Genomic DNA, 56241 nt, shown 5'->3' with positions numbered 1-56241 from the left:
CTCCCGCAGCCACATCGAGGACGCGGGCCGGGGCTCCGTGCCCCGCTCGGCGGTCGCCGCCCGGGTCGACGCCGTCGTCTGGCCCGCCAAGGGGCTCCTGGAGCCCCAGGCGGGCTTCGCCGCCCTCCCGGGCGGCGTCTCACGGCCGGGCCCGTTCCACGCGCTCCTCGCGGCGGTCGTGGCCGGGGCCGCGCTGGTCCTCGCGGGCGCGGCGTACGGACCGGCGGCACGGCTCCTGTCGCGGGGCACGGGCGGGCAGCGGGCCGGGGCGCGCGAGAAGGTGGGGGGATGACGGAAGGCGCACGGGACGCGAGGGCGGGGCGGACGGACACGGGGCCGGATACGGCGGATACGGGGGCGGATACGGGGACGGGGGAGCGTATGGCAGGGGCAGGGGCAGAGGCAGCGTCGGTGTCGGCGTCGGTGTCGGTGTCGGCCGGGGCGGGTGCCGGGCCCGTTCGCCGGAAGGTGGCCCGGGTCGTCCTGCTCGACGCCGACGACCGCGTCCTGCTCCTGCACGGACACGAACCGGACGACCCCGGAGTCTCCTGGTGGTTCACCCCCGGCGGCGGCCTGGAGGGCGACGAGACCCCGGAAGCGGCGGCGCTGCGCGAACTCGCGGAGGAGACCGGCATCACCGAGGTCGATCTCGGTCCCGTGCTCTGGACCCGGTACTGCTCCTTCCCCTTCGCCGGGCGCCGCTGGGACCAGGACGAGGCGTACTACCTCGCCCGCGTCCGGGGGAACGGCGCCGTACCCGGACCGCGGACCCTCACGGAGCTGGAGACCCGCAGCCTGGCGGGCCTGAGATGGTGGACCTCCGCCGAACTGTCGGCGGCCCGTGAGACGGTGTACCCGACCAGGCTCGCCGAGTTGCTGCGCACGCTGCTCGACGAGGGACCTCCGAGTGCACCGGTCGCCCTCGCCCCGGAAATCGTTCAGGGGCGCGAGCGGCTGACGCACAATAGGGGGACGCACGGCTGAAGGGGAACATGCCATGAGCGCCGAGGACCTCGAGAAGTACGAGACCGAGATGGAGCTGAAGCTCTACCGGGAGTACCGCGACGTCGTCGGGCTGTTCAAATACGTGATCGAGACCGAGCGGCGCTTCTACCTCACCAACGACTACGAGATGCAGGTGCACTCGGTGCAGGGCGAGGTCTTCTTCGAGGTCAGCATGGCCGACGCCTGGGTCTGGGACATGTACAGGCCGGCCAGGTTCGTCAAGCAGGTCCGTGTCCTCACCTTCAAGGACGTGAACATCGAGGAGCTCAACAAGAGCGACCTCGAACTCCCCGGCAGCTAGGTCGCCCCTTCAGGGCCACCCGCGAGGGTGAGCGGGTTTTCCACAGCCTCACCGCCGTCCACAGCGCCGCACACGCAACGCCCCGTCACGTCACAGTCGGTGACGGAGGTGGTCCGCATGAACGCGACCGACAGGACCGGCGCCACCCGCGCGCTCGGACGGTACGGAGAAGAACTGGCGACCCGCCGGCTCACCGCGACCGGCATGCACATCCTCGCCCGCAACTGGCGCTGCGGCCGGACCGGCGAGATCGACATCGTCGCCCGGGACGGCGACACCCTCGTCGTCTGCGAGGTCAAGACCCGGCGCCACGGCGCCTACGAGCACCCCATGGCGGCCGTCACGCCCCGCAAGGCCGAACGGCTTCGCCGCCTCGCCGCCTGCTGGCTCGACCGCAACGGCACCCCGGCACCCGCCGGCGGAGTCCGCGTCGACCTCGTCGGCGTCGTCCTGCCCCGCCGCGGCGCCCCCGTCCTCATCCACGCCCGGGGGGTGGCCTGATGGGATTCGCCCGCACCTGCTCCGTGGCACTCGTCGGCGTCGAGGGCGTCGTCGTCGAAGTGCAGGCCGACCTCGAACCCGGCGTCGCCGCCTTCACCCTCGTCGGCCTTCCCGACAAGAGCCTCACCGAGAGCCGCGACCGCGTCCGTGCCGCCGTCGTCAACTCCGGCGCCGAATGGCCCCAGAAGAAACTCACCGTCGGCCTCAGCCCGGCATCCGTCCCCAAGGGCGGCAGCGGGTTCGACCTGGCCGTGGCGGCGGCGGTCCTCGGTGCCGCCGAGCGCGTCGACCCGCGCGCCATCGCCGACCTCGTCCTCATCGGCGAACTCGGGCTCGACGGGCGCGTCCGCCCCGTCCGCGGGGTCCTGCCCGCCGTCCTCGCCGCCGCCGAGGCCGGATACCGGCAGGTCGTCGTCCCCGAACGGACCGCGGGCGAAGCCTCGCTCGTCCCCGACGTCTCCGTCCTGGGCGTCCGCAGCCTCCGCCAGCTGATCGCCCTCCTCACCGACGAACCCGTCCCCGACGAGGAACCCACCGAGGAGGGCCGGCCCGACGCCATGCTCGCCGGGCTCCTCGTCCCCGGCGCCGGCATCGGCACCGGACTCGCCGCCGACCCCGCCGAAGGGCCCGACCTCGCCGACGTCGCGGGTCAGCACCGCGCCCGCCACGCCCTGGAGATCGCCGCCGCCGGCAGCCACCACATCCTGCTCTCCGGCCCGCCCGGCGCCGGAAAGACCATGCTGGCCGAACGGCTCCCCGGCATCCTTCCGCCCCTCACCCGGCAGGAATCCCTGGAGGTCACCGCCGTCCACTCGGTCGCCGGCATCCTCCCGCCCGGCGAACCCCTCGTCCGCCGCGCCCCCTACTGCGCGCCCCACCACTCCGCCACCATGCAGTCCCTCGTCGGCGGTGGGAACGGCCTCCCCAGGCCCGGCGCCGTCTCCCTGGCCCACCGAGGGATCCTTTTTCTGGACGAAGCCCCGGAATTCTCCGGAAAGGCCCTCGACGCGCTCCGGCAGCCCCTCGAATCCGGACACGTCGTCATCGCCCGCACCGCCGGCGTCGTCCGGCTCCCCGCCCGTTTCCTGCTGGCCCTCGCCGCCAACCCCTGCCCCTGCGGCCGGCACACCCTGTACGGCGCCGGCTGCGAATGCCCGCCCTCCCTCGTCCGCCGCTACCAGGCACGTCTCTCCGGGCCCCTGCTCGACCGGGTCGACCTCCGCGTCGAGGCCGAACCCGTCACCCGCGCCGACCTCCTCGGGCGGGGCGACCGGGGGGAAACCACCGCCGCCGTCGCCGCACGCGTCCACGAGGCGCGCGCCCGCGCCGCCGCGCGGCTCGCCGGCACCCCCTGGAGGGTGAACAGCGAGATCCCCGGCCACGAACTGCGCACCCGCCACCACACGGTCCCCGGGGCCCTCGCCGAGGCCGAACGGGACATCGAGCGCGGCCTCCTCACCGCCCGCGGTCTCGACCGCGTCCTGCGCGTGGCCTGGACCGTCGCCGACCTGGCCGGACACGACCGGCCCGACCACCAGGACGTCGCCCTCGCCCTCGAAATGCGCACCGGCGTCATCCGCGGCGTGCCCGCCGGAACGGGGAACCGCACATGACCATCCCGCCCACCCCGCCCGTCCCCGCGGACGAACGGCTGGCCCGCGCCGCCCTCACCCGCATCGTCGAACCCGGCGACGAACACGCCGGCCGGTGGCTCCGCCACTACGGAGCCGCCGGCTTCCTCGAACAACTCCTCCACTCCGCCGCCCCCCGGCCCACCGCCGCCCGCTCCACCGCCTCCCGCTCCGGCGGCGACCCCTTTCCCGGCACCGGCCCCACACGCGTCGCCTCCTGGCGCCTGCGCGCCACCACCGCCGAGCCCGCCCGCGACCTCGACACCGTCCACGCCCTCGGCGGCCGCTTCCTCGTCCCCGGCGACACCGAATGGCCCAGCCAGCTCGACGACCTCGGAGACGCCCGCCCCCTCGGCCTCTGGCTCCGGGGCCCCGCCGACCTGCGCACCTGGGCCCTGCGCTCCGTCGCCCTCGTCGGCGCCCGCGCCTGCACGCCGTACGGCGCCCACACCGCCACCGACCTCGCCACCGGCCTGGCGAGAAAGGGCTGGGTCGTCGTCTCCGGAGCCGCCTACGGCATCGACGGAGCCGCCCACCGGGGAGCCCTCGCCGCGGACGGCGCGACCGTCGCCGTCCTCGCCTGCGGCGTCGACACCGCGTATCCCCGCGGCCACGACCGCCTCATCCGGCGCATCGCCGAACAGGGCCTCGTCATCGGCGAGCTGCCGCCCGGCAGCCACCCCACCCCCAGCCGCTTCATCCTCCGCAACCGCCTCATCGCCGCCCTCACCCGCGGCACCGTCGTCGTCGAGGCACAACACCGCAGCGGTTCCCTCGTCACCGTCCGCGCCGCCGCGCGACTCGGCCGCCACACCATGGGCGTACCGGGCCCGGTCACCAGCGCCCTCTCCGCCGGCGTCCACGAACTCCTGCGCGGCGACGCCACCCTCGTCACCGACGCCGACGAGATCGTCGAACTCGTCGGGGACATGGGCCAGCTCGCCCCGCCGCGCCGGGGCCCCGTCCTCCCCCGCGACCTCCTCGCCCCCGCCGCGGCCCACGTCCTGGAAGCCGTGCCCGCCCGAGGCCCCACCCCCACCACGGACATCGCCCGCCGCGCCGGAACCACCCCCGACGCCGCCCTCGCCAAGCTGTACGAACTCCACTCCCTCGGTTTCGTCGAACGCCACGAAGCGGGCTGGAGGTTGACGAACACCGCCACCCGGGCGTCGAACGCGCGGCGAGGCGGTACTTGACCCGGAGCAATCGGGTGAAAAGGTGAAGCCGTGAACGACCGAGTCCTCCCGGTCACGTCCGAGGGGCCGACACGCGCCACGGCCCCCGTTCGAAGACGTGGTCGACGGCGTCCCCCGGAGCGGCGCGATCCACCGGTGTCAGCTCACCGCGACGACGCACTCACGCTACGCTCACCGGAATCCCCCACGACACCCGCACCGACACACCCGACAGCAGAACGGCTCAAGGCAACGCATGCCCCAGCACACCTCCGGGTCTGACCGCGCTGCGGTGCCCCCAGCGGCCCGGGGCACCGTGCGACCGCCCGCACCCACCTCCCTCGACGAACTGTGGCGGTCGTACAAGGACACGGGCGACGAGCGGCTGCGGGAACAGCTGATCCTGCACTACTCGCCCCTCGTCAAGTACGTCGCCGGACGGGTCAGCGTCGGGCTGCCGTCCAACGTGGAGCAGGCGGACTTCGTCTCCTCCGGCGTCTTCGGCCTCATCGACGCCATCGAGAAGTTCGACATCGAGCGCGCCATCAAGTTCGAGACGTACGCCATCACCCGCATCCGCGGCGCCATGATCGACGAACTCCGCGCGCTCGACTGGATTCCGCGCTCCGTCCGCCAGAAGGCCCGCAACGTCGAGCGCGCCTACGCCACCCTGGAAGCCCGGCTCCGCCGCACGCCCTCCGAGAGCGAGGTCGCCGCGGAGATGGAGATCACGCTGGAGGAACTGCACGCGGTCTTCAGCCAGTTGTCCCTGGCGAACGTGGTCGCCCTGGAAGAACTGCTGCACGTCGGGGGCGAGGGCGGAGACCGCCTCTCCCTGATGGACACGCTGGAGGACACGGCCGCCGACAACCCGGTCGAGGTCGCCGAGGACCGCGAGCTGCGCCGGCTCCTCGCCCGCGCAGTCAACACGCTTCCCGAACGCGAGAAGACGGTCGTCACCCTCTACTACTACGAGGGCCTCACCCTCGCCGAGATCGGCCACGTCCTCGGCGTCACCGAGAGCCGCGTCAGCCAGATCCACACCAAGTCCGTCCTCCAGCTCCGGGCGAAGCTCGCCGACGCCGGGCGCTGAGCCCCCGACGCCGGGCGCTGAGCCCCCGACGCCGGACGCCGAGACCCCCGACGCCGGACGCCGAGGCCCCGGGGCCGGTCGTACAGTGGAGCCGTGCCCAGGATTCGAGCGGCCTCGGTGGCCGAGCACCGGACGATGCAGCGCGGCGCCCTGCTGGACGCCGCGCGTTCCCTGCTGTCCGAGGGCGGGACGGAGGCGCTGACCTTCCCCGCACTCGCCGAGCGCACGGGCCTCGCCCGCTCGTCGGTCTACGAGTACTTCCGGTCGCGCGCCGCCGTCGTCGAGGAACTGTGCGCCGTCGACTTCCCCCTCTGGGCCGCCGAGGTCGAGACGGCCATGGCCGACGCCGGGACGCCCCGGGGCAAGGTCGAGGCGTACGTGCGCAAGCAGCTGGAACTGGTCGGGGACCGGCGCCACCGCGCGGTCGTCGCCATCTCGGCGAGCGAACTGGACGACGGCGCCCGCGAAAAGATCCGCGCGGCCCACGGCGGACTGGTCGCCATGATCGTCGAGGCGCTCGCGGCCCTGGGCCAGACCCGGCCCCGGCTGGGCGCCATGCTGCTCCAGGGCGTCGTCGACGCCGCCGTCCGCCGCATCGAGCTCGGCGCGGCCGAAGACCCGGCGGAGATCGCCGAGGCGGCGGTCGCGATGGCCCTCCACGGCGTCGGCGGTTCTCCGGCCCCCTCATCCCCCCAGGGGCAGCAGGCGTGACGGCGCGCGTCTGATCAGACGCAGGGGGTTCAGGTACCGGTCGTCCCGGAGGAGCCCCCAGTGGAGGCAGGTCCGCGCGCAGTGGGAGCCGGGGGCCACCCGGGCGACCGGCGTGCCCGCCCGGACCGGGGTCCCGGCCGGCACCAGGGGGGTCACGGGGGAGAAGGTCGTGCGGAGCGGGGGAGTGCCCGTGCCCGGAAGGGTGAGGGTGAGGACGCCGCGGCCGCCGACCGGGCCGGCGAAGGTGACCGTGCCGGCCGCGGGGGCCAGGACCGGGGCGCCGGGCGGCGCGGCGAGGTCGACGCCCCGGTGACCGGCGGCGTACGGGCCGGGCGGCGGCTGCCAGCCGCGGAGGAGCTCGGGCGGGTCCACCGGCCACAGGAGGCCGAGGGCGAGGAACAGCGTCGTCAGATGCATGGGGAAAGGCTCTCCGGGACGCCCGGTCCCCAGGTGTCCCGGACGTTTTCTGTGGACCGGCCGCCGGTTGTGGACAACGCCGTCACCCGCCGCCCCCGGGGTCCCGTACACTTCCTATGGCGACTCGGGTCACCGGGTCGACTTCGCACGCCCCGCCACAACCCTCACGGGCGGTGGCAGCGCCTTTCGGTCCCTCGCGGGCATGGCGCGCCGGGGCGTCAGGAACACAACCGAGAAACCCAAGGAGATACGGCCATGGCCGTCGTCACGATGCGGGAGCTGCTGGAAAGCGGCGTCCACTTCGGTCACCAGACCCGTCGCTGGAACCCGAAGATGAAGCGCTTCATCTTCACCGAGCGCAACGGCATCTACATCATCGACCTGCTCCAGTCGCTGTCGTACATCGACCGCGCCTACGAGTTCGTCAAGGAGACCGTCGCGCACGGCGGCTCCATCATGTTCGTCGGTACGAAGAAGCAGGCCCAGGAGGCCATCGCCGAGCAGGCGACGCGCGTCGGCATGCCGTACGTCAACCAGCGTTGGCTCGGTGGCATGCTCACCAACTTCTCCACCGTCTACAAGCGTCTGCAGCGCCTCAAGGAGCTCGAGCAGATCGACTTCGAGGACGTCGCCGCCTCGGGTCTCACCAAGAAGGAGCTCCTGGTCCTCTCCCGCGAGAAGGCCAAGCTGGAGAAGACCCTCGGTGGTATCCGCGAGATGCAGAAGGTGCCGAGCGCCGTCTGGATCGTCGACACCAAGAAGGAGCACATCGCCGTCGGTGAGGCGCGCAAGCTCCACATCCCGGTCGTCGCGATCCTCGACACCAACTGCGACCCCGACGAGGTCGACTACAAGATCCCGGGCAACGACGACGCGATCCGCTCCGTCACCCTGCTCACCCGCGTGATCGCCGACGCCGTCGCCGAGGGCCTCATCGCCCGTTCCGGTGCCGCGACCGGTGACTCGAAGCCGGGCGAGAAGGCCCAGGGCGAGCCGCTCGCCGAGTGGGAGCGCGACCTGCTCGAGGGCGAGAAGAAGGCCGACTCCGCCGAGGCCGAGGCTCCGGCCGCCGCCGAGGCCGCCGAGGTCCAGACCTCCGCCGAGACCGAGAAGGTCGCGGACGCCGAGGCCGCCGACGCTCCGGCCGAGGCCGCCGAGCAGGCCTGACCTTCCAGGACCAGGACCTTCGGGTGACGACGGCGGGGGCCCACGAAGCCCCCGCCGTCCACCCGTGGACCCGCCCGATCTTTCAGACTTCGAGAGAGAAACAGACTCATGGCGAACTACACCGCCGCTGACGTCAAGAAGCTCCGCGAGCTCACCGGCGCCGGCATGATGGACTGCAAGAAGGCCCTGGACGAGGCCGACGGCGATGTCGACAAGGCCGTGGAGGCCCTGCGCATCAAGGGCCAGAAGGGCGTCGCCAAGCGCGAGGGCCGCTCCGCCGAGAACGGCGCCGTGGTCTCCCTCATCGCCGACGACAACACCTCCGGTGTCCTCGTCGAGCTGAAGTGCGAGACGGACTTCGTCGCCAAGGGCGACAAGTTCCAGGCCGTCGCCGACCAGCTCGCCGCCCACGTCGCCGCCACCTCCCCGGCCGACCTGGAGGCGCTGCTCGCCTCCGAGATCGAGCCCGGCAAGACCGTGCAGGCGTTCGTGGACGAGGCCAACGCCAACCTCGGCGAGAAGATCGTCCTGGACCGCTTCGCGCAGTACGCCGACGGCTTCGTCTACGCGTACATGCACCGCACGATGCCGGACCTCCCGCCGCAGATCGGTGTCCTCGTCGAGTTCGACAAGGCCGACGCCGCCGTCGCCAAGGGCGTCGCGCAGCACATCGCCGCCTTCGCGCCGAAGTACCTCACCCGTGAGGACGTCCCGGCCGAGGTCGTCGAGTCCGAGCGCCGCATCGCCGAGGAGACCACCCGCGCCGAGGGCAAGCCCGAGGCCGCGATCGCCAAGATCGTCGAGGGTCGCGTGAACGGCTTCTTCAAGGACGCCACGCTGCTCGGCCAGCCGTACGCCCTGGACAACAAGAAGTCCGTCCAGCAGATCCTGGACGAGGCCGGTGTCACCCTGAAGCGCTTCACCCGCATCAAGGTCGGCATCTGAAGCCTGTCCGCGAAAGCGACGGACACCGGACCCCGGTAGGGTCTGAAGCAGTCGCCCGCCCCCGCGCAGGACGACCGCAGATCTGACGAGGAGGCCATTGCCGTACGGGAAACCGCGAGGACCCAAGGCAATGGCCTCCTTCGTATGTGCACGAGGAGATCTCCATGAACCAGGGCGCCGTACAGGGCGACGACAACAACGGCAAAAAGGCCGGCCGCTACATGCTGAAGCTGTCCGGAGAGGCTTTCTCCGGCGGTACCGGCCTGGGCGTCGACCCCGATGTCGTGCACGCCATCGCGCGTGAGATCGCGGCCGTCGTCCGCGACGGCGCGGAGATCGCGATCGTGATCGGCGGCGGAAACTTCTTCCGCGGCGCCGAACTCCAGCAGCGCGGCATGGACCGGGCGCGCTCCGACTACATGGGCATGCTCGGCACGGTGATGAACTGCCTCGCCCTCCAGGACTTCCTGGAGAAGGAGGGCATCGACTCCCGCGTCCAGACCGCCATCACCATGGGGCAGGTCGCCGAGCCGTACATCCCGCTGCGCGCCGTGCGCCACCTGGAGAAGGGCCGCGTCGTCATCTTCGGCGCGGGCATGGGCATGCCGTACTTCTCCACGGACACCACGGCCGCCCAGCGCGCCCTGGAGATCGACGCCGAGGCGCTGCTCATGGGCAAGAACGGCGTCGACGGGGTCTACGACTCCGACCCCAAGCGCAACCCCGACGCGGTCAAGTTCGACGCCCTCGAGTACGGCGAGGTGATCGCCCGCGACCTCAAGGTCGCCGACGCCACCGCCGTCACCCTGTGCCGGGACAACAACCTCCCCATCCTGGTCTTCGAACTGCTCACCGAGGGCAATATCGCGCGCGCGGTGAAGGGTGAGAAGATCGGCACGCTCGTGAGCGACCAGGGCACCCGGGCCTGACCCGAACCGGGAACCGCCCCGCGAGGGGCTGGACGACAGCCCTGCCGGTCGTACACCGTGCAGGACACAACGCGACGACACGCAGGAGCAAGTGGTGATCGAAGAGACCCTCCTCGAGGCCGAGGAGAAGATGGAGAAGGCCGTCGTGGTCGCCAAGGAGGACTTCGCCGCGATCCGCACCGGCCGTGCGCACCCGGCGATGTTCAACAAGATCGTGGCGGACTACTACGGCGCCATCACGCCCATCAACCAGCTGGCCTCCTTCTCCGTCCCGGAGCCGCGGATGGCCGTGGTGACCCCGTTCGACAAGAGCGCGCTGCGCAACATCGAGCAGGCGATCCGCGACTCGGACCTCGGCGTCAACCCGAGCAACGACGGCAACATCATCCGGGTGGTGTTCCCCGAGCTGACGGAGGAGCGCCGCCGCGAGTACATCAAGGTCGCCAAGGGCAAGGCCGAGGACTCGAAGATCTCGATCCGCTCGGTGCGCCGCAAGGCCAAGGAGTCCATCGACAAGCTCGTCAAGGACGGCGAGGTCGGCGAGGACGAGGGCCGTCGCGCGGAGAAGGAGCTCGACGACACCACCGCGAAGTACGTGGCGCAGGTGGACGAGCTGCTCAAGCACAAGGAAGCCGAGCTGCTCGAGGTCTGATGAACGACTCTTCCTGGGGTGCCCCGGCCGGTCCTCCCGGCCGTGGGGGGCCCGACCAGGGGCCTGCCCCGGCGGGTCCCGCACACGATCGGCATCCGGCGTCGCAGACTCGCCCCATGCCCATCGTGCCCGACGTCCCCGCCGGCGGATTCCAGGACGGACACGGCCGGGGGGCCGCTCGCCCGAGCGGCCCCCTGTTCCGTGACGGGACGCCGCACGAGCACCCGCACGAGCACCCGCAGGAGCCCATGTCCAGCCCCGCCCCGCCTCCGCCGTCCGCGCCCCCGCCGGCGTCGCGGCAGAAGAAGAGCGCGGGACGCGACCTGGGCGCCGCCATAGGGGTCGGGGTCGGGCTCGGCGCCGTCATCATCGCGTCGCTGTTCATCTGGAAGGCCGCGTTCGTCGGGGTCGTGGCGGTCGCCGTGGTGGTCGGGCTGTGGGAGCTGACCTCCCGCCTCCAGGAGCGCAAGCAGATCGGGGCGCCGCTGGTACCGCTCGCGGTCGGCGGCGCGGCGATGGTCGTCGCCGGATACGCGCGCGGCCCCGAGGGCGCCTGGGTCGCGACGGCCCTGACGGCGCTCGCGGTCCTGGTGTGGCGGATGGCGAAGCCGCCCGAGGGATATCTGAAGGACGTCACCGCGGGGGTGTTCGCCGCCTTCTACGTGCCGTTCCTGGCGACGTTCGTGGCCCTGCTGCTGACGGCGGACGACGGCCCGCAGCGGGTGCTGACCTTCCTGCTCCTGACGGTGGTCAGCGACACCGGGGCGTACGCGGTCGGCTGGCGCTTCGGCAAGCACAAGCTGGCGCCGCGCATCAGCCCCGGCAAGACCCGCGAGGGCCTGGTCGGCGCGGTGGCGTTCGCGATGGCCGCGGGCGCGCTGTGCATGCAGTTCCTCATCGACGGCGGGCTCTGGTGGCAGGGCCTGGTCCTCGGTCTCGCGGTGGCGGCGAGCGCGACGCTCGGCGACCTCGGCGAGTCGATGATCAAGCGTGACCTGGGCATCAAGGACATGGGCACGCTCCTCCCCGGTCACGGCGGCATCATGGACCGGCTCGACTCCCTGCTGCCGACGGCGCCCGTGGTGTGGCTGCTGCTCGCGCTGTTCGTCGGCACGGGCTGACCTGCGGTTCTTCCGATGAGAGGCCCGTCGTCCACAGGACGGCGGGCCTTCCGTCGTATCTCTGCGACACTGGTATCACCATGCCCAAGCCCGGAGAACTCACTTTCGTCGCCCCCCGCGGAGCCAAGAAGCCGCCGCGGCACCTGGCCGACCTCACGCCCGCCGAGCGGAAGGAGGCCGTCGCCGCGATCGGCGAGAAGCCCTTCCGCGCCAAGCAGCTGTCCACGCACTACTTCGCGCGGTACGCGCACGACCCCGCCGAGTGGACCGACATCCCGGCCGCCTCCCGGGAGAGGCTGGCCGGGGAGCTGCTGCCCGACCTGATGTCCGTGGTGCGGCACATCTCGTGCGACGACGACACCACCCGCAAGACCCTGTGGCGGCTGCACGACGGCACGCTCGTGGAGTCGGTGCTCATGCGCTACCCGGACCGGGTGACCATGTGCATCTCCTCGCAGGCCGGCTGCGGCATGAACTGCCCGTTCTGCGCGACCGGACAGGCCGGGCTCGACCGGAACCTGTCGACCGCCGAGATCGTGCACCAGATCGTGGACGGCATGCGGGCCCTGCGCGACGGCGAGGTGCCCGGCGGTCCGGCGCGGCTGTCCAACATCGTGTTCATGGGCATGGGCGAGCCGCTCGCCAACTACAAGCGGGTCGTCGGCGCCATCCGCCGCCTCACCGACCCGGAGCCGGACGGCCTGGGCCTGTCCCAGCGCGGCATCACCGTCTCCACGGTCGGGCTCGTGCCCGCGATGCTGCGCTTCGCCGACGAGGGCTTCAAGTGCCGGCTCGCGGTCTCCCTGCACGCCCCCGACGACGAGCTGCGCGACACCCTCGTGCCCGTCAACACGCGCTGGAAGGTCCGGGAGGTCCTCGACGCGGCCTGGGAGTACGCGGAGAAGTCCGGCCGCCGGATCTCCATCGAGTACGCGCTCATCCGGGACATCAACGACCAGGCGTGGCGCGGCGACCTGCTCGGCCGGCTCCTCAAGGGCAGGCGGGTGCACGTCAACCTGATCCCGCTGAACCCGACGCCCGGCTCGAAGTGGACCGCCTCCCGGCCCGAGGACGAGAAGGCGTTCGTGGAGGCCATCGCCCGCCACGGCGTGCCGGTGACCGTGCGGGACACCCGGGGCCAGGAGATCGACGGTGCCTGTGGACAGCTGGCCGCCGCCGAGCGCTGAGCTTGTACCCTGAGCTCGAACACATCTCCATATTCCGACAGGGGAGCGCCACAGCGCTGAGAGTGCGGTGCCGTCAGACCGCAGACCCTCTGAACCTCGCCCAGGTCATTCTGGGTAGGAAGTTCGGTCGTAACTCAAGCTGTTGCGCCCTGCCCGCGCCCGGTCCGCCGGTCGCGGGCAGGGCCGCGTCTCTTCCTGGTCCCACCCAGGAGGAATTCCAGTGAGCACCAAGAAGACGGCCGCCGTCGCGCTCGTCGCGGCCCTGGGCGTCACGGCCCTCGCCGCCTGCGGCGCCGGCACCGACGACGCCCGCGAGGCCGCCGGGAAGACCGGCCGGCCCGCGCCGAAGACCGTGACCCTCGTGAGCCACGACTCGTTCAACGCCTCCAAGGAGGTCCTGGCCGAGTTCACGCGGCGGACCGGCCTCACCGTCAAGGTCCTCAAGGCCGGGGACGCGGGCGAGGCCGTCAACAAGGAGATCCTGACCAAGGGCTCCCCGCAGGGCGACGTCTTCTTCGGCGTCGACAACACCCTGCTCTCCCGCGCCCTCGACAACGGGATCTTCGTCCCCTACGAGGCGAAGGGCCTGGACCGGGTCCCGGCCGGGTACCGCCTCGACGAGGAGAACCGGGTCACCCCGGTCGACTCCGGAGACATCTGCGTCAACTACGACAAGAAGTACTTCGCCGACAGGAAGCTGGCGCCGCCGGTGACCTTCGACGACCTGGCGAAGCCGGAGTACAAGGACCTGCTCGTGGTCGAGAACCCCGAGCGCTCCTCCCCGGGCCTCGGCTTCCTCCTCGGCACGGCCGCGAAGTACGGCGACGACGGCTGGCAGGACTACTGGAAGAAGCTCAGGGCCAACGGCGTGAAGACCGTCGACAGCTGGGAACTGGCCTACAACCAGGAGTTCTCCGGCTCGGCCGGCGGCCGGAAGGCCAAGGGCGACCGGCCGCTGGTCGTGTCGTACGCCTCCAGCCCGCCGGTCGAGGTGCTGTACGGCGAGCCGCGGCCGAAGGAGGCGCCCACCGGCGTCTCCACCGGCACCTGCTTCCGGCAGACCGAGTTCGCGGGCCTGCTGAACGGGGCGAAGAACCCCGAGGGCGGCAAGGCGCTGATCGACTTCCTGATCTCGAAGAGGTTCCAGGAGGACATGCCGCTCCAGATGTTCGTCAACCCGGTGGCGAAGGACGCGGCCCTGCCGGAGCTGTTCACGAAGCACGGCGTGGTGATCGAGAAGCCGGAGACCATGGCGCCCGGCAAGATCGCGGAGAAGCGCGATCCGTGGATCCGGCAGTGGTCGTCGCTCGTCCGGTGACCGGGCGGAACGTGCGCGGGAACGCGGCGCGGCTCGGGCTCATGGCCCTGCCCGTCGCGTTCTTCGCGGTGTTCTTCGCGTGGCCCGTCGCGTCCATCGTGGACCGGGGGCTGCGGCCCGGCGGGACCTGGCGGTTCGGCCGGATCGGCGAGACGCTGTCCCGGCCGGACATCCTCGACGTGCTCGGCTTCACCCTCTGGCAGGCCCTCGCCTCCACCGGCCTCACCCTGCTCGTCGCCCTGCCCGGGGCGTACGTCTTCGCCCGCTTCGACTTCCCCGGCAAGAGCGTCCTGCGGGCCGTGGTCACGGTGCCGTTCGTGCTGCCCACCGTCCTGGTCGGCACGGCGTTCCTGGCCCTCGCCGGCCGGAACGGGCTCATGGACGAACTGTGGGGGCTGCGGCTCGACACCGGCGTGTGGGCGATCCTCCTCGCCCACGTCTTCTTCAACTACGCGGTCGTCGTCCGGACCGTCGGCGGCCTCTGGGCCCAGCTCGACCCGCGCCAGGAGGAGGCCGCCCGGGTCCTCGGCGCCTCCCGCCTCACGGCCTGGCGGACGGTGACGCTGCCCGCGCTCGTCCCGGCGGTGTCGGCCGCCGCCCTGATGGTCTTCCTCTTCACCTTCACCTCCTTCGGCGTCGTGCAGATCCTCGGCGGGGACGCGTACACGACCCTGGAGGCCGAGATCTACCGGCAGACCGCCCGGCTGCTCGACCTGCCGACCGCGGCCGTCCTCACCCTCGTGCAGTTCGCGGCGGTCGGCGCGATCCTCGCCCTGCACGCGTGGACGGTACGGCGCCGGGAGACCGCGCTGCGGCTCGTGGCGCCGGAGCGGACCGCGCGCCGGCCGCGCGGCGCCGGACAGTGGGCGCTGCTCGGCGGCGTCCTCCTCTCGGTGGCGCTGCTGATCCTGCTGCCGCTCGGGGTGCTCGTGGAGCGGTCGTTCGCCGGGCCCGGGGGGTACGGACTCGGCTACTACCGGGCGCTCGGCTCGCTCGACGAGGCCGGGACCTTCCTCGTGCCGCCCCTGGAGGCGATCGGGAACTCGCTGCGGTACGCGGTGGCCGCCACCGCCGTCGCCGTCGTGATCGGCGGCCTCGCGGCGGCGGCCCTCACCCGGCGCGCGGGAAGGCTCGTCCGGGGCTTCGACGCGCTGCTCATGCTGCCGCTCGGGGTCTCCGCCGTCACCGTCGGCTTCGGCTTCCTCATCGCGCTGGACGAACCGCCGCTCGACCTGCGGGCGAGCTGGCTCCTCGTCCCGCTCGCGCAGGCCCTCGTCGGCGTCCCCTTCGTCGTCCGGACGATGCTGCCGGTGCTCCGCGCGGTGGACGAACGGCTGCGGGAGGCGGCGGCCGTGCTCGGCGCGTCGCCGTGGCGGGCCTGGCGGGAGGTGGACCTGCCGCTGGTGCGCCGGGCGCTGCTCGTCGCGGCCGGGTTCGCGTTCGCGGTGTCCCTCGGCGAGTTCGGCGCGACCGTGTTCATCGCCCGGCCCGACAGTCCGACGCTGCCGGTCGCGGTGGCCCGGCTGCTCGGCCGGCCCGGCGAACTCAACTACGGCCAGGCGATGGCCCTCTCGACGATCCTGATGGTGGTGTGCGCGGTGTCCCTGCTGCTGCTCGAACGGCTCCGTACCGACCGGACCTCCGGGGAGTTCTGATGCTGAGACTCGACGGGGCGACCGTGCGGTTCGGGGCGCGGGCCGTCCTCGACGCCGTGGACCTGGAGGTCGCCGACCACGAGACCGTGTGCGTGCTCGGCCCCAGCGGCAGCGGCAAGTCCACCCTGCTGCGGGCCGTCGCGGGCCTCCAGCCGCTCGACGCCGGCCGGGTGCTCCTCGGCGGCGCCGACCAGGGCGGGGTGCCGGTACACCGGCGGGGCGTCGGGCTCATGTTCCAGGACCACCAGCTGTTCCCGCAGCGGGACGTCGGCGGCAACGTCGCCTTCGGCCTGCGGATGCGCGGTGCCGGGAAGGCCGAGCGGACGGAGCGGGTCCGGGAGCTGCTCGACCTCGTCGGCCTGCCGGGCGCCGAGCGGCGGTCCGTCGCCGCGCTCTCCGGCGGCGAGCAGCAGCGGGTCGCCCTCGCCCGGGCGCTCGCGCCCCGGCCCCGGCTCCTCATGCTCGACGAACCGCTCGGCCAGCTCGACCGGAGCCTGCGGGAGCGGCTCGTCGTGGAGCTGCGGCAGCTCTTCGGGCGGCTGGGGACGACGGTCCTGGCCGTCACCCACGACCAGGGCGAGGCCTTCGCCCTCGCGGACCGGGTCGTGGTCATGCGGGACGGGCGCGTCGCCCAGTCGGGGACGCCCGTCGAGGTGTGGAGCCGCCCGGCCTCCGAGTTCGTGGCCCGCTTCCTCGGCTTCGACAACGTGGTGCCGGCCCGGGTGACCGGCACGGCCGCCGAGACCCCCTGGGGGAGGGTGCCGGTGCCGGACGGCTCCCCGCAGGGCGAACGGCGGCTCCTCGTGCGCCCCGGCGGAGTGCGGCTGGTCCCCGCCGGGGAGGCGCCGGCCTGGACGGTGGAGTCCCGCACCTTCCGGGGCAGCCAGGCCGTCGTGCGGCTCCGCCCCGCGGACGGCCCGGCCCTGGAGGCCGAACTCCCGCTGCGGGACGCCCCGCAGGAGGGAACGGAGACGGGGGTCGCCTTCCGGCCGGAGGACGTGGTGGTGCTCGGCGACGACACGCCGTGGTGAGCGCGGCGGGCGCGATGAGTTCCGCCCGCCGGTGGAGTCTCCTGTGCGTACGGCCCCGTACGGTCACGTACGGCGCCCCCGCCACCCGCACGGGAGGAACCCCATGGCCCAGCTGCTCAGGGTCCAGAACTTCAACGTCTCGTCCGACGGATACGGCGCCGGGGAGGGACAGAGCCTCGAACGGCCCTTCGGGCATGCCGATCCGGAGGCGATGTTCGCCTGGGCCGGTGCCACGGCGAGCTGGCCCCGGCGCACCGATCCCGGCGGCAGCCGGGGCCTCGACGACTACCTGACGCGGGACTACGGGCGGAACATCGGCGCCGAGATCATGGGCCGCAACAAGTTCGGCCCCCAGCGCGGTCCCTGGCGGGACCACGAGTGGCGCGGCTGGTGGGGCGACGAGCCGCCGTTCCGCACGCCGGTGTTCGTCCTGACCCACCACCCGCGCCCCTCGTTCACGCTCGGCGACACCACGTTCCACTTCCTCGACGCCGACCCGGCCACCGCCCTCGCGACGGCGCGGGAGGCGGCGGACGGCAAGGACGTGCGGCTCGGCGGCGGGGCCGCCACCGTCCGCGAGTTCCTCGACGCCGGCCTCGTCGACACCCTGCACGTCGCGGTCTCGCCGGTGGAGCTCGGCGCCGGATCGCGGCTCTGGGAGTCGCCCGACGAACTCCTCGACCGCTACCACCGCGACGTCGTGCCCAGCCCGGGCGGCACGGTCACGCACCACCTGTTCTGGCGGAAGTGAGCCGGAGGCCCGCGCCCGGGCCCCGGGCGGGCCCCCGCCGGGTCACCCCTTCAGGGGCAGGACCGCCAGTTCCGCCACCACCCACGTGAGGGGGAGGAAGACGGCGAGCAGGGCGCCCGCGCGCAGGAGGGCCGTGGTGCGCAGGGCCGTGGGCGGGGCGCCGGCGCGCAGGAGGGCCTCGGTGACGGGGGCGCGGTGCTGCCGGGCCTCCAGGGCCGCCGTCAGGAGCGTGGCGCAGGTGCAGGCCAGGATCAGGGTGGCGCCCAGGCCCGTGAGCGGCCCGAAGGCTCCGGCGTCCTCGTCCGGCCCGTACAGCGTGGCCGCCGCGAGCAGTCCGGAGAGCACCGCGCAGACCACGCCGAGCGGCCGGCCGACGCGGTGGGACTCCTGCATGAGGACGCGTCCCGCGAGCAGCCGGACGGCGCCGGGCCGGGCCGCCTGGAGGAGGCGCCCGGAGCAGTGGACGAGGCCGGGGCCCGCCGTCGCGAGGCCGATCGCGGTGAGGACCCAGCCGGCCAGGACGCCCGCCGGGCTGCCGTCGAAGCGGCCCGGCAGCGGAAGGGGGTCACCGCCGCCGCTCCGGCCCGCGTACGTCTCGACGGCGAGGCCGATCGCGACCAGGGCGACGCCCCACGGCAGCCCGGACGGCACCGGCCGCTCCGCGCCCTCCGGCGGTGCGGGCGCGGGGCGGGGGCGCAGGGCCACGGCCACCGCCGTGCCGGCGGCGACCGGGGGGACCACGAGGAGGGTGAGGGCGGCGGCGAACGGGACCGGCCGGCCGGCGGCGAGCAGGCCGGCGGCGGCCCCGTCGAGGGGCAGGCCCGTCACGCCGCCGCGCAGGTGCAGGTAGAGCAGGAACGCGACGGCGGAGCCCAGCGCGCAGGCGAGGGCCGTCGAGGCGGCGGCGAGCGCGGCGAGCCGGGCCGGTCCGAGGCCGAGCGCCGAGAGGCCGGGGCGCGGCCGGGTGGCGGGATCGGTGCGGGCCACCGCGACGGCGAACTGGACGGTGGCCGCGAGCGGCAGGACGCACCACAGCAGCCGGACCGTCGAGGCCGGGGCCAGGTCCGGGTGGCCGACGGCGTACCCGAGGGTGCAGAGCAGGAGGAGTCCCACGCCGGCGGAGGCGGCGACGACGAGGAGCCGGCGGGCCAGGACGAGGGGGTGGGCCCCCCGGGCTAGACGGAGAGCGAGCACGCGGTGACGCCCTCCGCTCCTGTTTCCGGCGGTACGGTGCCGGTCCTGCGCCCGTCGAGGAGTGCGATCGCGCGGTCGGCGAGCGCGGCGGCCTCCTCGTCGTGGGTGGCGAGGAGCACGGTGAGGCCGTGCGAGCGGGCGGCGGCCGTCAGGGTGCGCAGCACCTGGGAGCCGTCGGCGCGGTGCAGGGAGGCGGTGGGCTCGTCGGCGAAGAGGACCGGGGGAGCGGTGGTGAGGGCGCGGGCGACGGCGATCCGCTGGCACTGGGACCGGGTGAGGGCGCCCGGGCGCCTGCGGGCGCAGTCCCCGGCGTCGAGCCGGTCCAGCCATTCCAGCGCGGCGGTCTTCGCGGCCCGGCGGGGGGTGCCGCGCAGCAGCAGGGGCAGGGCGGTGTTCTCCCAGCCGGTGAGTTCGGGGACGAGGCCGGGCTCCGGGCCGATCCAGCCGAAGCGCTCGCGGCGGAGCCGTTCGCGCCGGGCGGGGCTGAGGGTGTGCACGGGGCCGCCGTCGAACCAGACCTCGCCCCGCTGGGCGACGAGCTGCCCGGAGAGACAGCGCAGGAGGGTGGTCTTGCCGCTGCCGCGCGGACCGGTCACGGCGAGGACCTCGCCCTCGCGGACACCGAGGGAGACGCCGCTGAGCACCTCGGTGCCGTCCAGTTCGCAGTGCAGGGAACGCGCCCAGAGCACGTCGTTGTCCGGTGGGGCCATCGCGTACACCTCGATGTCGGATCCGGTCTGTGTCCCCCGTCCGGGGGAGGTTCCCCCGACGGAGGAACGAAGGACGGGCCTGTCGGTCACTCGGCACCGTAATTATGTAAGACCGGTCCGCACCGACAGCACACGGCCCGGGCCGCCTCCATCCACTCGGATGGAGGCGGCCCGGGCCGTGGTGTCACGCCGTGAGGGCGGCGTGAGGTCCCGCGGGGGGCGCCGGCTCGGTCAGAGCTTGGTCCACGCCTCGGTGAGCACCGAGCGCAGGATGCCCTCGATCTCGTCGAAGGTGCCCTGGTCGGCGATGAGCGGCGGGGCCAGCTGGATGACCGGGTCGCCGCGGTCGTCGGCACGGCAGTACAGGCCGTTGTCGAAGAGCGCCTTGGAGAGGAAGCCGTACAGGACGCGCTCGGTCTCCTCGTCCGTGAAGGACTCCTTGGTGACCTTGTCCTTGACGAGCTCGATGCCGTAGAAGAAGCCGTTGCCGCGCACGTCGCCGACGATCGGGAGGTCGTGCAGCTTCTTCAGGGTGTCGAAGAAGTTGCCCTCCTGGTCGAGGACGTGCTGGTTGAGGCCTTCCTTGTCGAAGATGTCGAGGTTGGCGATGGCCACCGCCGACGACACCGGGTGGCCACCGAAGGTGTAGCCGTGGAGGAAGGTGTTGTCGCCCTTGTAGAACGGCTCCGCGATGCGGTCGGAGACGATGCAGGCGCCGATCGGGGAGTAGCCCGAGGTCATGCCCTTGGCGCAGGTGATCATGTCCGGGACGTAGCCGAACTTGTCACAGGCGAACATCGTGCCGAGGCGGCCGAAGGCGCAGATCGTCTCGTCGGAGACGAGCAGCACGTCGTACTGGTCGCAGATCTCGCGGACCCGCTGGAAGTACCCGGGCGGCGGCGGGAAGCAGCCGCCGGCGTTCTGCACCGGCTCCAGGAAGACGGCGGCGACGGTGTCGGGGCCCTCGAAGAGGATCTGCTGCTCGATCTGGTCGGCGGCCCAGCGGCCGAAGGCCTCGGGGTCGTCGCCGTGGATCGGGGCGCGGTAGATGTTGGTGTTCGGCACCTTGTGCGCGCCGGGGACCAGCGGCTCGAAGGGGGCCTTCAGGGCCGGCAGGCCGGTGATGGACAGGGCGCCCTGCGGGGTGCCGTGGTAGGCGACCGCGCGCGAGATGACCTTGTACTTGGTGTGCTTGCCCTGCAGCTTGAAGTACTGCTTGGCGAGCTTCCAGGCGGTCTCGACGGCCTCTCCGCCACCGGTGGTGAAGAAGACCTTGTTCAGGTCGCCCGGGGCGTAGTCGGCGAGGCGCTCGGCCAGCTCGACGGCCTTGGGGTGCGCGTACGACCACACGGGGAAGAACGCGAGCTCCTGGGCCTGCTTGTACGCGACCTCGGCCAGCTCCTTGCGGCCGTGACCGGCGTTGACCACGAAGAGGCCCGCGAGACCGTCGAGGTAGCGCTTGCCCTTGTCGTCGAAGATGTAGGTGCCCTCACCACGCACGATGGTGGGAACGGGCGAGTTCTCGTACGACGACATGCGGGTGAAGTGCATCCACAGGTGGTCGTACGCGGTCTTGGAGAGGTCCTTGCTCACGGCTATCGGGTTCCCCACATATAGGTCTGCTTCTTGAGCTTGAGGTAGACGAAGCTCTCGGTGGAGCGCACGCCGGGGAGGGTGCGGATGCGCTTGTTGATCACATCCAGCAGGTGGTCGTCGTCCTCGCAGACGACCTCCACCATCAGGTCGAAGGAGCCCGCGGTCATCACCACGTACTCGCATTCGGCCATGGCCGTCAGCGCTTCCGCAACCGGATCAAGGTCACCCTCGACGTTGATGCCGACCATCGCCTGCCGACGGAAACCCACGGTGAGGGGGTCGGTGACGGCGACGATCTGCATGACGCCCTGGTCGAGCAGCTTCTGGACGCGCTGTCGCACGGCGGCCTCGGAGAGGCCGACGGCCTTTCCGATCGCCGCATAGGGACGGCGGCCGTCCTCCTGGAGCTGTTCGATGATCGCCAGGGAGACGGCGTCGATCGTCGGGGACGAACCGGTTCCGGTTCTGGAGTCTGCGCTTCGACTGGCCACACCTCACTGTGCACCGAGACTCGTCGGTCTCGCAACCCCGGAGCGATGTAATTCGTTGTGCAAGGGGTTCGATCTCACTGAATCCGAAGTTGTGGGGGGTCGGGCCTGTTGAAAGCGTCAGTCGAGCGATTAGGCTGGGGTGTCTCACCCATCGGGACGGCCGCACAGGGACGTGCGACGTCAGAACGTGACAGGAGGGGTGGCAAGTGACCACCGAGCTGCGCCGGCTGCGTAACTACATCAACGGGGAGTTCCGCGACGCGGCCGACGGCCGCACGATCGATGTGATCAACCCGGCCACCGGCGAGGTGTACGCCACCTCCCCGCTCTCCGGCCAGGCCGACGTCGACGCCGCCATGGAGGCCGCCGCGGCCGCCTTCCCCGCGTGGCGCGACAGCACCCCCGCCGAACGCCAGAGGGTGCTCCTGAAGATCGCGGACGCCTTCGAGGAGCGCGCCGGGGACCTGATCGCCGCCGAGGTCGAGAACACCGGCAAGCCGACCGCCCTCGTCGCGAGCGACGAGATCCCGCCGATGGTGGACCAGATCCGCTTCTTCGCGGGTGCCGCCCGGCTCCTGGAGGGCCGCTCGGCCGGCGAGTACATGGAGGGCCTGACCTCCATCGTCCGCCGCGAGCCGGTCGGCGTCTGCGCGCAGGTCGCGCCGTGGAACTACCCGATGATGATGGCCGTCTGGAAGTTCGCCCCGGCCCTCGCCGCGGGCAACACCGTCGTCCTCAAGCCCTCGGACACGACCCCCGCGTCGACCGTCCTGATGGCCGAGATCATCGGGCGGATCGTCCCCAAGGGCGTCTTCAACGTCGTCTGCGGCGACCGCGACACCGGCCGCGCGATGGTCGAGCACCCCACCCCCGCCATGGCCTCCATCACCGGCTCCGTGCGCGCCGGCATGCAGGTCGCCGAGTCGGCGGCCAAGGACGTCAAGCGCGTCCACCTGGAGCTGGGCGGCAAGGCCCCCGTCGTCGTCTTCGAGGACACCGACATCGAGAAGGCCGTCGAGGACATCGCCATGGCCGGCTTCTTCAACGCCGGCCAGGACTGCACGGCCGCCACCCGCGTCCTCGTCCACGAGTCGATCCACGACGAGTTCGTGGCCGCCCTCGCCAAGGCCGCGAGCGAGACGAAGACCGGGCAGCCGGACGACGAGGACGTCCTGTACGGCCCGCTGAACAACGCCAACCAGCTCCAGCAGGTCTCCGGCTTCGTCGACCGCCTCCCGGCCCACGCCAAGGTCGAGGCCGGCGGCCACCGCGTCGGCGACAAGGGCTACTTCTACGCCCCGACCGTCGTCTCCGGCCTCAAGCAGGACGACGAGATCGTCCAGAACGAGGTCTTCGGCCCGGTCATCACCGTCCAGTCCTTCACGGACGAGGCGCAGGCCCTGGAGTACGCCAACGGCGTCGAGTACGCCCTCGCCTCCTCCGTCTGGACCAGGGACCACGCCCGCGCGATGCGCATGTCCAAGGCCCTCGACTTCGGCTGCGTGTGGATCAACACCCACATCCCGCTGGTCGCCGAGATGCCCCACGGCGGCTTCAAGAAGTCCGGCTACGGCAAGGACCTCTCCGCGTACGGCTTCGAGGACTACACGCGCATCAAGCACGTCATGACCTCCCTGGGCTGATCCGCCCCGGACCCCACGCGGCCCCGGCCTCCCGTTCGACGGGACGCCGGGGCCGCGCCGTTTCGCCGGGAGCCCGCGAAGCGGTGGAGCCCGCCCGCGGGGCCGCACGCGCGGACCTCACTTTCTGAACGCGTTCAAGATGGGTGTACGGTGGCCCCATGAGCGACACGAACGGGCCGAGAGCCCTTCTCACGCGCATCCGCGTCTGGCTGGTCGTCTTCGTCGTCTGTCTGGTCCTGAGCGGACTCACCGCCTTCCCGCTCGTCACCGAACTCCGGCTCCTCGACTCCGCCCTGACCGGCTGGGCCGCACCCGTGGGCGACGCCCTCCCCGGACTCGCCGAATGGATCCACCGGGTCGGGGGAGGGCTGGAGGCCGCCGACCGCGACGCCCCCTACCTGCTCTACGGCAACGACTGGCTCGCCTTCGCCCACCTCGTCATCGCGGTCGCCTTCCACGGCCCGTACCGCGACCCCGTCCGCAACGTCTGGGTCGTCGAGTTCGGCATGATCGCCTGCGTCGGCATCGTCCCGCTCGCCCTGATCTGCGGTCCGGTCCGGGACATCCCCTTCTGGTGGTCGGTCGTCGACATGTCGTTCGGCGTCGTCGGCATCCTGCCGCTGCTCCACGTGCGCCGGATGATCAAGCGCCTGGAGGCCGCCACGGCGCGGGCGGCGGCCCCCGGGGCCGTGCCCGCCGTCTGACGGCGCGCACGGCCCCGGGCGGGTGCCGGGGTCAGTCCGGCAGGCCGTACGCCGCCACCATCAGGCGCAGGGCCGTCGGATTCGTGTCCTGGCCCTTGGCGTCCGTGGAGTTGACGCTGTAGACGAGCGTGCGGGCGCCGTCGCGGGTCGAGGCGATGGCCGTGTTGTAGCCCCAGCGGCCGCCCGTCTTGCCCCACACCTCACGGCCGCCGAGCCTCTTCACCGACAGGCCGGCGGAGTGCGCGGCCGGGGCGCCGGACGTGAGGTCGGGGACCTCCGGCAGCGTGAACATCTCCTCCAGGAGCGGACCGCGCACCACGCGCCCCGCGAACAGGGCGCGGGTGAAGCGCTCCAGGTCGGCCGTGGTCGAGACGAGGTCCCCGGCCGCCCAGGCGTCCGTCGTCCCCCACACCGAGACGTCCCGCAGGCCCGTCGTGCCGTCGTCGAGCCGCATCGTCTGGTAGCCGTGGTTGTACGGGCCGGTGATCCCGGCCGCCCCTCGCGGGAGGTACGTGTCGCGCAGTCCGAGCGGCCGCAGGATCCGCCGCTCCACCTGGTGCTCGTACGAGTCGCCCGTGACCCGCTCCACGAGCAGGCCCGCGATCGTGTACCCGATGTTCAGGTAGTGCTGCCTCGTGCCCGGCCGGAACTCGCGCGGCCGTGCCGTCGCCGAGCGGACCGTCTCCTCCGGGGCGCGGACGGCGAAGCGGTTCGCGTACCACTCCTCGACCGTCCCGCCCGGCACGACGGCGGCCGGGATGCCGTGGGTGTGGTTCAGGAGCTGACGCACGGTCACCTGCGCGTAGCGGCCCGGGATCAGGTCCGGGAGGTACGCGCGGGCCGGCCGGTCCAGATCGATCCGGCCCTCCGCGGCCAGCTGGAGGACGGTCGCCGCCGTGAACACCTTCGTCACCGAACCGGCCCGGAAGCGGGCGGCCGGGTCCGCCGGGGCGCCGGACTCCAGGTCGTGGACGCCCGAACTCCCCTGCCAGGAACCCTCCGTGCCTCCGACCCGGACGAGCGCGGCCGTCGCGTCGGCGCGGGGGAGGTCCGCGATGGCGGCGCTCAGGTCCGGGCCCGGCGTCCGTGCCGCCGACCGGGACGTGGCGGCGAGGGCGGGGGTGAGCGCCGGCCCGGCGGCGACGCCCAGGACCAGGGCGGCGGCGAGCAGGGCGCGGGTGGACTTCCGCATGGTCAACTCCGGTGGTGTGAGCCGTTGTTCCCGACGGCTCCATCCTGCTGACCGGGGGCGGCCGGCGGATCGCCCGCACCGGCGGTCTCCGGCGGGTCAGTTCCTCCCCGGCGCGGGGGAGGGGCCGGTGCCCGCGCCTCCCCCGGGCGGGGGAGAGCCCGCCGCGACCAGCCCCGTCTCGTACGCGCAGATCACCGCCTGGACGCGGTCCCGCAGACCCAGCTTGGCCAGCACGTTGCCCACGTGCGTCTTCACCGTGTGGTCGCTGACCACCAGCTCCGCCGCGATCTCCGCGTTCGACAGGCCCCGGGCGAGCAGCAGCAGGGTCTCGCGCTCCCGCCCGGTGAGGGCGTCGAGCCGGGGATCGGCCCTGCGCGGCCCGCCCGCCGTGTACTGCTCCACCAGCCGCCGCGCCACCGACGGCGCGAGCAGCGAGTCGCCCGCCGCCACCACCCGCACCGCGTGCACCAGGTCGTCGCGCCGCACGTCCTTGAGGAGGAAGCCGCTCGCGCCCGCGTGCAGCGCCTCGTACACGTACGCGTCGGTGTCGAAGGTCGTCAGCATCACCGTCCGGCAGCCGGACTCCGCGCAGATCGTCCGGCACGCCTCGATGCCGTCCGTCCGGGGCATCCGGATGTCCAGGAGCGCCACGTCGGGGGAGTGGCGGCGGACCGCCCCGACGGCCTCCGCGCCGTCCCCGGCCTCCGCCACCACCTCGATGTCCGGCTGCGCGTCCAGGATCATCGCGAAGCCGCTGCGCACCAGTTCCTGGTCGTCCGCGACCACCACCCGGATCGTCATCCCTCCCCCTTCTCCACGGGCAGCAGGGCCCGCACCTCGAAGCCCCGGCCGCCCGGCCCCGGGCCGGCCTCCGCCGTTCCGCCGTGCGCGGCGGCCCGCTCCCGGACGCCCACCAGGCCGTGTCCGCCCGTGCCGCCCCGAGGGCCGCGCCCGTCATCGGTCACCGTGACCCGCAGGACGCCGCCGGCGTGGACGAGCCGGACGTCGACCGTGCGGGCCCGCGCGTGCTTCACCACGTTCGTCAGCGCCTCCTGCACGATCCGGTAGGCGGTCGCCCCGGTCGCCCCGGGCAGCGCCCGCACCCCGCCCTCCGTCGCGTACCCGACGGTCAGGCCACCCGCCCGCACCCGCTCCAGGAGACCGGGCAGTTCCGCCAGGCCCGGCTGCGGCTCGCGCGGGGCCGCCGCCTCGCCGCCCTCGCGCAGCAGCCCCAGCATCCGCCGCAGCTGGTCCATCGCCTCCCGGCCCGTCTCCGAGATCGCCTCGAACGCGGCCTCCGCGCGCTCCGGCGCGGTCCGCACCGCGACCGGGCCCGCCTCCGCCTGCACCACCATCAGGCTCACCGCGTGCGACAGGACGTCGTGCATCTCCCGGGCGATCCGGGCCCGTTCGCATGCGGCGGCCCGTTCGGCCTCCACCCGCTGCGCCCGCTGCCGGGCGTCCGTGAGCCGCCCGAAGACATAGGCGGCGGCGAACACGAAGAGCGAGAAGGTCAGTTCGCGCGCGGACCGGGTGTTGAGCCACACCGACACCGGCACCGCGACCGCCAGGAGCCCCAGCGTCAGGAACCGCTTTCCCGCGGGCGAGAGCGCGGCGACCGTGTAGACGGCGACCAGGCCGGTGTACGGCAGCGGCTGCCCCGGGCCCTCCACGGCGAGGCGGTACAGGCCGCTCGCCGCCAGGACCGCGAGCAGCACGCCCAGCGGCGCGCGCCTGCGCCGGACCAGCGGGAGCACGGTGAGCGTCATCAGCCCGTACGCCGGCCAGGTCGCCGGTTCGAGCCCGGGCGGGCGCGGCACCACGAACGGCATCGTCACCGCCGCCTGGACCAGGAGCGCGATCCCGGCGTCCACCGCCCGGGGGTTCGCCGCGTCCCAGGACCGCGCCCGCTCCCAGCCGTTCCGCACGTCCCCCCGTACGCCCACTACGGCTTGCGGCCCACCGCGCCGAACTGCGCGACCACGCCGCCCTCCCCGGAGCGCCAGCGGGCGCAGGAGACGATGCCCGGTTCCAGCAGGTCGAGGCCCTCGAAGAACGAGGCGAACTCCTCCCGGGTGCGGGCGGTGATCGGCGGGGTCGCGTTCTCGTTCCAGAAGGCCATCGCGGCCTCGTTCCCCTCGCCGCCCAGCTCCGGCTCCAGGGTGGGATGGGTGAGCACCAGGAAGCTGCCGGAGGGGACGGCGGCCATCAGGGTCCGCACGATCGACCGGGCCTCGTCGGTGTCCATGACGAAGTTGAGGATGCCGAGCATCATCACCGCGACCGGACGGGAGAGGTCCAGGGTGGCCGACGCGGCCTCCAGGATGCCCTCCGGGTCGTGCGCGTCGGCGTCGACGTACTCGGTGACGCCCTCCGGCGCGCTGGTCAGGAGCGCGCGGGCGTGGGTGAGGACGATCGGGTCGTTGTCGACGTAGACGATCCGGGCGTCGGGGGCGGCCCGCTGCGCCACCTCGTGGGTGTTGTCGGCGGTCGGCAGGCCGGTGCCGATGTCCAGGAACTGGCGGACGCCCTCCCCGGCCGCCAGGTGGGTCACCACCCGGCCGAGGAACGCCCGGTCCGCGCGCGCCACTTCGCCGATGCTCGGGTAGAAGCCGGTGACCTGCGCGCCGACGGCGCGGTCCACCGGGTAGTTGTCCTTGCCGCCCAGCCAGTAGTTCCACACCCGGGCGTTGTGGGCGATGTCGGTGCGGATGCGGTCGTTCACGCTGTGGTGTGCGCGGTCGTTCACGCGGGGGCCTTTCGCAGGACGGAGGCGAGGGCGTCGACGCGGTTCGTGGTGATCGCGTCCACCCCGTTCGTGATCAGCTTACGCATGGTGCGCCTCGTGTCCGCCGTCCAGGCGGAGACGAGCAGCCCGTCCCGGTGCACCCGTTCGCTCAGCTCCCGACTCACCAGGCCGAAGCGGTAGTTCAGCCAGCGCGGACGCACGGCGTCGAGGAGCACGGGGCGGGGCGGGGCGAGCGAGGTCCAGGTCAGGGCGATCTCGGCGGCCGGGTCGGCGGCCCGCACCTGGAGCATGGCGACGGTGCCCGCGCAGTAGTAGACCCGCTCCCCGGCGCCGCACTCGTGGACCGTGCCGACGATCCTGCGGACCGAGTGCTCGTTCCCGCCCGGCAGGTCCAGCATCAGCCGGTGGTCCCCGGCGGCGAGCAGCGCCTCCCGCAGGGTCGGCACCCCGCCCGCCGTCGCCTCCTCCACCTGCGCGTACGAGAGCGCGGAGAGCGCCCGGTCCACGCCCCAGAGGCGCTTGAGGGTGTCGTCGTGGAGGAGGACGGGCACCCCGTCCCGCGTCAGCCGGACGTCGACCTCGACCGCGTCCGCCCCCCGTTCGATCGCCGAGACGATCGAACGCAGCGTGTTCTCGCGGGCGCGGTACGGGTCGCCGCGGTGGCCTACGGCAGTGACGGATCGCATGGGGCCATTGTGGGTGCCGCCCGGCACCGGCGCCGACGGCGGGGCGGCCGTACGGGCGCCGTCAGCGCGCCGTCCACTCCTCGGTGTACGCGTCGATCTCGGCGAGGAGCCGGGCCTTGCCGGCCGCGTCGAGGAAGGAGGCCTCCACGGCGTTCCCGGCGAGGGCGGCGAGACCGCGCCCGTCGAGGTCCAGGAGCCGGGCGGCGACCGCGTACTCGTTGTTCAGGTCGGTGCCGAACATCGGCGGGTCGTCGCTGTTGACGGTGACGAGCACACCGGCGTCCGCCATCCGCCGGATCGGGTGCTCCTCCAGGGTCGCCACGGCCCGGGTGGCGATGTTGGAGGTCGGGCAGACCTCCAGGGCGACGCGGTGCTCGGCCAGGTACGCCAGGAGTTCCGGGTCCCGGACCGAGCTGGTGCCGTGGCCGACGCGCTCGGCGCCCAGGAAGCGGATCGCGTCCCACACGGTCTCCGGGCCGGTCGTCTCGCCCGCGTGCGGGACGGAACGCAGGCCGGCCGCCCGCGCCCGGTCGAAGTACGGCTGGAACTGGGGGCGCGGCACCCCGATCTCCGGGCCGCCGAGGCCGAAGGAGATCAGGCCCTCCGGGCGCAGCCCGTCGGTCGTGGCCAGCCGCGTGGTCTCCTCGGCGGCTTCGAGGCCGGCCTCGCCCGGGATGTCGAAGCACCAGCGCAGGACCGTGCCGAACTCGGCCTCGGCCGCCTTGCGGGCGTCCTCGATCGCCTCCATGAAGGCGCGTTCGTCGATGCCGCGCCGGGTGGAGGAGTAGGGGGTGACGGTCAGTTCGGCGTACCGGACGTTCTGTCGGGCCATGTCGCGGGCGACCTCGAAGGTCAGCAGCCGGACGTCCTCGGGCGTGCGGACCAGGTCGACCACCGACAGGTAGACGTCGATGAAGTGCGCGAAGTCGGTGAACGTGAAGTAGTCGGCCAGTGCCTCCGGGTCCGTGGGGACCTTGGAGTCCGGGTGCCGGGCCGCGAGTTCCGCGACGATCCGGGGCGAGGCGGAGCCCACGTGGTGGACGTGCAGCTCGGCCTTGGGGAGGCCCGCGATGAAGGGGTGCAGATCGGTCATCCGGTCATCGTAGGCCGGTGGGTTCCCCCGCAGGAGTGAGGCTTTAGCATGACGTGACCACGACGGGGGAGGCACATGTCCGACGACCGAGAACAGCCCAGGGACGGGTACGGCCCGGCGGACCCGTGGGCTCCGCCCCCTCGCGACGGGGTGGAGCTGAGCAAGCAGACGACCCCGCCGCCGCACGACCGGCCGACGGTCGCGTCCGTGCCCGGGGTGCCCGGCCCCGCCGGCGACGTACCCCCGCCGCCGATCGCGCCCGGCGGCGCGGCCCCCGGCGGCTACGGCTACCCGACGGCCCCTCCCGCCGGTTACGGCCACCCGGCGGCCCCCGGCGCCTACGGCCACCCGGCGCCCGCGCCGCCCGCCGCAGGGTACGGACACCCCGGCTACCCGGGCCATTCCGGCTATCCGGCGTACGGCGGGCCCGGCTGGCAGCAGCCGCGGGACAACGGCATGGGCACGGCGTCCCTGGTGCTCGGCATCCTGGCCGTCGTGCTCGCGGTCTGCTCCTACGGCCTCCTGGGCCTGGTCCTGGGCGGGATCGCGCTGCCCCTGGGCATCGTCGCCCGCAAGAAGAGCCTGCGGGGCGAGGCGGACAACCGGGGGCAGGCCGTGGCCGGCATCGTCCTCGGCTCCGTCGGCATCGTCCTCGGCATCGCGGGCATCGCCCTCATCGTCTTCCTGGCCACGCACGCGGACGAGTGGGACGACGGTTCGGACGACCCCTGGTCGACGGGCCAGGCCTCCGTCACCGCCCCTCGCTGAGCGGGCGGACGGCCGAGGGGTCCCGGACCGGTCCCGCGCGGGACCCCTCGGCCGTGTCCGGGCGCGCCCGGACGCCCTGACCCGGCTTCTCCCCGGCGGGGCCGCGCGCCGCCCGCCGCGCGGCCCCGGGCCGCGACCGGGCCCCGCCGACATCCCCTCCCGGCCGGGTCAGGCCCCCCGGAGCCGTTCCCGCGCCTCCATGAGGGCGAAGCCCAGGAGGTTGAGGCCGCGCCAGCGGGCCGGGTCGTGGGCGCCGGGGTCGGTCGCGGCGAGCCCGATGCCCCAGACGCGGTCCACCGGGCTGGCCTCCACCAGCACCCGGTCGCCGGTGCCCAGCAGATAGGCGCGCAGGCCCTCGTCCGAGGAGAACTTGTGGACGCTCCCGTCGGCCACGATCCCGAAGCGCTCCCGCTCCCACACCGCGTCGTCGAAGCCCCGCACCAGCCGGCCCGCCTTCTTGGCCTCCGCCGGGGTGTGGGCGGCCAGTGCGGCGCGCTCGGCGTCCGCGTCCCCGAAGAGACGCGCCTTGGCGGCCATCATCCAGTGCTCGGCGGTCGCGTACGCCACCCCGTCGACGGTGAAGGGGGAGGGCCACCACTGGCTGAGACAGCTCGCCGAGAGGCGCCCGTCCGGGTGCGGGCGGTGTCCCCAGAAGTGCAGCCACTTGACCCGGTCACCCCTGCTGACCTGCCGTGTCAGCTCCTCGATCGCGCTCATGCACGGGAGTCTGGCATCCGCCACGGACACTCCGTACGGAGATTTTTCGGTGACCTCGACACATGGTCGACCGAATCCGTCGCGTAATCAAAAGGCAACAACGGAATCCCTTGTTGGGTGTCATCGCCTCTGTCAGGATCGGCACTCAATTCGAGCTGGGACAACGGAGAGCGCCATGAGCAACCGCTTCCAGGCGACGGACCGCTTCGCGGACGGCGCGCAGTACATCGGCGGGCGGCTCCGCCCCGGAACGTCCGGCCGGGAGCACGGCGTGATCGACCCGGCGACCGGCGAGAGCGTGTACACCTACGCCCTCGCCTCCACCGCCGACGTGGACGAGGCCGTCGCCGCCGCCGGAGCCGCCTTCCCGGCCTGGGCGGGCGCCACCCCGGGCGAACGCTCCGACGCGCTGCACCGCCTCGCCGGGGTCCTCACGGAGTGGGCGGAGGACCTCGCCGCGGCCGAGTCCCTCCAGTGCGGCAAGCCGCTCAAGCTCACCACCGGGTTCGACGTGCCCGGCACGATCGACAACACGGTCTTCTTCGCGGGGGCCGCCCGCCACCTCCAGGGCCAGTCGGCCGCCGAGTACAGCGGCGACCACACCTCGTACGTCCGGCGCGAGCCGATCGGCGTCGTCGGCTCCATCGCCCCCTGGAACTACCCCCTCCAGATGGCCGCCTGGAAGATCCTCCCCGCGATCGCCGCCGGCAACACGATCGTCCTGAAGCCGTCCGAGCTGACCCCGCTGACCTCCCTGATGTTCGCGCAGGCGGCGAAGGAGGCCGGCATCCCCGACGGGGTCGTCAACGTCGTCAACGGCACGGGGCGGACCGCCGGCGAACACCTCGTCGGACATCCCGGCGTCGCCATGACCTCCTTCACCGGGTCCACCCCCGTCGGCAGGCGGGTCGCCGGGATCGCCACCGCCACCGTGAAGCGGCTCCACCTCGAACTCGGCGGCAAGGCCCCGTTCCTCGTCTTCGACGACGCCGACCCGGAGGCCGCCGCCCACGGCGCCGTCGCCGCCTCCCTCATCAACAGCGGCCAGGACTGCACCGCCGCCACGCGGGCGTACGTCCAGCGCCCGCTCTTCGACGCCTTCGTCGCCCGGGTCGCCGCCCTCATGGAGACCGTCCGCCTCGGCGACCCCTTCGAGCCGGACACCGACCTCGGCCCGCTCGTCAGCCACCGCCACCGGGACGCCGTCGCGGGCTTCGTCGAACGCGCCCGCGCGTCCGCCACCGTCGTCACCGGAGGCGAAGCCCCTGGTGGAGAGCTCGAGAACGGCGCATACTACCGTCCCACCCTGATCACCGGCGCGGCGCAGGACAGCGAGGTCGTGCAGTCGGAGATCTTCGGTCCGGTCCTGGTGGCCCTGCCCTTCGACACCGACGACGAGGGCATCCGGCTCGCCAACGACACCCCCTACGGCCTCGCCGCCTCCGCGTGGAGCCGTGACGTCTACCGGGCCAACCGCGCCACGCGGGAGCTCAGGGCGGGATGCGTGTGGGTCAACGACCACATCCCGATCATCAGCGAGATGCCCCACGGCGGCGCCAAGGCCTCCGGCTACGGAAAGGACATGTCGGCCTACTCCTTCGAGGAGTACACCCAGGTCAAGCACGTGATGTTCGACAACACCGCGGTGGCGGCCAAGGACTGGCACCGCACCGTCTTCGGGGACCGTCCGTAATCGACACGCGGCCACCGCCGTGTGGAGTCCGCCGCCCGACCAGCGGCCCATCCCTCCCGAAAGGGCACAGCGCATGGAGCAGTACGAGCCCGACAGCCTGTCCGCCGCGCAGCGCGCGGCGATGCGGCGCAGCCTGACGAGCGGCAGGGGCGCCCTCAGCCGCCGCTCGGTGCTGCGCGCGGGCGGCGTCGGCGCGCTCACCGCCGGCGGCCTCGCCGGCCTGAGCGCCTGTGGCATCCCGCCCGCCAAGCGGGAGGGCGGCGGCGCCGCCTCCATCGACGACTCGGCCAGGGAGAAGACCGTCGCCTTCTCCAACTGGACCGAGTACATGGACGTCAGCGAGGACGAGAAGTCCCGCCCCACCCTGGAGGCGTTCACCCGGCGCACCGGGATACAGGTCAAGTACACCGAGGACATCAACGACAACGTCGAGTTCTTCGGCAAGATCAAGCCGCAGCTCGCGGCCGGCCAGGACACCGGCCGCGACCTCATCTGCGTCACCGACTGGCTCGCCGCCCGGATGATCCGGCTCGGCTGGGTGCAGAAGCTCGACCCCGCGAACCTCCCCCACGCGTACACGAACCTCTCCGCCCAGTTCCGCAACCCCGACTGGGACCCGGGCCGCGCCCACTCCTACCCCTGGACCGGCATCTCCACCGTCATCGCGTACAACGTGAAGGCGACCGGCGGGAAGAAGGTCGACTCCGTCACCCAGCTCCTGGACGACCCCTCCCTCAAGGGCCGGGTCGGCTTCCTCACCGAGATGCGCGACTCCGTCGGCATGACCCTGCTCGACCTCGGCAAGGACCCGGGCGCCTTCACGGACGCCGACTACGACGCGGCGATCGGCCGCCTCCAGAAGGGCGTCGACAAGAAGCAGATACGCCGTTTCACCGGCAACGACTACACGTCCGACCTCGACAAGGGCGACCTCGCCGCCTGCCTCGCCTGGGCCGGCGACATCATCCAGCTCCAGGCGGACAACCCCGACATCCGGTACGCCATCCCCTCCGCCGGCTACGTCACCGGGACCGACAACCTGCTCGTGCCCGCGCAGTCCCGGCACAAGGCCAACGCCGAGAAGCTCATCGACCACTACTACCAGCTCCCGGTCGCCGCGCAGCTCGCCGCGTACATCAACTACGTCTGCCCCGTCGACGGGGTGAGGGACGAACTCGCCAAGATCGACCCCGCGCTCGCGGACAACACGCTGATCCTCCCCGACCGGGCCATGGCCGCGAAGTCGCACGCCTTCCGCCTGCTCACCAGCGCGGAGGAGACGGCGTACGAGGAGAAGTTCGCCAAGCTCATCGGCGCCTGAGTCCGGCCTCGTCCACCCCTCTCACCCCCGGGACCACACCCCATGACCGACAAGAACACCGGCGGCGACGTCCGTCTCACCGGGATCAGCAAGACGTACGGCTCCTTCACCGCCGTCCACCCGCTCGACCTGACCGTCCCCCAGGGCTCCTTCTTCGCCCTGCTCGGCGCCTCCGGCTGCGGCAAGACCACCACCCTGCGCATGATCGCCGGCCTGGAGGACCCCACCACCGGCACCGTCTTCCTCGGCGACACCGACGTCACCGGCCTCCCGCCCTACAAGCGGCCGGTCAACACCGTCTTCCAGTCCTACGCGCTCTTCCCGCACATGGACATCTCCGAGAACATCGCCTTCGGCCTGCGCCGCCGGGGCGTCAAGGACGTGAAGAAGCAGGTCGGCGAGATGCTGGAACTCGTCCAGCTCGGAGACAAGGCCCGGCACAAGCCGCACCAGCTCTCCGGCGGCCAGCAGCAGCGCGTCGCCGTGGCCCGCGCCCTCATCAACCACCCGCAGGTGCTCCTCCTGGACGAGCCGCTCGGAGCCCTCGACCTCAAGCTGCGCCGTCAGATGCAGCTGGAGCTGAAGCGCATCCAGACCGAGGTCGGCATCACCTTCGTGCACGTCACCCACGACCAGGAGGAGGCCATGACCATGGCCGACCAGGTCGCGGTGATGAACGGCGGCCGGGTCGAACAGCTCGGCGCCCCCGCCGACCTCTACGAGAACCCGCGGACCACCTTCGTCGCCAACTTCCTCGGCACCTCCAACCTCATCGAGGCCGAGGTCCTGGAGACCGGTTCCGACGTGCTCGTCACGGCGGGCGGCGGCAGGCTCAGGGTCCCCGGCGACCGCTGCGCCCCCGCCGTCCGCGCGGGCGGCAAGGTGCTCGTGGGCGTCCGCCCCGAGAAGATCTCGCTCGCGCACGCCGACGACGCGGGCTCGATCGCCGACGGCCGCAACCGGGTCACCGGCCGGATCGTCGACTCCTCGTTCATCGGGGTCTCCACCCAGTACGTGGTGGACGGCCCGGCGGGCACCGGCCTCCAGGTGTACGAGCAGAACATCGAACGCGACACGCGCCTGGTCCCGGGCGCCGGGGTGGTCCTGCACTGGAACCCGGCCCACACCTTCGGGCTGGACGCCGGCCAGGCCATCGACGCGGGCGTGGAGAGCGTGGAGGACGCCGGATGAGCGCTCCCGTCCTCACGAAGGAGACGCCGGAGACGGCCGGGGAACCGGCCCCGCGCCGGCCCTCGGCCCGCAGGCGGCTCGTCCCGTACTGGCTGCTGCTGCCCGGCATCGTCTGGCTCGTCGTCTTCTTCGCCCTGCCGCTGGTCTACCAGGCCTCGACCTCGGTCCAGACCGGCTCCCTCGAAACGGGCTTCCAGGTCACCTGGCACCTCCAGACCTACTGGGAGGCCCTCCGGGAGTACTGGCCGCAGTTCGTCCGCTCCCTGCTCTACGCCGGGACCGCGACCCTGATCTGCCTGCTGCTCGGCTATCCGCTCGCGTACCTGATCGCCTTCCGGGCCGGCCGCTGGCGCAACCTGCTCCTCGTCCTCGTCATCGCCCCCTTCTTCACCAGCTTCCTCATCCGGACCCTGGCCTGGAAGACGATCCTGGCGGACGACAGCCCCGTGGTCGGCGCGCTGAACGCGCTGCACCTCCTCGACGTGACGAGCTGGCTCGGCTGGACCGAGGGCGACCGCGTGCTCGCCACCCCGATGGCGGTGGTCTGCGGCCTGACGTACAACTTCCTGCCCTTCATGATCCTGCCCCTCTACACCTCCCTGGAGCGGATCGACGGACGGCTGCACGAGGCCGCGCGGGACCTGTACGCCTCCCCGGCCACCACCTTCCGCAAGGTGACCTTCCCGCTGTCGATGCCCGGCGTCGTCTCCGGCACCCTGCTCACCTTCATCCCGGCGAGCGGCGACTACGTCAACGCCGAACTGCTCGGCTCGACCGACACCAAGATGGTCGGCAACGTCATCCAGTCGCAGTTCCTGCGGGTCCTCGACTACCCGACGGCCGCCGCGCTCTCCTTCATCCTCATGGCGGTCGTCCTCGTCATGGTCACCGTCTACATCCGCCGTGCCGGAACGGAGGACCTGGTCTGATGCGCTGGGTACGACGCAACCTCGTCGTCGTCGCGGGCCTGCTGACGCTCGCGTACATGATCCTGCCGAACCTCGTCGTCATGGCGTTCTCGTTCAACAAGCCGAACGGGCGCTTCAACTACTCCTGGCAGCAGTTCTCCCTGGACGCCTGGAAGGACCCCTGCGGGGTCGCCGACATGTGCCAGTCGCTGTCGCTCTCGATCCAGCTCGCGGCCTGGGCCACCCTCGGCGCCGTCGCCCTCGGCACCGCGATCGCCTTCGCGCTCGTCCGCTACCGCTTCCGGGCGCGCGGCGCGGTCAACTCGCTGATCTTCCTGCCGATGGCGATGCCCGAGGTCGTCATGGCCGCCTCCCTGCTCACCCTCTTCCTCAACATGGGGATCGAGCTGGGCTTCTGGACGGTCCTGATCGCCCACGTCACGTTCTGCCTGTCGTTCGTCGTGACGGCGGTCAAGGCGCGGGTCATGTCCATGGACCCGCGCCTGGAGGAGGCCGCGCGCGACCTCTACGCGGGTCCCGCGCAGACCTTCCTGCGGGTCACCCTGCCGATCGCCGCGCCCGGCATCGCCGCCGGCGCGCTGCTCGCCTTCGCGCTCTCGTTCGACGACTTCATCATCACCAACTTCAACGCGGGTCCCTCCACCGTCACGTTCCCCATGTTCGTCTGGGGCTCGGCACAGCGCGGCACCCCCGTTCAGATCAACGTCATCGGCACCGCGATGTTCGTCCTCGCGGTCCTGGTGGTCATGGCCGGACAGATCATCACGAACCGGCGCAAGAAAACAGCGACGGCCTGAGCGAAGACCGCCCAGGCACCGAAGGAGTTGGAAACCATGGCCCCAGCCGCCATGCGTCTCGCCGCCCGCTCTCTCTCCGACGCCCAGCCCGTCCCCTTCTGGCTGGAAGACCCCGGCAAGCCGGGAGCCCTGCCCGCCCTCACCGGCACCGAGAAGTGCGACCTCCTCGTGGTCGGCGGCGGTTACAGCGGACTGTGGACCGCGCTCCTCGCCAAGGAGCGCGACCCCTCCCGGGACGTCGTCCTGATCGAGGGGCGCGAGGTGGGCTGGGCCGCCTCGGGCCGCAACGGGGGCTTCTGCGCGGCCTCCCTCACCCACGGCTTCGGCAACGGGCTCGCCCGCTGGCCGGACGAGCTGCCGAAGCTGGAGGAGCTGGGCCGGCGGAACCTCGACGCCATCGGGGAGGCCGTCGACCGCTACTCCCTGGACTGCGACTTCGAGCGCACCGGCGAGATCGACGTGGCCACCGAACCGCACCAGCTCGAAGAGCTGGCCGGGACGTACGGGCAGATGGAACGGCTCGGGCTCGCGGACGGCCTCGAACTCCTCGACCGGGACGCCGTGCGCGCCGAGGTCGACTCCCCGACCTTCCTCGGCGGCCTCTGGGACCGCCGAGGCGTCGCCATGCTGCACCCCGCCCGACTGGCCTGGGGCCTCAAGCGGGCCTGTCTCGGCCTGGGCGTCCGGATCTTCGAGAACACCCCGGGCCTCGAACTGGCCTCCTTCGGCGCCGGCATGGGCGTGCGCACCCCGTACGGCAGGGTCGTCACCCGCCGGGTCGCCCTCGGCACCAACGTCTTCCCGTCCCTGGTCAGGCGCGTCCGGCCCTACACGGTCCCGGTCTACGACTACGCCCTGACGACCGAGCCGCTCACCCCCGGTCAGCTCGCCTCCATCGGCTGGCGGAACCGGCAGGGACTCGGCGACTCCGCCAACCGGTTCCACTACTTCCGGCTCACCCCCGACCACCGCGTCCTCTGGGGCGGCTACGACGCGATCTACCCCTTCGGCGGCAAGGTCAGCGCCGAGCGGGACCACCGCCCCGAGACCTACCTCAAGCTCGCCGAGCACTTCTTCCGGTGCTTTCCGCAGCTGGAGGGCGTCCGCTTCAGCCACGCCTGGGGCGGGGCGATCGACACCTGCTCCCGCTTCTCGGCCTTCTTCGGCACGGCGCACAAGGGGAAGGTGGCCTACGCCGCCGGGTTCACCGGGCTGGGCGTCGGCGCCACCCGCTTCGGCGCCGACGTGATGCTCGACCTGCTGGCGGGGGAGCGCACCGAGCGCACCGCCCTCGGCATGGTCCGCTCCAAGCCGCTGCCGTTCCCGCCCGAGCCGGTCGCCTGGGCCGGGATCGGCCTCACCAAGTGGTCGCTCGCCCGCGCCGACGAGAACGGGGGCCGGCGCAACCTGTGGCTGAAGGCCATGGACCGCCTGGGCCTCGGTTTCGACAGCTGAGACAGCCGTGTGACATAGGTCACAACCGACGGGTAGGGAAACCGCGTAAGAGGAGCGCCCGTCCCGCCTCTCTCCCCGTGGGGACACCGTGTCCCCGCGGAAGGAGAACGTCGCGATGACTGGTACGGAGGCCGCGAGCGCCAAGAACGCGGTGGAGTGGCTGGCCTCGGTCGCGCCCGACCCCGGCGCCTGCCGGTGGGAGTGGGAGCGCAATCCGCACGGGATCGCGCTGCTGCCCGCCGGCGCGCGGTGGGACGTGCTCATCCTGCCGGCCGCGCTGGGGTACCCCACGCTCGACGTGCTGACCCGCCTGGTCGACCGGCCCGGCCCCGTCCTGGCCGACTTCGGCGACGCCCGGATGGGCTTCTTCGTCCCGCCGGGCACCGCCGCCCGCTGGCTCGGCAGCGGCGTCCGCGGCGCGGGCGCCGGCACCTGGATCGTCGTCCCGTACCCCGGCCGCGTGACCGGAGGGGTGCGCTGGCTGGTGGTGCCGGACGGCACCGGCACGCTCACCGACCCCGCCCTCCTGGAGCTGGCGATGCACGAGGCGGCGGGACGGCTGGCCGGGAGGGAGGGGGAGGACCGGGGAGGGCCGGCGGGGACGCCGCGCGGACAGAGGTCTTGACCGCCTGATTGGTCTGGACCATGCTGTGGCGCGCTCCACCCGATCCCCCCACCCCAGGAGGCAGCCGTGGACCGCTCCAGACCCCTCACCCTGACGCTGGCGGGCGCCCTCGCCGCCGGCGGACTCCTCGCGCTCACCCCCACGGCCCGGGCCGCCGACACCGAACTCGCCCGCAACGGCGGCTTCGAGGCCGGTCTCGACGGCTGGACCTGCACGGCGGGCAGCGGCACCGTCGTCCCGTCGCCCGTACACGGCGGGACGAAGGCCCTCCAGGCCACCCCGGCCGGCGCCGACAACGCCCGCTGCTCCCAGACCGTCACCGTGAGGCCCGGCTCCACGTACACGCTCAGCGGCTGGGTGCGCGGCAGCTACGTCCACCTGGGCGCCACCGGCACCGGCACCACCGACGTCTCCACCTGGACCGGCTCGGCCCCCGACTGGCAGAAGCTCAGCACGAGCTTCACCACGGGCGCCTCCACCACCTCGGTCACGATCCACACCCACGGCTGGTACGGCACCCCCGCCTACCAGGCCGACGACCTCTCCCTGTACGGCCCCGGCGGCGACCCGGTCCAGCTCCCCGCCGCCCCCACCGGGCTCACGGCCGGCTCCCCGACCCCCACCACCGTGCCGCTGACCTGGAACGCCGTCCCCGGCGCCACCTCGTACCACGTCTACCGGGGCACCACGAGGGTCCAGACGGTCACCGGGACCTCCGCCACCGCCACCGGCCTGACCGCCTCCACCGCGTACACCTTCCAGGTCAGCGCCGCGAACGCGGCGGGCGAGTCCCCGAAGTCCGCCCCCGTCACCGCGACCACGACCGCCGGCGGCGGAGGAGGCGACCAGGGCCTGCCCGCCCACGCCCTCGTCGGCTACCTCCACACGAGCTTCGCCAACGGCTCCGGATACGTCCGCATGGCCGACGTCCCCGACTCCTGGGACGTCATCAACCTCGCCTTCGGCGAGCCGACCTCGGTGACCTCGGGCGACATCCGCTTCGCCCTCTGCCCGGCCACCGAATGCCCGAACGTGGAGTCGCCCGCGGAGTTCAAGGCGGCGATCAAGGCCAAACAGGCCGCCGGCAAGAAGGTCCTCATCTCCATCGGCGGCCAGAACGGCCAGGTCCAGCTCGCGACGACGGCCGCCCGCGACGCCTTCGTCTCCTCCGTCTCGAAGATCATCGACGAGTACGGACTCGACGGCCTCGACATCGACTTCGAGGGCCACTCCCTCTCGCTGCAGACCGGCGACACCGACTTCCGCAACCCGACCAGCCCGGTCGTCGTCCACCTGATCCAGGCGGTCAAGACCCTCAAGGCCAGGTACGGGACGAAGTTCGTCCTGACCATGGCCCCGGAGACCTTCTTCGTCCAGCTCGGCCACCAGTACTACGGCTCCGGCCCCTGGGGCGGCCAGGACCCGCGCGCCGGCGCCTACCTGCCCGTCATCCACGCCCTGCGCGACGACCTCACCCTGCTGCACGTCCAGGACTACAACTCGGGCCCCGTCATGGGCCTGGACGGCCAGTACCACTCCATGGGCGGCGCGGACTTCCACATCGCCATGACCGACATGCTCCTCACCGGCTTCCCGGTCGCCGGCGACGCGAACCGCCTCTTCCCGGCGCTCCGCCCCGAACAGGTCGCGATCGGCCTCCCCGCCTCCCCCCAGGCGGGCAACGGCCACACCGCCCCGGCCGAGGTGAACAAGGCCCTGGACTGCCTGACGAAGCAGACCGACTGCGGCTCGTACCGCACCCACGGCACCTGGCCCGCGCTGCGCGGCCTGATGACCTGGTCGATCAACTGGGACCGCTACAACCAGTGGCAGTTCTCGAAGAACTTCGACGCGTACTTCGGGAACGCCGCCAACAGGAGCTGAGGGCCGGCACCCACAGCCCCAGACACAGACTGGCCACCACGTCCAGCGGCCAGTGGTACCCCCGCAGCACCAGACCGGCCCCCGTCACCGCCGTCAGCACGGCGGCGACGGGGACCAGACGGTCCGAGACGAGGAAGGCCGCGCCGAAGTAGGCCACCATCGCGGTGGCCGTGTGACCCGACGGGTAGTAGCCGTGCGCCCACGGCTCCAGCGGCCCGGGCCGGGCGGTCCACTCCTTCAGCGGAATCACGAGGAGGGGTACGGCGGCCATGGCGAGCCACGCGGAGACGGCGGCCCGCCGGTGCCCGCGCCACACCGCGTACGCCGTCGCGCAGCCGAGCACGGGCAGGGCGACGGTCATGTTGCCGAGGTCGGAGGCCAGCTCGCTCAGGGGCCGGGGGACCGTGTCCACCACGGCCCGGGACACCCGCTCGTCGAGCCTGGCCAAGGGGCCGTGGACGAGCACCTGCCAGGTCACGACGGCGAGGGCGACGAGCGCCGAGAGGAGAGCCGGCCGTCCTGGAACAGGGGGGGTTGCGCCAGGACGGCCGAGGGGATGCGGCTGCCGCGCGCCCCGGGGGGTGTGGGGCGGGCGGCCGTCCGATCCGTGAGGAGTGCCGGGGCACGAGGCACCGGCGGCGTGCGCGGAGGCACGGTGTGGGCGGGGCTGGGGAGGCTCCGCCCGGGGTGTTTCTCTCATCCGTGGAAACCGTACGTCAGAGAACCGGGGGCCGACAGCGGGAAACGCGTCCCGCCATCGGCCCCCCACAGACTCTTCACACCATGGCCCCGGGGCCGGTGCGCCGGCCGCGTCAGATGCCGGCGAAGGCGTTCTCGATGATGTCGAGACCCTCGTTCAGCAGGTCCTCGCCGATGACCAGCGGCGGCAGGAAACGGAGCACGTTGCCGTAGGTGCCGCAGGTCAGGACGAGCAGGCCCTCCGCGTGGCAGGCCTTCGCCAGGGCACCGGCGGCCTCCGCGTGCGGCTCCTTGGTGACCGGGTCCTTCACCAGCTCGATGGCGATCATGGCGCCGCGGCCGCGGATGTCGCCGATGACCGGGAACTTCTCCTGCATGGTGGCGAGGCGGGCCTTCATGACCTCCTCGATCCGCCTGGCCTTCCCGTTGAGGTCGAGCTCCTTCATCGTCTCGATGGCGCCGAGCGCACCGGCGCAGGCCACCGGGTTGCCGCCGTAGGTGCCGCCCAGGCCGCCGCCGTGGACGGAGTCCATGATCTCGGCGCGACCGGTGACGGCGGCGAGCGGCAGACCGCCCGCGATGCCCTTGGCGGTGGTGATGAGGTCCGGGACGATGCCCTCGTCCTCACAGGCGAACCACTGGCCGGTGCGGCAGAAGCCCGCCTGGATCTCGTCCGCGACGAAGACGATGCCGTTGTCGTTGGCGAACTTCACGATCGCCGGCAGGAAGCCCTTGGCCGGCTCGATGAAACCGCCCTCGCCGAGGACCGGCTCGATGATGATCGCGGCGACGTTGTCGGCGCCGATCTGCTTGCTGATCTGGTCGATCGCCTGGGCGGCGGCCTCGGGGCCGCAGTTCTCGGCACCGGTGGGCCAGCGGTAGCCGTAGGCCACCGGCACGCGGTACACCTCGGGCGCGAACGGACCGAAGCCCTGCTTGTAGGGCATGTTCTTCGAGGTGAGCGCCATCGTCAGGTTCGTACGGCCGTGGTAGCCGTGGTCGAAGACGACGACGGCCTGGCGCTTGGTGTACGAACGCGCGATCTTGACCGCGTTCTCGACGGCCTCGGCGCCCGAGTTGAACAGCGCCGACTTCTTGGCGTGGTCGCCCGGGGTCAGCTCCGCGAGCGCCTCGCAGACCTCCACGTAGCCCTCGTACGGGGTCACCATGAAACAGGTGTGGGTGAAGTCCTGGAGCTGCGCGGAGGCGCGGCGCACGACGGCCTCGGCGGAGGCGCCGACCGAGGTCACGGCGATGCCGGAACCGAAGTCGATCAGTCGGTTGCCGTCGACGTCCTCGATGATGCCGCCGCCGGCCCGCTTGGTGAAGACGGGCAGCGTGGAGCCCACGCCACCGGCGACCGCGTCGAGGCGGCGGGCCTGAAGCTCCTGCGACTTCGGACCGGGGATGGCGGTGACGACGCGCCGCTCCTGCGGGACAGCGTTCATGCGGGGCTCCTGGGGGTGATCTGGACGCACTTGCGGGTTTCCTCCGCAGGCTAGGCGCGGGGGAGGGGGAGAGGCATGCGCCGATCGGGAGTGGTGGGGGGTGTGTCGTTGTCCGGGATGGACAGGGCGGGGGCGGGGTGGGTGTTCGCGGGGGCCGCGGTTCTGTCGCCCGGCACGCATGGCCGGACATCGTCTGTACAGGTGGTCGAAATCCCTCCGGGAGGTCGGCGGCCCACTAGATTGACGGTGCACAGACGCGGCGACCCGGCTGGTCAGGGGGGCGGAGGTTCATGGAGACCGACGGTACGTACGAGTCACACGACACGAAGGGGGGAGCGGTACCGGGCCCGGCGAGGCCGCCGGTGAGCACCCCCGCGCCCCGTGTTCCCGCCGCTGCCCCGATCCCTCCTGTTCCCCGGACCCCCCCGAGCGTCCCCCCGCGCCCGGCCGCGCTTCCGGATTCCGGTCGGCGGACGGACCTCGGACGCTTCCCTCCTCCGCCGTCCAGGCTCCCGGAAGAGGCTCGGGCGGCGTCCTCGTCCGCCGTCGAGTGGCTGGACGCCCCACGCCCCAAAACCGACCTCGGCATCTGGCGACTCCGGTACGTTCCGCCGTCCCGGAAGACCGAGCAGTTCGCACCGGTGACCTTCTTCGGCATGCTCATTCCCCTGGCCGTCGGACTGCTCATCTGGACGGCCTGGCGGAACAACGTCCTTCCGTACGCGGATTTCGTTTTGCGGGCCTTCACCCCGGACGACTGGTGGCATCCCCTCAGCACCAGGGCAAGGGTCTGGCAAGGCATTGCGGCGCGGGGCGTCTTCGACGGCGTCGTCTTCGTCGGCCTGGTGTGGGGGATGGGAGTCCTCGGCTCCTGGGGAAAGATCGCCCGTTATTACCTCGGCCAGTTCCGTCCGGCCGCGCGTGCCGCCCTGGCGGGCGCCGGGGCCCTCGTCGGCTCGATGCTCGTCCTGTCCGAGGCCCTCCACCTCGGCTGGCACGCGCTGCCCGTCGCCCACCCGATCCTCTATCTCATCGTTCTGGTCACTGGGGACTGGGACATCGCCAAATCACCGTTCGTCATTTACACGGTCTACCTGTTGGTCACGGCGGCGGTCATCTGGCCGTTCGCCCGGGTCGGTGAGTGGAGCAGCTTCTACCGCCAATGGCGAGCTCGGCCCGTCCCTGCGGCTGTTCCGGTCCCCGCCGTCCCGGCCGACCCCGAACTGCCCCGTTCGCAATGGCCCGAACTCAGGGCCGAGGGAGAACACCGTGCCGCCGACCTGCTCGCGGGCGAGCTGGCCGCCGGGCGGATGAATGACGTCGATTGCGCACGGGTGCACCGCGCCTGGCAGCGCGACAAGCAGGATTTCACGCGCCGCGCCGCCCTCGTCGAGTCCCTGCTCCAGCAGGGCGCCGCCGCGCACACGCACCCCTCCGGCGACCGGGACCTGCCGGGTCGCCGGGCCACCCACGACCTGCTCGTCGGCCAGGTCCGCGTCGGCCGGTACGCGGCCGCCGAGGGCACCCCGCCGGAGTACCACGGCGCCGGCCTCGGACTGGACCCCGGCCTCCTCGGCACGTCCCTCCTCGTGGTGGGCCCCTCCGGCGCGGGCAAGACCCGCTCGCTCGTCGCGCCCGTCGTCGAGTCGCTGGCCCTCCAGGCGCTCACCGGCGCCTGTGCCGTCGTCGCGGTCGGCGCGGCCGGGTCCCCGCTCGGCTCCGACGAGGCGTACGACGTCGTGATCCGGCTCGGCGACCCGGCGTCCCCCCACGACCTGGACCTGTACGCGGGGGCCACCGACCCCGACGAGGCCGCGGCCTTCCTGGCCGAGGGGCTCGTCGGGGACATGGAGGGCGTGGAACCCCGGCGCGCCGCCACCGCGCTCGCGCAGCTCATCGGCCCCTACCGGGCGGCGTACGGGCGGTTCCCGGCCGTTCCGGTCCTGCGGGAGCTGCTCGAAGGCCGTCCGGAGGTCCTCAGGACGCTGCTCGACCTTCTGCCGGAGGACGACGCCCCGGCCATGCGCCGCGAGCTGGACTCCCGGCTCCGCCAGATCGGCACCGCGACGGACGTGGGCCCCGTGCTCGCCGACCGGCTCGCCGTCCTCGACCGGCCGGTCTTCGCCGAGTTCTTCGGCGGCGGCCGGGAGACGCGTCCCTTCTCGCTGCGGGCCGTCGCCCAGCACCCGGTGCGGGTGCGGATCGGCCTGCCGCAGGGCGGTCACGAGGAGGCCGCGCGGCTGCTCAACCGGCTGCTGCTGGCCCAGTTCCAGCACGTCACCCGGGACCGTTCCGGGCACGGCCACCTCGCCTGCATGGTGCTCGACGACGCGGCGGGAGCGCTCACCGCCGGGACCGTACGGGGGCTCCAGCGGCTGCGTCCGCAGAACGCGGCCGTCGTCCTGGCCCTCCGTACCCTCACGGAGGTGCCCGAGACCCTGCACGGGCCGCTCCTCGCGGCCGTCGGCTGCCGGATGGCCCTGGCCGGCCTGTCGACCTGGGACGGCCGGGCCTTCGCCGACGCGTGGGGCACCGAACGCGTGGAGACGACCGAAGTGGCCCACCACACCGTCTTCGCCGACCAGCCGATGACCCGCGCCTTCCACGCCCTGCGCAAGCTGGTGACCGGCAAGGCCGTGACCACGGAGGCCGTCACCGTCCGGGAGGTGGAGCGGCAGCGCTGGTCCGCCTCCGACCTCGCCCACGCCGTCCCGCCGGGGCACGCCGTCCTCTCCCTCACCCATGTGCGCGGCGAGCACATGCCGCCCCTCCTCGTCGATCTCCACGGCTGAGCACCCGCCCCCGGGCCCTGGCACAATCGGGGGCGCCGCTCGGCTGAGCGGCGCCCCCTCGCTCAAAGGTCCGACGGTCCCCAATGCCGCCCACCCTCGCCTCGCTCGTCCAGCACTCCGCCCTCAAGCTCGTCGTCCGTGCCGGTGAGGACCGTCTCGACGCACCCGTCCGCTGGGCCCACGTCAGCGAGCTCGCCGATCCCGTCCCCTACATGGAGGGCGGCGAACTCCTCCTCACCACGGCGCTCACCCTCGACGCGGAGGACCTGGAGGCCATGCGCCGCTATGTGCGGCGGCTCCTCGGGGCGGGGGTCGTCGGGCTCGGGTTCGCCGTGGGCGTGAACCACGAGGAGATCCCGGCCGCGCTGCTCGAAGCGGCCCGGGAGGAGCACCTGCCGCTCCTGGAGGTGCCGCGCCGCACCCCGTTCCTGGCCATCAGCAAGGCGGTGTCGGCCGCCATCTCCGCCGACCAGTACCGTGCCGTCACGGCCGGTTTCGAGGTGCAGCGGGAGCTGACCCGGGCCGCGCTCGCCGAGGGGCCCGAGGCCGTCGTCGCCCGGCTCGCGGCGCACGTCGACGGCTGGGCCGCCCTCTACGACGCGTCGGGCCGGCCCGTCGCCGTCTCGCCCGAGTGGGCGGCGCGCCGGGCCGCCCGGCTCACTCCCGACGTGGAGCGGCTCCGGGAGCGGTCCGCCCCCGCGAGCGCGGTGGTCGGCGGTACGGACGACCGCGTCGAACTCCAGTCGCTCGGCACCGGGCGGCGGGTCCGGGGCGCCCTCGCGGTCGGCACCGGCGCGCCCCTCGGCACGGCCGAGCGGTACGCGGTGCACTCCGCGATCGCCCTGCTCACCCTGACCACGGAACGTTCCCGTTCGCTCCAGGCGGCCGAGCAGCGGCTGGGCGCGGCCGTCCTGCGGATGATGCTGGCCGGTCAGCCCGACCACGCGCGCGCGGTGGCGGGCGACGTGTACGGCGGTCTCCTCGACGCCCCGTTCCGGCTGCTCGTCGCCGAGCCGGCCGGCGGCGAGCAGGACGGGGAACCGCCCCTCCCGGTGCTCGCCGAGACCCTGGAGACCGCCGCCGCCCGCGCGGGCGAGGCGGTGCTCGCCGTGCCCGAGGGCGAGCAGCGGCTCGTCGTCCTCGCCGGGGACGGCGGCGCGGTCGCCGCCGCCTGCGCCGGGTACGCGGAGCGGGAGGCGGAGGAGGCCGGTGTCGTCGTCGGCCTCTCGGCCCCGGCGGGTCCCGTCGGCGCCGCCGCGGCGTACAAGCAGGCCGAGCAGGCGCTCTCGGTGGCCCGGCGCCGGGGCAGGGCCCTCGTCGAGCACGAGGACCTGGCGGCGGGTTCGGTCCTGCCGCTCCTCGCCGACGACGCCGTCCGCGCCTTCGCCGACGGGATGCTCCGGTCCCTCCGCGACCACGACGCCACGGGCCGCGGCGACCTGGTGGCCTCCCTGCGCGCCTGGCTCTCCCGGCACGGGCAGTGGGACGCGGCGGCGGCGGACCTGGGCGTCCACCGGCACACCCTGCGCTACCGGATGCGCCGGGTGGAGGAGATCCTGGGCCGTTCCCTGGACGATCCGGACGTGCGGATGGAGCTGTGGCTGGCCCTGAAGGCGACGGGGGAGGGGACGGGGTGATCCCGGGGGACGGGCGGTCCCGGGGCTCGCCGGGTTCCCGGTCCTCAGCCGTCCGAGCCGCCGCCGTCCCCCGGACCGCCGTCCCCCGGACCGCCGTTCCCGCCTCTCCGCCCCCGGCCGCCGGCGCGCACCAGTTCGCCGCCCAGCAGCGTCACGGCGGCCACTCCGCGGGTCCAGCGCGGGCCGCCCCGGACCGCCCACACCACGCAGGCGCACCCGCCCGCGGCGAGGGCCAGTACGGCGATCAGTACGAACACGAACATGTGTCTCCCCCTGGGCGTGTCCTTCGGACCGTGCCGGGCTCGCGGCATCCGGCACGGTCCGAAGAACACGGTCCTGCGGTCCTGCGGTCCCCTTCATCCTTCCACCCCTCTCCCGCTCCCCTCCGCCGCCCGAACCCCGGAGTCCCTGCCCGGAAGCGGGCAAATTCCTGGCCGTCCCCGCCGCAGGCTCCCTACTCTCCTGTTCATGACAGAACCCGCCGCCGATCCGGCCCCCGCCACCCGTACCGCCCTTCCCGTCACACCCCCGGCGCCCGCCCGCCGGATCACCGGCACCGTCTGGGCCGCGCTCGGCATCGTGTACGTCGTGTGGGGGTCCACCTACCTCGGCATCCGGGTCGTCGTCGAGACCCTGCCGCCGTTCCTCTCCGGCGGCGCCCGCTTCGTCACCGCGGGGCTGCTGCTCGCCGGGATCGTCGCCTGGCGCCAGGGCCCCGCCGCCCTCAGGGTCACCCCCCGGCAGCTCGGCTCGGCCCTCCTCGTCGGCCTGCTCCTCATCCTCGGCGGGAACGGGCTCGTCGTCCTCGCGGAGACCTCCATCCCCTCCGGGCTGGCCGCGCTCCTCGTCGCCGCCGTCCCCGTCTGGGTGGTCGTCCTGCGCGTCGCCACCGGCGAACGCCCCGGGCCCGTCGCGGTCGGCGGCGTCCTCCTCGGCCTCGCCGGACTCGGCGTCCTCACCCTGCCCGGCCTGACCGGCGCGGTGCGGATCGGCGGCGTCCTCCTCGTGGTCGCCGCCGCCCTCAGCTGGTCCGTGGGCTCCTTCGTCTCCTCGCGCCTCCCGATGCCCGCCAACCCCTTCGCCACCAGCGCGTACGAGATGGTCGCGGGCGGGCTCGCCGGCATCGCCGTCGGCCTGTTCCGCGGCGAGCACCACGGCCTCGACCCCGCCGAGGTCTCCACCCGTTCCTGGGCGGCCCTCGCCTACCTGATCGTCTTCGGGTCTCTGATCGCCTTCACCGCGTACGCCTGGCTCCTCCGGGCGGCGCCGCTCTCCCTCGTCGCGACCTACGCGTACGTCAACCCCGTCGTCGCGGTCGCCCTCGGCGCCCTCGTCCTGAACGAGGCCCTGACCTGGCCGCTCGTCCTGGGTGGCGCGATCGTCGTGGCCGGGGTCTGCCTGATCGTGTCCACCGAACGGCGCGGCTGACCGCCGCCGGGACCCGCCCCCGGCTCCTCCCCGGTCGACTCGGGACCCGCCCCCGGCTTTTCCTCGACCGGCTCGGACCCGGCCCCCCGGCGCCTCTCCGGCCACTTCGGGGCCCGTCCCCGGCCCTCTCCGGCCCGTTCGGGATTCGCCCCGGCCCCTCTTCGGCCAATTCGGACAGGGCTCCGGCCCCATCACTACAGACCGGACAAACCCGCGCGCCCCGTCCCGGCCCTAACGTGTCACGAGAGCAATCGCTCGCACCCCCCGATACGGAAAGGGCCGGGACGCAATGACGACCACCCACGCCTTCTGGCTCGCCGGCCGCGAGGCCACCGGCGAGGCCACCTTCGACGTCACGAACTCCTTCGACGGGCGTCTGGTCGGCAAGGTCAGCGTGCCCACCGAGGCCCAGGTCGAGGAGGCCGTCGCCGCCGCGCACGCCGTCGTCGACGAATTCGCCGCCACCCCGGCGCACGTCCGCGCCGCCGCCCTCGACCACGTGTCGAAGCGGCTCGCCGAGCGCACCGAGGAGATCGCCCAGCTGATCTCCGCCGAGAACGGCAAGCCCGTCAAGTGGGCCCGCGGCGAGGTCGGCCGCGCCGTCTCCGTCTTCCGTTTCGCCGCCGAGGAGGCCCGCCGCTTCAACGGCGGCGAGGCCCAGCGCCTGGACACCGAGGCCGGCGGCGTGGGCCGGCTCGCGCTGACCCGCCGCATCCCCAAGGGCGTCGTCCTCGGCATCGCGCCGTTCAACTTCCCGCTGAACCTCAGCGCCCACAAGGTCGCCCCGGCCATCGCCGTCGGCGCCCCGATCATCCTCAAGCCGGCCCCGTCGACCCCGATCTCCTCCCTGGTCCTGGGCGAGATCCTGGCCGAGACCGACCTGCCGGCCGGCTCCTGGTCGATCCTGACCGTGCCGAACGACCGGATGCCCGCCCTCGTCCAGGACGAGCGCCTCCCGGTCATCTCCTTCACCGGCTCCGACAAGGTCGGCTACGCCATCCAGGAGTCCGTGCCGCACAAGCACTGCACCCTGGAGCTCGGCGGCAACGCCGCGGCCGTCGTCCTGCCCGACTGGTCCTCGGAGGAGGACCTGGACTGGGCCGCGACCCGCATCGCCACCTTCTCCAACTACCAGGGCGGCCAGTCCTGCATCTCCGTCCAGCGCGTGATCGTCGACTCCTCCGTCCACGACCGCCTGCTGCCGAAGATCGTCGCCGCCGTCGAGGCCCAGGTCACCGGTGACCCGGCGGACGACGCCACCGACGTCGGCCCGCTCGTGGACGAGGCCGCCGCGCGGCGCGTCGAGTCCTGGGTGGACGAGGCCGTCGCGGCCGGCGCCAAGCTCCTGACCGGCGGCAAGCGCGAGGGCGCCACCTACGCCCCGACCGTCCTCACCGACCTCCCGGCCGACGTCACCCTGGCCCGTGCCGAGGTCTTCGGCCCGGTCCTGACGATCGCGAAGGTCGACGGGGAGGCCGAGGCGTTCGCCGCGGCCAACGACTCCGACTTCGGCCTCCAGGCCGGTGTCTTCACCCACGACCTGCAGGCCGCCTTCCGCGCCCACCGCGCCCTGGAGGTCGGCGGCGTGATCATCGGCGACGTCCCCTCGTACCGCGCCGACCAGATGCCGTACGGCGGCGCCAAGCGCTCCGGCGTCGGCCGCGAGGGCGTCCGGTACGCGATGGACGACTACACCTACGAGCGCGTCCTCGTCCTCACGGGCCTCGCCCTGTAGGGCCTTCGGGGCCTGTGCCCCACCCGGACCGGGCGGTCCGGCTCCACTGTGCGGGGAGCCGGGCCGCCTTCCCCCTTTCTCACGGCCTCACGGCCTCACGGCCTCACGGCCTCACGGCCTCACGGCCTCACGGGACCGCCCACCCTTCCGCCCCCTTTCTCTCTCTCACCCCCGCGATTCCCGGCCCCGGCCCGGCCCCCGCCCCGTTCCGGCATCCGGAACGCCGGTCCGTCCGCCCGGCCGGCACGGCAGGATGGCGGCCGTGACCGTCATCGACATCCCGGGCTCCAAGTCCGTCACCGCCCGCGCGCTCTTCCTCGCCGCCGCCGCCGAGGGCACCACGACCCTCCTGCGGCCCCTCGTCTCCGACGACACCGAGGGCTTCGCCGAGGGCCTCGCCGCCCTCGGGTACGCCGTGCGCCGCGAGCCCGGCGCCTGGCACATCGAGGGCCGCCCCGCCGGCCCCGGCGCTGACACCGCCGACGTCTACTGCCGCGACGGCGCCACCACCGCCCGCTTCCTCCCGACCCTCGCCGCCACCGGCCGCGGCACGTACCGGTTCGACGCCTCCGCCCAGATGCGGCGGCGGCCCCTCGGCCCGCTCACCACCGCCCTGCGGACCCTCGGCGTCGACCTGCGGCACGGCGGCGAGGAGGGCCACCACCCGCTCGCCGTCCACGCCCGCGGCGTCAGGGGCGGCGCCCTCACCCTGGACGCCGGGCAGTCCTCCCAGTACCTGACCGCCCTGCTCATGCTCGGCCCGCTCACCGCCGAGGGCCTCGACATCACCGTCACCGACCTGGTCTCGGAGCCGTACGTCGAGATCACCCTCGCCATGATGCGGAGCTTCGGCGCGGACGTGCGGCGGGAGGGGCGCACCTACCGCGTCGCGCCCACCGGCTACCGGGCCAGGACGTACGGCATCGAGCCCGACGCCTCCACGGCCAGTTACTTCTTCGCCGCGGCCGCCCTCGGGCCCGGCCGTTCCGTCACCGTCCCCGGCCTCGGCACCGGCGCCCTCCAGGGCGACCTCGCCTTCGTCGACGTCCTGCGCCGCATGGGCGCCGACGTGGAGGTCACCGCGGACGCCACCACCGTCCGCTCCACCGGCACCCTGCGCGGGCTCACCGTCAACATGCGGGACATCTCCGACACCATGCCGACGCTCGCCGCGATCGCGCCGTTCGCCGACGGCCCGGTCCGCATCGAGGACGTCGCCAACACCCGGGTCAAGGAGTGCGACCGGCTCGACGCCTGCGCCGAGAACCTGCGCCGCCTCGGGATCACCGTCCGCACCGGCCCGGACTGGATCGAGATCCATCCCGGCACGCCCGCGGGGCCGGCCGGGATCGCCACCCGCGGCGACCACCGGATCGTCATGTCCTTCGCGGTCACCGCCCTGCGCACCCCCGGGATCACCTTCGACGACCCCGGCTGCGTGAAGAAGACGTTTCCCGGCTTCCACCGCGTCTTCGACGCGTTCGCCCGCACCCCGTGAAGACCACCCGGGGTTTGCGGCAAGAATGGGGGGCATGACCGACCGTCCCTCACCCCTCGCCGACCCGCACACCGCCTTCGACGCGTCCGAAGGCCGCCGGGACATCGTCGTCCTCGGCTCGACCGGGTCCATCGGCACCCAGGCCGTCGACCTGGTGCTGCGCAACCCCGACCGCTTCCGGGTCACCGCCCTGGCCGCTTCCGGCGGCCGGACCGGACTGCTCGCCGAGCAGGCGCACCGGCTGGGGGTCGCCGCGGTCGCGGTCGCCCGCGAGGAGGCGCTGCCCGAGCTGCGCGAGGCCCTGAAGGCGCGGTACGGCTCCGAGCCCCTGCCGGAACTCCTGGCGGGGCCGGACGCCGCCACGCGGCTGGCCGCCTCCCCGTGCCACACCGTCCTCAACGGCATCACCGGCTCCATCGGCCTCGCGCCGACCCTCGCCGCCCTGGAGGCCGGCCGCACCCTCGCCCTCGCCAACAAGGAGTCGCTGATCGTCGGCGGCCCCCTCGTGAAGGCGCTCGCGAAGCCGGGCCAGATCATCCCGGTCGACTCCGAGCACGCGGCCCTCTTCCAGGCGCTCGCCGCCGGCACCCGCGCCGACGTCCGCAAGCTGGTCGTCACCGCCTCCGGCGGTCCCTTCCGGGGCCGCACGAGGGACGAACTGGCCCACGTCACCCGCGAGGACGCGCTCGCCCATCCCACCTGGGCCATGGGCCCGGTGATCACGGTGAACAGCGCGACCCTGGTGAACAAGGGCCTGGAGGTCATCGAGGCCCACCTCCTCTACGACATCCCCTTCGACCGCATCGAGGTCGTCGTCCACCCACAGTCGTACGTTCACTCGATGGTGGAGTTCACGGACGGTTCCACGCTCGCCCAGGCCACCCCGCCCGACATGCGCGGCCCGATCGCCATCGGCATCGGCTGGCCCGGGCGCGTCCCCGACGCGGCGCCCGCCTTCGACTGGAGCAAGGCGTCCACCTGGGAGTTCTTCCCGCTCGACACCGAGGCCTTCCCGGCCGTCGGCCTGGCCCGGCACGTGGGCGAGCTGGGCGGCACCGCCCCCGCCGTCTTCAACGCCGCCAACGAGGAGTGCGTCGAGGCGTTCCTCGCGGGCCGGCTGCCGTTCAACGGCATCATGGACACGGTCACGACGGTCGTCACGGAGCACGGCACCCCCACCACGGGAACCTCCCTCACCGTGCCGGACGTCCTGGAAGCGGAGACCTGGGCCCGTGCCCGGGCCCGAGAGCTCGCAGCGAAGGCAACAGCGGAGGCCCGCGCATGACCGAAATGCTCCTGTACGCCCTGGGTGTCGTGCTGTTCGCCCTCGGCCTGCTCGTCTCCATCGCCTGGCACGAGCTCGGCCACCTCTCCACGGCCAAGCTCTTCGGCATCCGCGTCCCGCAGTACATGGTCGGCTTCGGCCCCACGATCTGGTCGAAGAAGCGCGGCGAGACCGAGTACGGCATCAAGGCCGTCCCGGCCGGCGGCTACATCCGCATGATCGGCATGTTCCCGCCCGGCGACGACGGACGGATCGAGGCCCGCTCCACCTCGCCCTGGCGCTCCATGATCGAGGACGCCCGCGAGGCCTCCTACGAAGAGCTCCAGGAGGGCGACGAGACCCGGCTGTTCTACACGCGCAAGCCGTGGAAGCGCGTCATCGTGATGTTCGCCGGACCGTTCATGAACCTGGTCCTGGCGGCGGCGCTGTTCTTCGGGTCGATGATGACGCTCGGCGTCGAGGGACCGACGACCCGGGTCGCCGGCGTCCAGAAGTGCGTCATCAAGCTCAGCGAGAAGCGCCAGAACTGCGAGCAGGGCGACCCCGTCTCCCCGGCGTTCGCGGCCGGCCTGAAGGACGGGGACAGGATCCTCGCCCTGAACGGGCGGCCGACGGACGACTGGAACACCCTCTCCGACCGCATCCGCACCGCCGCCGTCGGCCCCGCCACCCTCACCGTCGAGCGGGACGGACGGCGGATCGACCTGCACCCCACCCTCGTCTCCAACAAGGTCGAGAAGAAGGACGCCGACGGCAACGTCGTCCGGCCGGTCCAGTACGTCGACGCCGGGTACCTCGGCTTCCAGCCCCGGTCCGAGGTCGCCGCGCTCAGCTTCGGCGAGACCACCGACCGGATGACCGACCTCCTGGAGACCGGCGTCCACTCGGTCGTCGCCCTCCCGGGCAAGATCCCCGGCCTCTGGGACGCCACCTTCGGCGACGGCGAGCGCGCCGAGGACTCCCCGGTCGGCGTCCTCGGTGCCGCCCGGATCACCGGCGAGCTCATGACCGTGGACGCGCCGCCGGAGCGCATCCTCGTGATGTTCATGAACCTGCTGGTCATGTTCAACGTCTCGCTGTTCCTGTTCAACATGCTCCCGCTGCTGCCGCTCGACGGCGGCCACATCGCGGGCGCCCTGTGGGAGTCCGTGCGCCGCCACGCGGCCCGGATCTTCAAGCGCCCCGACCCCGGCCCGTTCGACGTGGCCAGGCTGATGCCCGCCGCGTACGTGGTGGCCGGCGTCTTCGTCTGCTTCACCCTGCTCGTCCTCGCCGCCGACATCGTCAATCCGGTGAAGCTGACGTGATCCCCGGGGGGCCGGACCCGGTGGTGTCCGGCCCCCCGCCGCCGGGGCGGTAACCTCGGAGACCTGAGCCCGCCGACGCACAACCTTGAGGTTGCACATCAGATGACCGCGATTTCTCTCGGTATCCCGACCGTCCCGACCCGGCTCGCCGAACGGCGCAAGAGCCGTCAGATCCAGGTCGGCAGCGTGGCCGTCGGCGGTGACGCTCCCGTCTCCGTGCAGTCGATGACCACCACCCGCACGTCCGACATCGGTGCCACGCTCCAGCAGATCGCCGAGCTGACGGCCTCCGGCTGCCAGATCGTGCGCGTGGCCTGCCCCACCCAGGACGACGCCGACGCCCTCGCCACGATCGCGAAGAAGTCGCAGATCCCCGTCATCGCCGACATCCACTTCCAGCCGAAGTACGTCTTCGCCGCCATCGACGCGGGCTGCGCCGCCGTCCGCGTCAACCCGGGCAACATCAAGCAGTTCGACGACAAGGTCAAGGAGATCGCCAGGGCGGCCTCCGACGCCGGCACGCCGATCCGCATCGGCGTCAACGCCGGCTCGCTCGACGCGCGGCTCCTCAGGAAGTACGGCAAGGCCACCCCCGAGGCGCTGGTCGAGTCCGCCCTGTGGGAGGCGTCCCTCTTCGAGGAGCACGGCTTCCGCGACATCAAGATCTCGGTCAAGCACAACGACCCGGTCGTCATGGTCGAGGCCTACCGCCAGCTCGCCGCCCAGTGCGACTACCCGCTGCACCTCGGCGTCACCGAGGCGGGCCCCGCCTTCCAGGGCACCATCAAGTCGGCCGTCGCCTTCGGCGCGCTGCTCTCGCAGGGCATCGGCGACACCATCCGCGTCTCGCTCTCCGCCCCGCCGGCCGAGGAGATCAAGGTCGGCATCCAGATCCTGGAGTCGCTGAACCTGCGCCAGCGGCGCCTGGAGATCGTCTCCTGCCCCTCCTGCGGCCGCGCCCAGGTCGACGTCTACAAGCTCGCCGAGGAGGTCACCGCCGGCCTCGACGGCATGACCGTCCCGCTGCGCGTCGCCGTCATGGGCTGCGTCGTCAACGGTCCCGGCGAGGCCCGCGAGGCCGACCTCGGCGTCGCCTCCGGCAACGGCAAGGGCCAGATCTTCGTCAAGGGCGAGGTCATCAAGACCGTCCCCGAGTCGAAGATCGTCGAGACCCTCATCGAGGAGGCGCTGAAGATCGCCGAGCAGATGGAGAAGGACGGCGTCGCCAGCGGCGAGCCGACGATCGCCGTCGCCGGCTGACCCGCCCGGACCGGGCGCCGAGGAGCCCCCGCGAAGCCCCGCCCCCGTCCCGGGGGGCGGGGCTTCCGCCGTCGGAGGCGCGCCCCGCGACCCTCCGGGTAAAGTGCGGTGAACCAGCGGAACC

At 72.9% G+C, this 56241-nt stretch carries 52 protein-coding genes (1 of these 52 cut by a window edge); 37 read left to right on the top strand and 15 right to left on the bottom strand.

Annotation, left to right across the window (positions count from 1 at the left end; genetic code table 11):
- From lepB to ACZ3IL_RS00470, 8 genes are all read left to right on the top strand, one after another.
- Nucleotides 1-292, top strand: the 3' end of a protein-coding gene (gene lepB / locus ACZ3IL_RS00505) for a signal peptidase I (protein WP_467385377.1). 473 nt of this gene lie to the left of the window's left edge; only the last 292 of its 765 coding nucleotides appear in the window; its start codon lies off the left edge, out of view; it ends in the stop codon at nt 290-292.
- 89 nt (nt 293-381) lie between these two features.
- On the top strand, nt 382-984 hold the full coding sequence (locus tag ACZ3IL_RS00500; protein ID WP_467385376.1) for an NUDIX hydrolase: 603 nt from the start codon (nt 382-384) through the stop codon (nt 982-984).
- A gap of 13 nt (nt 985-997) precedes the next feature.
- Nucleotides 998-1306, top strand: coding sequence for a DUF2469 domain-containing protein (locus tag ACZ3IL_RS00495; protein ID WP_005311352.1), 309 nt, complete (start codon nt 998-1000; stop codon nt 1304-1306).
- Between the two features lie 117 nt (nt 1307-1423).
- Nucleotides 1424-1807, top strand: a complete 384-nt coding sequence (locus ACZ3IL_RS00490) for a YraN family protein (protein WP_467385375.1) — start codon at nt 1424-1426, stop codon at nt 1805-1807.
- Nucleotides 1807-3420, top strand: a complete 1614-nt coding sequence (locus ACZ3IL_RS00485) for a YifB family Mg chelatase-like AAA ATPase (protein ID WP_467385374.1) — start codon at nt 1807-1809, stop codon at nt 3418-3420. The genes ACZ3IL_RS00490 and ACZ3IL_RS00485 overlap by 1 nt, the downstream gene beginning before the upstream one ends.
- A complete protein-coding gene (gene dprA / locus ACZ3IL_RS00480) occupies nt 3417-4634 on the top strand; it encodes a DNA-processing protein DprA (protein ID WP_467385373.1) in 1218 nt (405 codons plus the stop codon). The genes ACZ3IL_RS00485 and dprA overlap by 4 nt, the downstream gene beginning before the upstream one ends.
- Before the next feature lie 235 nt (nt 4635-4869).
- A complete protein-coding gene (gene whiG / locus ACZ3IL_RS00475) occupies nt 4870-5706 on the top strand; it encodes an RNA polymerase sigma factor WhiG (RefSeq protein ID WP_467385372.1) in 837 nt (278 codons plus the stop codon).
- Nucleotides 5707-5823: 117 nt separating this feature from the next.
- Nucleotides 5824-6417: a TetR/AcrR family transcriptional regulator gene (locus tag ACZ3IL_RS00470; RefSeq protein WP_467386736.1), complete on the top strand. Its 594-nt coding sequence runs from the start codon at nt 5824-5826 to the stop codon at nt 6415-6417.
- Here ACZ3IL_RS00470 and ACZ3IL_RS00465 read toward each other — a convergent pair.
- Entirely contained in the window at nt 6391-6834 is a 444-nt protein-coding gene (locus ACZ3IL_RS00465; protein ID WP_467385371.1) for a murein hydrolase activator EnvC family protein, read from the bottom strand. The genes ACZ3IL_RS00470 and ACZ3IL_RS00465 overlap by 27 nt on opposite strands.
- 255 nt (nt 6835-7089) lie before the next feature.
- Here ACZ3IL_RS00465 and rpsB point away from each other — a divergent pair, with 255 nt between their 5' ends.
- The 10 genes from rpsB to ACZ3IL_RS00415 all read left to right on the top strand — a co-directional run bounded on the left by rpsB (nt 7090) and on the right by ACZ3IL_RS00415 (nt 17590).
- Nucleotides 7090-8001: a 30S ribosomal protein S2 gene (rpsB, locus tag ACZ3IL_RS00460; RefSeq protein WP_467385370.1), complete on the top strand. Its 912-nt coding sequence runs from the start codon at nt 7090-7092 to the stop codon at nt 7999-8001.
- Between the two features lie 108 nt (nt 8002-8109).
- Nucleotides 8110-8946, top strand: a complete 837-nt coding sequence (gene tsf / locus ACZ3IL_RS00455) for a translation elongation factor Ts (RefSeq protein ID WP_467385369.1) — start codon at nt 8110-8112, stop codon at nt 8944-8946.
- 164 nt (nt 8947-9110) lie between these two features.
- The gene (pyrH, locus tag ACZ3IL_RS00450) at nt 9111-9875 is read left to right on the top strand and encodes a UMP kinase (RefSeq protein ID WP_053646717.1); all 765 of its coding nucleotides are present in this window, start codon (nt 9111-9113) and stop codon (nt 9873-9875) included.
- A gap of 94 nt (nt 9876-9969) precedes the next feature.
- Nucleotides 9970-10527 carry a ribosome recycling factor gene (gene frr / locus ACZ3IL_RS00445; protein WP_055641105.1) on the top strand — a complete coding sequence of 186 codons (558 nt, stop codon included), beginning with the start codon at nt 9970-9972 and terminating at the stop codon, nt 10525-10527.
- Nucleotides 10527-11648, top strand: coding sequence for a phosphatidate cytidylyltransferase (locus ACZ3IL_RS00440; RefSeq protein WP_467385368.1), 1122 nt, complete (start codon nt 10527-10529; stop codon nt 11646-11648). Before frr ends, ACZ3IL_RS00440 begins: the two co-directional genes overlap by 1 nt.
- Nucleotides 11649-11728: 80 nt before the next feature.
- Nucleotides 11729-12835, top strand: a complete 1107-nt coding sequence (gene rlmN / locus ACZ3IL_RS00435; protein ID WP_467385367.1) for a dual-specificity RNA methyltransferase RlmN — start codon at nt 11729-11731, stop codon at nt 12833-12835.
- 220 nt (nt 12836-13055) lie between these two features.
- On the top strand, nt 13056-14153 hold the full coding sequence (locus ACZ3IL_RS00430) for a thiamine ABC transporter substrate-binding protein (protein ID WP_467385366.1): 1098 nt from the start codon (nt 13056-13058) through the stop codon (nt 14151-14153).
- Between the two features lie 41 nt (nt 14154-14194).
- A complete protein-coding gene (locus ACZ3IL_RS00425; protein ID WP_467386734.1) occupies nt 14195-15808 on the top strand; it encodes an ABC transporter permease in 1614 nt (537 codons plus the stop codon).
- Nucleotides 15808-16839 carry an ABC transporter ATP-binding protein gene (locus ACZ3IL_RS00420; RefSeq protein WP_467385365.1) on the top strand — a complete coding sequence of 344 codons (1032 nt, stop codon included), beginning with the start codon at nt 15808-15810 and terminating at the stop codon, nt 16837-16839. The genes ACZ3IL_RS00425 and ACZ3IL_RS00420 overlap by 1 nt, the downstream gene beginning before the upstream one ends.
- A gap of 103 nt (nt 16840-16942) precedes the next feature.
- Nucleotides 16943-17590, top strand: a complete 648-nt coding sequence (locus tag ACZ3IL_RS00415) for a dihydrofolate reductase family protein (RefSeq protein WP_467385364.1) — start codon at nt 16943-16945, stop codon at nt 17588-17590.
- Nucleotides 17591-17632: 42 nt separating this feature from the next.
- On the opposite strand, the gene ACZ3IL_RS00410 is transcribed toward ACZ3IL_RS00415, so the two are convergent.
- The 4 genes from ACZ3IL_RS00410 to ACZ3IL_RS00395 form a co-directional block, all read right to left on the bottom strand.
- Nucleotides 17633-18784 carry a hypothetical protein gene (locus ACZ3IL_RS00410; RefSeq protein WP_467385363.1) on the bottom strand — a complete coding sequence of 384 codons (1152 nt, stop codon included), beginning with the start codon at nt 18782-18784 and terminating at the stop codon, nt 17633-17635.
- Nucleotides 18766-19494, bottom strand: a complete 729-nt coding sequence (locus tag ACZ3IL_RS00405) for an ABC transporter ATP-binding protein (protein WP_467385362.1) — start codon at nt 19492-19494, stop codon at nt 18766-18768. The genes ACZ3IL_RS00410 and ACZ3IL_RS00405 overlap by 19 nt, the downstream gene beginning before the upstream one ends.
- Nucleotides 19495-19725: 231 nt before the next feature.
- Nucleotides 19726-21105: an aspartate aminotransferase family protein gene (locus tag ACZ3IL_RS00400; RefSeq protein WP_467385361.1), complete on the bottom strand. Its 1380-nt coding sequence runs from the start codon at nt 21103-21105 to the stop codon at nt 19726-19728.
- On the bottom strand, nt 21090-21581 hold the full coding sequence (locus ACZ3IL_RS00395; RefSeq protein WP_388689290.1) for an Lrp/AsnC family transcriptional regulator: 492 nt from the start codon (nt 21579-21581) through the stop codon (nt 21090-21092). The genes ACZ3IL_RS00400 and ACZ3IL_RS00395 overlap by 16 nt, the downstream gene beginning before the upstream one ends.
- Nucleotides 21582-21787: 206 nt before the next feature.
- On the opposite strand from ACZ3IL_RS00395, the gene ACZ3IL_RS00390 reads away from it, so the two are divergent.
- Nucleotides 21788-23224, top strand: coding sequence for a gamma-aminobutyraldehyde dehydrogenase (locus ACZ3IL_RS00390; protein WP_467385360.1), 1437 nt, complete (start codon nt 21788-21790; stop codon nt 23222-23224).
- Between the two features lie 158 nt (nt 23225-23382).
- Entirely contained in the window at nt 23383-23928 is a 546-nt protein-coding gene (locus tag ACZ3IL_RS00385; protein WP_467385359.1) for a hypothetical protein, read from the top strand.
- A 31-nt stretch (nt 23929-23959) separates the two neighbouring features.
- Here the strand turns inward: ACZ3IL_RS00385 and ACZ3IL_RS00380 are convergent, their stop codons facing one another.
- The 6 genes from ACZ3IL_RS00380 to ACZ3IL_RS00355 all read right to left on the bottom strand — a co-directional run bounded on the left by ACZ3IL_RS00380 (nt 23960) and on the right by ACZ3IL_RS00355 (nt 29648).
- Nucleotides 23960-25120 carry a serine hydrolase domain-containing protein gene (locus ACZ3IL_RS00380; RefSeq protein ID WP_467385358.1) on the bottom strand — a complete coding sequence of 387 codons (1161 nt, stop codon included), beginning with the start codon at nt 25118-25120 and terminating at the stop codon, nt 23960-23962.
- A gap of 96 nt (nt 25121-25216) precedes the next feature.
- Complete coding sequence (locus tag ACZ3IL_RS00375) at nt 25217-25921, bottom strand: response regulator transcription factor (protein ID WP_467385357.1); 705 nt, start codon at nt 25919-25921, stop codon at nt 25217-25219.
- Nucleotides 25918-27048: a sensor histidine kinase gene (locus ACZ3IL_RS00370; RefSeq protein ID WP_467385356.1), complete on the bottom strand. Its 1131-nt coding sequence runs from the start codon at nt 27046-27048 to the stop codon at nt 25918-25920. The genes ACZ3IL_RS00375 and ACZ3IL_RS00370 overlap by 4 nt, the downstream gene beginning before the upstream one ends.
- A gap of 17 nt (nt 27049-27065) precedes the next feature.
- A complete protein-coding gene (locus ACZ3IL_RS00365) occupies nt 27066-27845 on the bottom strand; it encodes an SAM-dependent methyltransferase (protein WP_467386732.1) in 780 nt (259 codons plus the stop codon).
- A 20-nt stretch (nt 27846-27865) separates the two neighbouring features.
- Entirely contained in the window at nt 27866-28555 is a 690-nt protein-coding gene (locus tag ACZ3IL_RS00360) for a glycerophosphodiester phosphodiesterase (protein ID WP_467385355.1), read from the bottom strand.
- 61 nt (nt 28556-28616) lie between these two features.
- The gene (locus ACZ3IL_RS00355; RefSeq protein WP_467385354.1) at nt 28617-29648 is read right to left on the bottom strand and encodes an adenosine deaminase; all 1032 of its coding nucleotides are present in this window, start codon (nt 29646-29648) and stop codon (nt 28617-28619) included.
- Between the two features lie 75 nt (nt 29649-29723).
- Between ACZ3IL_RS00355 and ACZ3IL_RS00350 the strand changes: the two genes are divergently transcribed.
- Nucleotides 29724-30416, top strand: coding sequence for a DUF4190 domain-containing protein (locus ACZ3IL_RS00350; protein WP_467385353.1), 693 nt, complete (start codon nt 29724-29726; stop codon nt 30414-30416).
- 168 nt (nt 30417-30584) lie between these two features.
- Here ACZ3IL_RS00350 and ACZ3IL_RS00345 read toward each other — a convergent pair whose 3' ends face one another.
- A complete protein-coding gene (locus ACZ3IL_RS00345) occupies nt 30585-31133 on the bottom strand; it encodes an NADAR family protein (RefSeq protein ID WP_467385352.1) in 549 nt (182 codons plus the stop codon).
- Between the two features lie 175 nt (nt 31134-31308).
- On the opposite strand from ACZ3IL_RS00345, the gene ACZ3IL_RS00340 reads away from it, so the two are divergent.
- The 8 genes from ACZ3IL_RS00340 (at nt 31309) to ACZ3IL_RS00305 (ending at nt 41028) form a co-directional block, all read left to right on the top strand.
- Nucleotides 31309-32826, top strand: a complete 1518-nt coding sequence (locus tag ACZ3IL_RS00340; RefSeq protein WP_467385351.1) for a gamma-aminobutyraldehyde dehydrogenase — start codon at nt 31309-31311, stop codon at nt 32824-32826.
- 73 nt (nt 32827-32899) lie between these two features.
- Nucleotides 32900-34147: an ABC transporter substrate-binding protein gene (locus ACZ3IL_RS00335; RefSeq protein ID WP_467385350.1), complete on the top strand. Its 1248-nt coding sequence runs from the start codon at nt 32900-32902 to the stop codon at nt 34145-34147.
- A 42-nt stretch (nt 34148-34189) separates the two neighbouring features.
- Nucleotides 34190-35338, top strand: coding sequence for an ABC transporter ATP-binding protein (locus tag ACZ3IL_RS00330; RefSeq protein ID WP_467385349.1), 1149 nt, complete (start codon nt 34190-34192; stop codon nt 35336-35338).
- Nucleotides 35335-36267, top strand: a complete 933-nt coding sequence (locus tag ACZ3IL_RS00325; protein ID WP_467385348.1) for an ABC transporter permease — start codon at nt 35335-35337, stop codon at nt 36265-36267. Before ACZ3IL_RS00330 ends, ACZ3IL_RS00325 begins: the two co-directional genes overlap by 4 nt.
- A complete protein-coding gene (locus ACZ3IL_RS00320; protein ID WP_467385347.1) occupies nt 36267-37064 on the top strand; it encodes an ABC transporter permease in 798 nt (265 codons plus the stop codon). The genes ACZ3IL_RS00325 and ACZ3IL_RS00320 overlap by 1 nt, the downstream gene beginning before the upstream one ends.
- A gap of 36 nt (nt 37065-37100) precedes the next feature.
- Nucleotides 37101-38519, top strand: coding sequence for an NAD(P)/FAD-dependent oxidoreductase (locus tag ACZ3IL_RS00315; RefSeq protein ID WP_467385346.1), 1419 nt, complete (start codon nt 37101-37103; stop codon nt 38517-38519).
- Nucleotides 38520-38634: 115 nt separating this feature from the next.
- A complete protein-coding gene (locus ACZ3IL_RS00310) occupies nt 38635-39144 on the top strand; it encodes a hypothetical protein (RefSeq protein WP_467385345.1) in 510 nt (169 codons plus the stop codon).
- Nucleotides 39145-39210: 66 nt separating this feature from the next.
- Nucleotides 39211-41028, top strand: coding sequence for a chitinase (locus ACZ3IL_RS00305; RefSeq protein WP_467385344.1), 1818 nt, complete (start codon nt 39211-39213; stop codon nt 41026-41028).
- On the opposite strand, the gene ACZ3IL_RS00300 is transcribed toward ACZ3IL_RS00305, so the two are convergent.
- The gene (locus tag ACZ3IL_RS00300; protein ID WP_467385343.1) at nt 40949-41506 is read right to left on the bottom strand and encodes a phosphatase PAP2 family protein; all 558 of its coding nucleotides are present in this window, start codon (nt 41504-41506) and stop codon (nt 40949-40951) included. The genes ACZ3IL_RS00305 and ACZ3IL_RS00300 overlap by 80 nt on opposite strands.
- 334 nt (nt 41507-41840) lie before the next feature.
- Nucleotides 41841-43175: a 4-aminobutyrate--2-oxoglutarate transaminase gene (gene gabT, locus ACZ3IL_RS00295; protein ID WP_467385342.1), complete on the bottom strand. Its 1335-nt coding sequence runs from the start codon at nt 43173-43175 to the stop codon at nt 41841-41843.
- Nucleotides 43176-43831: 656 nt separating this feature from the next.
- Between gabT and ACZ3IL_RS00290 the strand changes: the two genes are divergently transcribed.
- Together ACZ3IL_RS00290 and ACZ3IL_RS00285 are read left to right on the top strand one after the other, a co-directional pair.
- Entirely contained in the window at nt 43832-45967 is a 2136-nt protein-coding gene (locus ACZ3IL_RS00290; RefSeq protein ID WP_467385341.1) for a type IV secretory system conjugative DNA transfer family protein, read from the top strand.
- Nucleotides 45968-46050: 83 nt separating this feature from the next.
- A complete protein-coding gene (locus ACZ3IL_RS00285; RefSeq protein ID WP_467385340.1) occupies nt 46051-47604 on the top strand; it encodes a PucR family transcriptional regulator in 1554 nt (517 codons plus the stop codon).
- 44 nt (nt 47605-47648) lie between these two features.
- Here the strand turns inward: ACZ3IL_RS00285 and ACZ3IL_RS00280 are convergent, their stop codons facing one another.
- Nucleotides 47649-47867: a hypothetical protein gene (locus ACZ3IL_RS00280; RefSeq protein WP_467385339.1), complete on the bottom strand. Its 219-nt coding sequence runs from the start codon at nt 47865-47867 to the stop codon at nt 47649-47651.
- Between the two features lie 205 nt (nt 47868-48072).
- Here ACZ3IL_RS00280 and ACZ3IL_RS00275 point away from each other — a divergent pair, with 205 nt between their 5' ends.
- The 6 genes from ACZ3IL_RS00275 (at nt 48073) to ispG (ending at nt 56117) form a co-directional block, all read left to right on the top strand.
- Nucleotides 48073-49032, top strand: a complete 960-nt coding sequence (locus ACZ3IL_RS00275; RefSeq protein ID WP_467385338.1) for an EamA family transporter — start codon at nt 48073-48075, stop codon at nt 49030-49032.
- A gap of 289 nt (nt 49033-49321) precedes the next feature.
- Nucleotides 49322-50767 carry an aldehyde dehydrogenase family protein gene (locus ACZ3IL_RS00270; protein WP_467385337.1) on the top strand — a complete coding sequence of 482 codons (1446 nt, stop codon included), beginning with the start codon at nt 49322-49324 and terminating at the stop codon, nt 50765-50767.
- A 262-nt stretch (nt 50768-51029) separates the two neighbouring features.
- Nucleotides 51030-52265 carry a 3-phosphoshikimate 1-carboxyvinyltransferase gene (gene aroA, locus ACZ3IL_RS00265; protein ID WP_467385336.1) on the top strand — a complete coding sequence of 412 codons (1236 nt, stop codon included), beginning with the start codon at nt 51030-51032 and terminating at the stop codon, nt 52263-52265.
- A gap of 34 nt (nt 52266-52299) precedes the next feature.
- Nucleotides 52300-53550: a 1-deoxy-D-xylulose-5-phosphate reductoisomerase gene (gene dxr, locus ACZ3IL_RS00260; RefSeq protein WP_467385335.1), complete on the top strand. Its 1251-nt coding sequence runs from the start codon at nt 52300-52302 to the stop codon at nt 53548-53550.
- Nucleotides 53547-54857, top strand: a complete 1311-nt coding sequence (locus tag ACZ3IL_RS00255; RefSeq protein ID WP_467385334.1) for a M50 family metallopeptidase — start codon at nt 53547-53549, stop codon at nt 54855-54857. Before dxr ends, ACZ3IL_RS00255 begins: the two co-directional genes overlap by 4 nt.
- Nucleotides 54858-54959: 102 nt before the next feature.
- Nucleotides 54960-56117, top strand: coding sequence for a flavodoxin-dependent (E)-4-hydroxy-3-methylbut-2-enyl-diphosphate synthase (gene ispG / locus ACZ3IL_RS00250; RefSeq protein WP_467385333.1), 1158 nt, complete (start codon nt 54960-54962; stop codon nt 56115-56117).
- Nucleotides 56118-56241: the final 124 nt, after the last annotated feature.

The organism is Streptomyces sp. NPDC014907, from assembly GCF_055562975.1.
This window is presented reverse-complemented; position numbering and strand designations above follow the sequence as displayed.

What these genes read in the sequence shown, in the direction of transcription:
- ACZ3IL_RS00335 (WP_467385350.1), top strand. Translation starts at nt 32,900, where the DNA reads ATGGAGCAGTACGAGCCCGACAGCCTGTCCGCCGCGCAGCGCGCGGCG.
- ACZ3IL_RS00285 (WP_467385340.1), top strand. Translation starts at nt 46,051, where the DNA reads ATGCCGCCCACCCTCGCCTCGCTCGTCCAGCACTCCGCCCTCAAGCTC.
- ACZ3IL_RS00465 (WP_467385371.1), bottom strand. Translation starts at nt 6,834, where the DNA reads ATGCATCTGACGACGCTGTTCCTCGCCCTCGGCCTCCTGTGGCCGGTG.
- ACZ3IL_RS00310 (WP_467385345.1), top strand. Translation starts at nt 38,635, where the DNA reads ATGACTGGTACGGAGGCCGCGAGCGCCAAGAACGCGGTGGAGTGGCTG.
- ACZ3IL_RS00330 (WP_467385349.1), top strand. Translation starts at nt 34,190, where the DNA reads ATGACCGACAAGAACACCGGCGGCGACGTCCGTCTCACCGGGATCAGC.
- ispG (WP_467385333.1), top strand. Translation starts at nt 54,960, where the DNA reads ATGACCGCGATTTCTCTCGGTATCCCGACCGTCCCGACCCGGCTCGCC.
- ACZ3IL_RS00355 (WP_467385354.1), bottom strand. Translation starts at nt 29,648, where the DNA reads ATGACCGATCTGCACCCCTTCATCGCGGGCCTCCCCAAGGCCGAGCTG.
- tsf (WP_467385369.1), top strand. Translation starts at nt 8,110, where the DNA reads ATGGCGAACTACACCGCCGCTGACGTCAAGAAGCTCCGCGAGCTCACC.
- whiG (WP_467385372.1), top strand. Translation starts at nt 4,870, where the DNA reads ATGCCCCAGCACACCTCCGGGTCTGACCGCGCTGCGGTGCCCCCAGCG.
- ACZ3IL_RS00325 (WP_467385348.1), top strand. Translation starts at nt 35,335, where the DNA reads ATGAGCGCTCCCGTCCTCACGAAGGAGACGCCGGAGACGGCCGGGGAA.
- ACZ3IL_RS00255 (WP_467385334.1), top strand. Translation starts at nt 53,547, where the DNA reads ATGACCGAAATGCTCCTGTACGCCCTGGGTGTCGTGCTGTTCGCCCTC.
- ACZ3IL_RS00440 (WP_467385368.1), top strand. Translation starts at nt 10,527, where the DNA reads ATGAACGACTCTTCCTGGGGTGCCCCGGCCGGTCCTCCCGGCCGTGGG.
- ACZ3IL_RS00380 (WP_467385358.1), bottom strand. Translation starts at nt 25,120, where the DNA reads ATGCGGAAGTCCACCCGCGCCCTGCTCGCCGCCGCCCTGGTCCTGGGC.
- ACZ3IL_RS00420 (WP_467385365.1), top strand. Translation starts at nt 15,808, where the DNA reads ATGCTGAGACTCGACGGGGCGACCGTGCGGTTCGGGGCGCGGGCCGTC.
- ACZ3IL_RS00290 (WP_467385341.1), top strand. Translation starts at nt 43,832, where the DNA reads ATGCTCATTCCCCTGGCCGTCGGACTGCTCATCTGGACGGCCTGGCGG.
- ACZ3IL_RS00320 (WP_467385347.1), top strand. Translation starts at nt 36,267, where the DNA reads ATGCGCTGGGTACGACGCAACCTCGTCGTCGTCGCGGGCCTGCTGACG.
- dxr (WP_467385335.1), top strand. Translation starts at nt 52,300, where the DNA reads ATGACCGACCGTCCCTCACCCCTCGCCGACCCGCACACCGCCTTCGAC.
- ACZ3IL_RS00270 (WP_467385337.1), top strand. Translation starts at nt 49,322, where the DNA reads ATGACGACCACCCACGCCTTCTGGCTCGCCGGCCGCGAGGCCACCGGC.
- ACZ3IL_RS00495 (WP_005311352.1), top strand. Translation starts at nt 998, where the DNA reads ATGAGCGCCGAGGACCTCGAGAAGTACGAGACCGAGATGGAGCTGAAG.
- ACZ3IL_RS00405 (WP_467385362.1), bottom strand. Translation starts at nt 19,494, where the DNA reads ATGGCCCCACCGGACAACGACGTGCTCTGGGCGCGTTCCCTGCACTGC.
- ACZ3IL_RS00415 (WP_467385364.1), top strand. Translation starts at nt 16,943, where the DNA reads ATGGCCCAGCTGCTCAGGGTCCAGAACTTCAACGTCTCGTCCGACGGA.
- pyrH (WP_053646717.1), top strand. Translation starts at nt 9,111, where the DNA reads ATGAACCAGGGCGCCGTACAGGGCGACGACAACAACGGCAAAAAGGCC.
- ACZ3IL_RS00375 (WP_467385357.1), bottom strand. Translation starts at nt 25,921, where the DNA reads ATGACGATCCGGGTGGTGGTCGCGGACGACCAGGAACTGGTGCGCAGC.
- ACZ3IL_RS00340 (WP_467385351.1), top strand. Translation starts at nt 31,309, where the DNA reads ATGAGCAACCGCTTCCAGGCGACGGACCGCTTCGCGGACGGCGCGCAG.
- gabT (WP_467385342.1), bottom strand. Translation starts at nt 43,175, where the DNA reads ATGAACGCTGTCCCGCAGGAGCGGCGCGTCGTCACCGCCATCCCCGGT.
- ACZ3IL_RS00315 (WP_467385346.1), top strand. Translation starts at nt 37,101, where the DNA reads ATGGCCCCAGCCGCCATGCGTCTCGCCGCCCGCTCTCTCTCCGACGCC.
- rlmN (WP_467385367.1), top strand. Translation starts at nt 11,729, where the DNA reads ATGCCCAAGCCCGGAGAACTCACTTTCGTCGCCCCCCGCGGAGCCAAG.
- ACZ3IL_RS00280 (WP_467385339.1), bottom strand. Translation starts at nt 47,867, where the DNA reads ATGTTCGTGTTCGTACTGATCGCCGTACTGGCCCTCGCCGCGGGCGGG.
- ACZ3IL_RS00500 (WP_467385376.1), top strand. Translation starts at nt 382, where the DNA reads ATGGCAGGGGCAGGGGCAGAGGCAGCGTCGGTGTCGGCGTCGGTGTCG.
- ACZ3IL_RS00360 (WP_467385355.1), bottom strand. Translation starts at nt 28,555, where the DNA reads ATGCGATCCGTCACTGCCGTAGGCCACCGCGGCGACCCGTACCGCGCC.
- ACZ3IL_RS00350 (WP_467385353.1), top strand. Translation starts at nt 29,724, where the DNA reads ATGTCCGACGACCGAGAACAGCCCAGGGACGGGTACGGCCCGGCGGAC.
- dprA (WP_467385373.1), top strand. Translation starts at nt 3,417, where the DNA reads ATGACCATCCCGCCCACCCCGCCCGTCCCCGCGGACGAACGGCTGGCC.
- ACZ3IL_RS00490 (WP_467385375.1), top strand. Translation starts at nt 1,424, where the DNA reads ATGAACGCGACCGACAGGACCGGCGCCACCCGCGCGCTCGGACGGTAC.
- ACZ3IL_RS00345 (WP_467385352.1), bottom strand. Translation starts at nt 31,133, where the DNA reads ATGAGCGCGATCGAGGAGCTGACACGGCAGGTCAGCAGGGGTGACCGG.
- ACZ3IL_RS00485 (WP_467385374.1), top strand. Translation starts at nt 1,807, where the DNA reads ATGGGATTCGCCCGCACCTGCTCCGTGGCACTCGTCGGCGTCGAGGGC.
- ACZ3IL_RS00385 (WP_467385359.1), top strand. Translation starts at nt 23,383, where the DNA reads ATGAGCGACACGAACGGGCCGAGAGCCCTTCTCACGCGCATCCGCGTC.
- ACZ3IL_RS00425 (WP_467386734.1), top strand. Translation starts at nt 14,195, where the DNA reads ATGGCCCTGCCCGTCGCGTTCTTCGCGGTGTTCTTCGCGTGGCCCGTC.
- ACZ3IL_RS00275 (WP_467385338.1), top strand. Translation starts at nt 48,073, where the DNA reads ATGACAGAACCCGCCGCCGATCCGGCCCCCGCCACCCGTACCGCCCTT.
- rpsB (WP_467385370.1), top strand. Translation starts at nt 7,090, where the DNA reads ATGGCCGTCGTCACGATGCGGGAGCTGCTGGAAAGCGGCGTCCACTTC.